Genomic DNA, 55,461 nt, shown 5'->3' on the forward strand with positions numbered 1-55,461 from the left:
AACCAGGACGGTCTCCACACCACCGTCCCGGCCTCGCGCGCACGCGCGAACCCCCGCCCTCCCCGGAGGGCGGGGGTTCGCGCGTCAGAGCTTGCGGAAGGTCCTCGCCTCCTCGGCCGCCGCGAGCACGGCCCGCAGCGCACAGCCGGTGCCCGCCGACACGACGGCCGAGATCGCCCCCTCGACGAACGGCACGTCGGCGATGACCACGCGCTCGTCCGCGAAGAGCCGGGCGGTGAGCACCGAGCTTCCCAGGTCGGGGATGAGGATTACCCCGTCTCCCCGGTCCACCTCCTCGATCGCCGCCGCCACCAGGTCGGGACTGGTCCCGAGGCCGCCGTCCTCGGTGCCGCCCGCGGCGGCCAGCGGGACGTTCCCGCCGCCGATCTGCGAGGCCAGCAGTGCCACCTCTGCCGCGAGCGGGCCGCTGTGCGAGATGAGGACGATGCCTACCACGGGCTCACCACGGGTCCGCCGGCCGGTCCGCGACCGGGTGCGAACCGGCGGCCGCTCGCCTCCGGCCGGAGCGGGGAGCGGGTCATCGCGCCGCCACCGTGTGCAGGGCGGAGAGGATGAGCGCGGTGGAGGCGGCGCCGGGGTCCTCGTGGCCCACGCTGCGCGGTCCGAGATAGCTGGCCCGGCCCTTGCGGGCCTGCATCGGGATGGTCGCCTCGGCTCCGGTACGGGCCGCCGCCGCCGCGGCGCCGATCGCCTCCGCGGGGTCCTTCCCGTCCTGTACGGCCGCCTCCAGTGCCCGCACGGCCGGGGCGAGGGCGTCCACCATGGTCTTGTCGCCCTCGGCCGCGGACCCCAGCTTGCGCACCCCGGCGAGCCCGGCCTCCAGGGCGGCGTGGAGCCGCGCGACGGACACCTCGGGGGTGTCGCCCAGCGTCTTGCCCGCCTCGCGGAACGCCGTGCCGTACAGGGGGCCGGACGCCCCGCCGACCTTGCGGATCAGGGTGTTGCCCACCAGCACCAGCAGCGATCCCGGCGTGTCCGGTGCCCTGCCGGCCAGGGCCGTGGTGACCGCGGTGAAACCCCGATCGAGGTTGGCGCCGTGGTCGGCGTCGCCGATCGCGGCGTCCAGGCCGGTCAGCCGCTCCCTTTCCGCGGCGACGATCCTGGCGGTCTCCTCGATCCAGGCGGCGAAAAGGGCGGTGTCCATCGCGGTGTCCATCTCAGCGTCCGGTGTCGGTGTCGGTGTCTCTCGGCGTCTGCCGGTGTCGGTTCCGTGCCCGTCGGTGTCGGCGTCGGCGTCGGCGTCGGAGGCCATCAGCGGCCCCAGCGCAGCGCGGGGGTCTCGACGGGGGCGTCCCACAACCGGGTGAGCTCCTCGTTCAACCGGCAGACCGTGATCGAGAATCCCTGCATGTCGAGGCTCGTGACGTAGTTGCCGACAAGGTTACGCGCCGCCCGCGCCCCCTTCTCCGCCAGGTGCTCCACGACGGCCGCGTAGGCGATGTACAGCTCGATCAGCGGGGTGCCGCCCATGCCGTTCACCATCACGAGGGTGTCGCCGGAGATCGGCAGGTCCTCGTGGATCGCGTCCATCGCCAGGTGGACCAGCTCGCGGGCCGGGCGCATGGCCGAGCGCGTCCGGCCGGGCTCGCCGTGGATGCCGATGCCCAGCTCGATCTCGGTGTCGGCGAGATCGAAGGTGGGCATGCCCGCCGCGGGTGTGGTGCAGGGGCTCAGCGCGACCCCGAAGGAGCGGCTGCGGGCGTTGACCTCCCTGGCCACCCGCGCGACCTCGGCCAGCGGCGCGCCGGTCTCGGCCATCGCCCCGGCGATCTTCTCGACGAACAGCGTGGCGCCGGTGCCCCTGCGTCCCGCCGTGTAGAGGGAGTCGCGTACGGCCACGTCGTCGTCGACCAGAACGCTCTCCACCCGCACCCCCTCCTCGCCGCTCAGCTCGGCGGCCATCTGGAAGTTCAGCACGTCGCCCGTGTAGTTCTTCACGATGTGCAGGACGCCCGCCCCGCCGTCCACCGCCGCGGTGGCCTCGATCATCTGGTCGGGTACCGGGGAGGTGAAGATCTCACCGGCGCAGGCCGCGTCGAGCATGCCGTAGCCCACGAACCCGGCGTGCAGCGGCTCGTGCCCCGACCCGCCGCCGGACACCAGGCCCACCTTGCCGGGGCGCGGCCCCGAGGCCCGGAACACGATCTGGTTGTCCACGTCCACCCGCAGCCCGGGATGGGCCGCCGCGACGCCGCGCAGCGCATCGGGAACGACGGACTCGACATCGTTGATGAGCTTTTTCACAGTTCCCAAACTCGCCCTGTTCGCGAGCGATGGCAAGCATCGGCCGCGGAAGCCCTCTTCCCGGCTCCGATCCTCGCCCTGACCGGGCGTACGGGATCGGCGCGCGGCCGTCGCCGGGCAGGGAGGACCGGTGGGTAGGCGAAGGTGGCGGGCGAAGGCGGCGCTGTAGGAGGATCTGCCGAGGTCCTGTCCCGTTGGAGTCCCGTTGGAGGCGTCATGTCGGTGTTGCGGAACCTGGTGGAGAGCATCCGGAACGGCGGGATCGAGGTGATCGACCTGACGGCGCCGCTGTCGCCGGAGACGCCGATCCTGCGGCTGCCGGAGCCGTTCGGCAACACCGTCCCGTTCGCGCTCAAGGAGATCAGCCGCTACGACGACCGCGGCCCCGCCTGGTACTGGAACGACATCGTGACGGGTGAGCACACCGGCACCCATTTCGACGCGCCCGTCCACTGGGTCACCGGAAAGGACGGCGAGGACGTCTCGCAGGTGCCGCTCGAGCGGCTGATCGCCCCGGCCGTGGTCCTCGACTTCGCCGCCGAGGCGGCCGAGAACCCCGACTTCCTGCTGGAGATCGCGCACGTCAAGGCGTGGGAGCAGGCCAACGGGCCGCTGCCGGAGGGCGGGTGGCTGCTCTACCGCACCGGCTGGGACGCCCGCTCCCACGACCAGGAGCGCTTCCTGAACGCGAACGAGACGGGCCCGCACACGCCCGGCGTCTCGGTCGAGTGCGCCCGGTGGCTGGCCGAGGAGACCCCGATCGCCGGGCTGGGCGTGGAGACCGTCGGCACCGACGCGGGCGCCGCGCACGGCTTCGACCCCGCCTTCCCGTGCCACTCGTTCCTGCTGGGCGCGGGGAAGTACGGCCTGACCCAGCTGCGCAACCTCGACCGGCTCCCGGTGACCGGCGCCGTGGTCGTCGCTCCGCCGCTGCCCATCGCCGGAGGCTCGGGCAGCCCGCTGCGGGTGCTGGCCCTGGTCGAGAGGTGAACGTCGCCGAGGTCGTGGGGCGGACCCTCGCCTCGCTCGGCGTGGGCACCGCCTTCGGGGTGGTGGGCAGTGGCAACTTCCACGTGACCAACGCCCTGGTCGCGTACGGCGCGCGCTACGTCGCCGCGCGCCACGAGGGCGGCGCGGCGACCATGGCCGACGCCTACGCCCGCCTCAGCGGCGAAGTCGCCGTGCTCAGCGTCCACCAGGGGCCGGGGCTCACCAACGCGATGACCGGCATCGCCGAGGCCGCCAAGAGCCGTACCCCGCTCGTCGTGCTGGCCGGAGAGGTGACCGAGCCCCGCTCGAACTTCTTCGTCGACCAGGCCGCGCTGGCGGAGGCGGTGGGTGCCGTCCCGATGCGGATCGGGTCGGCGGAGACCGCCGCCGCCGACACGGCCGAGGCGTTCCGCACCGCCCGCGACGGGCGCCGTACGGTCCTGCTCAACCTTCCGCTGGAGGTCCAGGGCCTGGCCGTCCCGGACGCGGGCCGGGAGGCCCCGGCGGTCACCGCGGAGGGGGAGGGATCGGGAGCGACCGTACCGGAATCCGGTGAGGTCGTCCCGCCGCGGGAACCCGGGGCCGAGCAGGTCGCCCGGCTGGCGGAGATCCTCGCGGCGGCACGCTGCCCCGTCTTCGTCGCCGGGCGGGGCGCACGCGGGGCCCGGCGCGAGATCGAGGAACTCGCCGAGCGGGCCGGGGCGCTGCTGGCCACCTCCGCCGTGGCGAAGGGGCTCTTCCGGGGCAGCCCGTGGGACCTGGACGTGAGCGGCGGTTTCGCCTCGCCGCTCACGGTCGAGCTCATCCGCGACGCCGACGTGCTCGTGGGCTGGGGCTGCGCCCTCAACATGTGGACCATGCGCCACGGCACGCTGATCGGCCGCGACACCACCGTCGTCCAGGTCGACCTGGACGACGCCGCGCTCGGTGCTCACCGGCCCGTCCACCTCGGCGTGGCCGGCGACGCCGCCCTCACCGCGCGGGCCGTCACTCGCCTGCTCGGCGGCGGTGACGGTGAGGACCACAGCGACGGCGGCGGTGACGGTGACGACCACGGCGACGGTGATGGCGACGGCGTATCGCGTGGCGAGGCGAAAGCTCCGGGCGGTACGAGCACCGGTGTGCCGGGCACCGGCGGAGCCGGGTACCGCTCGGCGGGGCTGGCCGCGCGGATCGCCCGGGAGAACCGCTGGCGGGACGTTCCCTACACCGACGAGAGCGGCGACGGCAGGATCGACCCCCGGACGCTGACGATCGCGCTGGACGACCTGCTCCCCGCGGAACGCGTGGTCTCCATCGACTCCGGAAATTTCATGGGATATCCGTCGATGTTTCTCGATGTCCCCGATGAGCGGGGTTTCTGTTTCACGCAGGCGTTCCAGTCGATCGGCCTCGGCCTCGCCACCGCGATCGGCGCGGCCCTGGCCCGGCCGGACCGGCTCCCGGTGGCCGCGCTGGGCGACGGCGGCGCGCTGATGGGCGTCGCCGAGCTGGAGACGGTCGTACGGCTCGGCCTGCCGATGGTGATCGTCGTGTACGACGACGACGGCTACGGCGCCGAGGTGCACCACTTCGGCCCGGACGGGCACCCCCTGGATACCGTGACCTTCCCGCCCGCCGACATCGCCGCCGTCGCCCGCGGCTTCGGCTGCGAGGCGGTCACCGTACGGGCCCGGGAGGATCTGGTCGCGGTGGCCCGGTGGCTGGAGGGGGACCGTGACCGGCCCCTGCTGGTCCACGCCAGGGTCAGCCGCGCGCGCGGATCGTGGTGGCTGGAGGAGGCGTTCCGGGGACACTGAGGCCCGGCCCCGCGAGGCGTCCGGGAGAGGATCGGGGGAGGTCGGGCCGGGGGGAGAGCTGAGGTACGGTTCAGCCATGGCTGAGATCGTGTACCCCCCGGTCATCGGGGCGGCGTTGACCTTGTTCCGTGCGCTGGACCTCAAAATCCGCATCGAGGGCGCGGAGCGCATCCCGCGGACCGGCGGGGCCGTGCTGGTCAGCAACCACATCAGCTATCTCGACTTCATCTTCGCCGGTCTGGCCGCGCGTCCCTCCGGGCGCCTGGTGCGTTTCATGGCGAAGAAGGAGGTGTTCGACCACCGGATCTCCGGGCCGCTGATGCGCGGCATGCACCACATCCCGGTCGACCGCGCGGCCGGGGCCGCCGCGTTCGGCGCGGCGCTGAAGTCGCTCAAGGGCGGCGAGGTCGTCGGCGTGTTCGCCGAGGCCACGATCAGCCGGTCCTTCACGATCAAGGAGATCAAGAACGGCGCGGTCCGGATGGCCGTCAGCGCCAAGGTGCCGATGATCCCGGTCTCCCTGTGGGGCACCCAGCGACTGTGGACCAAGGGGCACCCCAAGAAGCTGCTGCAGCGGCACGTGCCGATCACGATCCAGGTCGGCGAGCCGATGTACCCCCAGCGCGGCGACGACTACGACGCCGTCACCGCGGACCTGCGCGAGCGCATGGCCGAGATGCTCGACAAGGCGCAGCGGAGCTACCCGGAGATCCCGCCGGGCGTCTGGTGGCAGCCCCGCCACCTCGGCGGCACCGCGCCCACTCCCGAGGAGGCCGCCAAGCTTGACGCCGCCGAGGCGGAGGCCAGGGCGATCCGCGACAAGCCATGAACAGGTAGTTCACAAGTGGCGTGCCCCATCCTCTCCCCATGAGCAGCGCATTCGACGACATCGCGAACGCCTTCCAGCCGGTGCCGGACCCCGGCCCGGGACGCACGCCGGGGAAGGTCGGCATGGCCGTCCTGCTGGTCCTCTGGACGGGGCTGGGCGTGCTGCCCCTCGTGGCCGCGGTGCCCGGCCTCAGGCTCGCGACGGGCTCCGTCGGCGTCCCCGGCACGCTCACGGTGGTCTCGTGCGAGGACCTGGGCCGGGGTCGCTACGACTGCAGGGGCGTTTTCGCGCCCGACGGCGGCGGCGACGCGATCCCGGTCGAAGCCTCACCCGACTCCACCGCCGGTGACGTCAGGCGGGCCCGGCTCACCCCCGAGGGCGACCGTGCCGTACCAACCGGCACCTCCGGTGTGCTGGCCGCGCTGACCATGCCCTTCCTTGGCGTCGGAGTGCTGGGCTTCCTGCCGTACGTCCTCCTCCACGTCTCCGGGGCACGGCGGGGCCGCCGGGCCGCCGTGGTTTCCGGATGCCTCCTCACGCTCGTCTCGCTCGCCGGTGTGGTCGCCGGGATGGTCGCCGCCTACGCCTGAGCACGCCGAGGTGCGCGCGCACGCCCGGCGGCGTGTCCCGGCGCTCGTCCGGAAGACGGGCTGACGACAATCGTCGGATGGAGAAGATGACGGACGCCGAATGGCGTGAGTTCGTGATGACGGGGACGCGTACCGGCAAGCTCGGGGTGGTCAGGGCCGACGGCAGGCCGCACGTGACGCCGGTCTGGTTCGTGCTCGACGGGGACGACGTGGTGTTCACCACCCACGAGAGCAGCGTCAAGGGCAGGAGCCTGCGGCGCGACCCCAGGGTGGTCCTGTGCGTGGACGACGAGACCCCGCCGTTCTCCTACGTCATGCTCGAGGGCCTCGTCACCCTCTCCGCGGACACGGACGAGCTGGTGAGGTGGGCCACCGAGATCGGCGGCCGGTACATGGGCCGCGAGCGCGCCCACGAGTTCGGCCGGCGTAACGGCGTACCGGGGGAGTGGCTGGTCAGGCTCCGCGTCGGCAGGGTCGTCGCCGGCCGCGACGTGGCGGACTGAGGATCCCTCCGGACATCTCGTACGGGATGCGGGGGGCGCGACCCGACCGGCACCCGCGGTCCTCCGGCCACCCGCGGTCCTCCGGCCATCCGCGGGCCGACCGGCACCCGCGGTTCTCCGGCCATCCGCGGGCCCGCGGGACGGCACGTTCTCGGGCACCCGAGGGCCTCTCCCATTCCCGCCCGGGACGGGGGAGCGGGCTCGTCAGGAACGAATCTGTACGAAGTTCGAATTTTTCAACACGGTGGTGAGCTGCTGAAAAGCCCGATTTAGGGTGTCATGCACTTATTTGGCTTGCATGGGTTCGCTTGAAGCGGGCACTGTTCCCCGCGCCCTGGACGGAGGATCACGACCGGGCAGTGGTCCTCGGTCTCGGCGGCGGGCGTAGGCACCCCCTCGACGCCCCCGCTGGTTTCGGATCAAACCAGATGGAGGAGACAAGGTGACGCGAACAAACCCCGGCAGTTCCAACGAGGTGTCGTCGAGCGGATCGGGCAGAACACCCTGGCGCATTCCACGCCCGATGGTCTTCGCCACCGCCGTCGTGCTGGCGGCCTCGGGCGGCGTCGGGGTGTCCTCGGCGTCAGCGGCGTCGCCGCCGCCCGCTCCCACGCCGCCGGAGACGCCGGCCCCCAGCGTGACGGTGACGGTGACTCCCATCCCGGGTCCCACGCTGACCCCGACCCCGACGCCCACCACCACCACGCGGCCGCCCCGGATACCCCCGGTGGCGTTCCCCGGCACGCTGCACGGCGAGTTCGTCCTGCCGGCGAAGGACGGCTGCGGCTTCACGGTGTTCGCCCAGACCGGTGAGGCGACCGCTGTGGCGGAGGACTCGATCACGGTGCGAAGCCAGGACGGCTTCGAGAGGGTGTACACGATCACCGATTCCACCAAGTCCCTCTCGGGGCGGCGGGGCAACGTGATCAGGCAGGGTGACTGGGTCTCGGTGACCGCCACGACGGCAGGCGCCACGACGCCGGGGGAGCCGACGCCGGGTGAGCCGACGCCGACCACCACGACCCCGGGTGAGCCGACCCCGACCACCACGACGCCGGGTGAGCCGACGCCGGGTGAGCCGACGCCGACCACCACGACCCCGGACGAGCCGACGCCGACCACCACGACCCCGGTCGAGCCGCCCCCGACCACCACAGCCCCGGATGGGTCGGCACCGACCACCACGACCCCGGACGAGCCGACCACGGACGAGCCGGCCACGAGTGAGACGGCGACGGCCGCCTACGTCTTCGACCTGACGCGGCCCAACAGGAAGTTCTGGCGCGGCGGTGACTGGTGGTCCCTCAGCAAGTGGCGGATCGGCAAGTGGCGCGAGCCCAGCATCTGTCCCACGTCGCCCGTCGCGACCCCCACGGTCCCGCCTCCCGCGGAGACCCCGTTCCCGCCTACGGAGACCCCGCTGCCTCCCGCGGAGACGCCGACCGTCCCCACCCCCGAGCCGACCCCCACCGTGACGGAAACCCCGACCCCGACTCCCACCCCGACTCCCTGAACGTCCGGGGACACCTCCTGAGCGTCCGGGGACCGGACGCGGCCGTCGCGCGGCCCTGACCCGTGGGCCGCGCCGAGGATCCCGAGGCCGTCCGGCGCGAGGTGAGGGGCCCCGGGGGCCGATGACGCGCGGCTCGCAACGGCGTCGCCCGGGTCTCCGACCGGAGACCCGGGCGACGCCGTTCCACGTCGCGGCCGCCACGGTGCTCCGAACCCGGCCGCGGTCGCGGCACACCCCGGCGGCCACGAATCCGGTCTCCGCGGACTCCTCGAAGTCGTCATGCCTCCCGCCGTACGGGGAAGTTCGCCACGAGGAGACCGCCCACGATCCCTGGAGGCGAATTGACCGCGAAGTCCGAAGCAGAGTCCGAATCCGTGATGTCCCCCAGCCGCTTCGACGCCCGGATCACCGCGGATCCGGACTCGGCCTGGCCGGCGGAAGCGCATCGCTACCGGCTGGTCGCGAGCCGCGCGTGCCCGTTCGCGAGCAGGGCCGTGGTGAGCCGCAGGCTGCTCGGCCTGGAGGACGCGATCTCGCTGGCCGTCGTCGACCCCATCCAGGACGACCGCGGCTGGAGCTTCGCCCTCGGTCCCGACGGCAGGGACCCCGTCCTCGGCTACCGCCACCTCAGCGAGGCGTACCTGGCCGCCGATCCGGACTACGACGGCGGGTTCAGCGTTCCCGCGATGGTCGACACGGTCACCGGGCGCCTGGTCACCAACGACTTCGACCCGATGACCCTGGACCTGGCGACCCAGTGGACGGCCCTCGCCCGCCCCGGCGCCCCGGACCTGTACCCCGAGCCGCTGCGCGCGGAGATCGACGAGCTGAACGAGCAGATCTTCCAGGACGTCAACATCGGGGTGTACGAGGCGGGCATGGCCACCACCCAGGAAGCGTACTCGCGGGCCTACGACGCGCTGTTCGCCCGCCTGGACGCGCTGGAGGAGCGGTTGCGGACCCGCCGCCACCTGGTCGGCGACACGATCACCGAGGCCGACATCCGGCTGTTCACCTCGCTGGTGCGCTTCGACGTGGTCTACCACGGGCACTTCCGGTGCAACCGCTCCAAGCTGACGGAGATGCCGGCGCTGTGGGCGTACGCGCGTGACCTGTTCCAGACCCCCGGCTTCGGTGACACGGTCGACTTCGACCACATCAAGCGTCACTACCACCTCGTTCTGGACGAGAGCAATCCCCACCACATCGTGCCCGGCGGCCCGGACCTGTCCGGGTGGCTCGCCCCGCACGGCCGCGAGGGGCTCGGCGGCAGGCCGTTCGGGGACGGCACCCCGCCGGGGCCGCCACCCGCCGCGGAGGTCGTGCCGCCGCGGGGGCGGGCGGCCTGACGCCACCCCTGCCGCGCCTCAGGGCATCCTTGAGGCGCGGCCGTGTGCGGGGGCGGCGACCGGCCGCACGGCGCCGCCGGACGGGTGGCGCCCGGCGCCGTTCAGCCTCGGTGCGGCCAGGCGCGGGTTCTGCCGGTGCTCCAGGCCCACGAGGCGATACCGACGCGGTTCCGCACCCCCAGCTTGCGCTGGATGCCGGCGATGTGGTTCTTGACCGTGCCGGGCGACAGGAACGGCTCCGCGGCGATCTCGGCGTTGGTCTTGCCCTGGGCGACGAGCAGGGCGACGTCGTCCTCGCGTTCGGTCAGCGCCGTGCCCCGGGGGACGTCCTTGGGCGACGGGCCGATCCGGCTGAGGAGCCGTACGGTGAGTTGCGGGCTGATGAGCACATCGCCGTTCACGGCCGCGCGTACGGCCTCGACCAAAGGGCCGGGCCCGAGCGCTTGAGGACGAACCCGGCGGCGTTGAACTACCGACGCCGTCGCCGGGAGGCCTGCGCCGCCCGCGGGCGTACCGGCCACGACGGGTGGACCTCGTTCCCGTTCTCGCCGGTGGACCTCGGCGGCGTCGCGGCGCTGCTGGGGTCTCTCGTGCCCCATCGTGTCGTGTTCCGTCAGATGGCGGAAACACGCCACCCCGGAGAAGGCTCCCCGCCTTCAGGCCCCGGCCCCCGGGCGGAACGGTTGAAGCCCCAGGTCATCGTCTGTTTCGCCGAGCCGGGACCGCGCGGATTCCCTCGCCTCACGCGGGCGCGCATTAAACCCTTGTAAATTTTTCTGTCCCTTATTACAGGCAAATGCAACATTTATTCATTACCCTCCCCGGAGGTTAGGGAGATCCCTTATCGCCCATTTTGCTTCCCCCCGCGGGCATCCCCTGCCCGTGAAGGAGATCGTGTGTTCACAGCCCGCCCCTGGCGAGTGGTCCTGATCGGGACCATCACCCTCGCCTCACTGATCCAGCAGAGTGTGGCGTACAGCGCCACACAGGCCGCACCTGAATCCGACAAGATCGACCGGGTGGTCCAGGCCGACCTGTCCAAGGACGACAAGGCCACCTTCTGGGTGCGCCTGAAGGACGACGCCGACCTGCGGGCGGCGCGTACGGCGAAGACCAAGGCCGAGAAGGGCAAGGAGGTCTACCGGGCGAAGACGGAGAGAGCCGCCGCCTCGCAGACGAACCTGCGCAAGCTCCTCAAGGCCGCACGCGCCGACTTCACCCCGTTCTGGATCGTCAACACCATCAAGGTGACCGGCGACGCGAAACTGGCGGACGAGATCGCCAAGCTCCCCGAGGTGACGGCGATCGAGCCGTCCCGGATCGTCCAGCTGCCCGACCCGGAGCCGGCCAAGGAGGTCAAGGCCACCGCGGCCTCCGTCGAGTGGAACATCGACCGTATCAACGCCACCAAGGTGTGGGACGAACTCGGCGACCACGGTGAGGGCATCGTCATCGGGAGCATCGACAGCGGCGTGCAGTGGGACCACCCGGCGCTGGTCTCCGCCTATCGCGGCACGAAGACCGACGGCAGCGTCGACCACAGCTACAACTGGGTTGACACGATAGGCGTGTGCTCGGCCGGCGTGCCCTGCGACGACCTCGGCCACGGCACCCACACGATGGGCACCATGGTCGGTGGCGACGGCGGCGCCAACAACATCGGTGTCGCCCCCGGCGCCAAGTGGATCACCGCGAAGGCCTGCACGGTGAAGCCGAGGAGCTGCCCGAACGACGCGCTGCTCGCCGCCGGCCAGTGGATGCTCGCGCCCACCGATCTGAACCACCAGAACCCGCGTCCCGACCTCGCGCCCGACGTCATCAACAATTCCTGGGGAGGCGGCGGCCTCGACCTCTGGTACGACGAGATGGTCCGCGCCTGGGTCGCCGCCGGCATCTTCCCCACCTTCTCCAACGGGAACGAGGCCCTGAGGGCGCCCGTCACCTGCGAGAGCACCGGAAACCCCGGCGGGAACATCGCCGCCTACAGCGCCGGAGCGTTCGACTTCGACGGGCGCATCGGGGAGTTCTCCTCGCGCGGTCCCGGCGAGAACGGCGAGATCAAGCCGAACATCACCGCACCAGGCGTGAACATCCGCTCGTCCTGGAACGACGGCGGCTACCGCCCCAACTCCGGCACGTCGATGGCCAGCCCGCACGTCGCCGCCACGGTGGCGCTGATGTGGTCGATGTCGCCCAGCCTGAAGAACGACGTCGAGAACACCCGCGCCCTGCTCGACGGGACCGCGGCCGACGTCGACGACACGAGCTGCGGCGGCACCGCCGCCGACAACTATGTCTGGGGCGAGGGCATGCTCGACTCCTACGCCGCGGTCAAGTCGACCCCGCTCGGGGAACTGGGCACGCTGACCGGCACGGTCACCTCGGGCGGATCCCCCCTGGCCGGCGCGGCCATCAGCGTCTCCGGACCGGTGAGCCGTACGGTCACCACCGCGCGGGACGGGTCCTACACGCTGCCCCGCCTCCTGAGCGGCGACTACGAGATCACCTTCAGGAAGTTCACCTACGACGATGTCACCGCGACCGTCACCGTCACGACCGACCAGACGATCACCCGGGACGCGTCACTGGTGGCGCAGGCCCTGAGCACGGTGTCCGGGACGGTCACCAGCGTTGGCCTGCCCCAGGCCGGCGCCACGGTCGCCGCGGCGGGCACGCCTGCCGGCACGGTCACCGACGCCCAGGGCCACTACGAGCTCACACTGCCCCGCCGGGGCTTCGACCTGAAGGTCACCGCGGGCTCGCGGTGCACGCAGGACGCCGCCGTGCCCGTCACGGTGACCGGCGACCTGGTCAAGGACATCGAGCTGGCGAGCCACACCGACTCCTTCGGCTACACCTGCGGGAGCGGCACCGAGCCGTACATCGAGGGCACCACCAAGGAGCGGCTCGGCGGCGACGACGAGAGCCAGATGATCACGCTGCCGTTCGCCTTCCCGTTCTACGGCAAGACCTACACCCGCGGCGCGGTCGCCACCAACGGGTTCCTGACCTTCGGCGCCAACACCTACGCCTTCCCGAGCAACACCTCCCTGCCCACCACCGGCGATTCCAACGCCTCCATCTACCCGTACTGGGAAGACCTGGCGATGTGGGACGACAGCGGGCTCTATACCGCCACCGTCGGCACCGCACCGCACCGCACCTTCGTCGTGGAGTGGCGCAACGTGCAGTTCTACGACAGCGACGACCACTTCTCGTTCGAGGCGTTGCTCGGTGAGGACGGCTCCATCGGGTTCCGCTACCGCGGAATCGACGCCCCTGCCGAGGCGGGCACGACCGCGACGATCGGCGTCGAGAACGCGGAGGGCACCGACGCCCTGCAGTACTCCTTCAAGACCGATCCTCTCCCCGCCATCGCCGACGGCCAGAGCCTGTCCTTCGCCGCCCGGCGGCACGGGCTGGTGACCGGCACCGTCACCGACGCCAACGACGGCAAGCCGCTGGCGGACGCGACGGTGAAGGTGGGCGACGTGGCCACCTTCACCACCGGAACCGACGGCACCTTCTTCGGGCAGGCTCCCGCCGGTGACCACCAGGTCGAGGTCTCCGAGGAGAACTACGGCACTCTCACCAAGCAGGTCACCGTCAAGGCCGGTGAGCGCAACCTGCTCGACACGGCCCTGGCCACCGGCCGGGTGACGGCGTCGACCGACGAGGTCACCCTCGTGATGCCGGCCTCCTCCACCAGGAAGGGCGCGGTCGAGCTGTCCAACCTGGGGGCCGACGCGGCGTACACCGTCGAGATCGCCTCCGGCCAGACCTGGCTGGGCGTGACCCCGGCCAGTGGGCAGATCGCGGCCCGCGGGTCCGTGACGTTGCAGGTCACCGCGTCCAGCGCGGATGTCCAGCCCGGCAGCGTCCGCACCGGCGTGCTGGTCGTGCGCTCGGCGAGCGGCCGCGACCCGGCGTTCCCGATCAGCGTGTCCGTCGTGGTGCCGAAGTTCCAGGTCGCCATCGAGGCCGGCGGTTCCAGGAAGGCCGTCGACGCCGTCGGTGACGTCTGGGCGGCCGACCGGAAGTACACGCCGGGCGGCTACGGCTACGTGGGCAACGGCGACAGGACGAGCACCTCGAGCAAGACCGTCAGAGGCACCACCGAGCAGACGCTCTACAGGAGCGCCCGCGAGGACATGCGGGAGTACCGGTTCGACAAGGTCCCCACGGGGGTCTACACCGTCGAACTGGGCTTCGCCGAGACCCGGAACAAGCGTCCGGGCAAGCGGGTCTTCGACGTCGGCATCGAGGGCAAGCTCGCGATCTCGGCGCTCGACCTCGCCCGGGAGGCGGGGGAGAACACCGCGGTCAGCCGCCAGTACACGGTGAAGGTCACCGACGGCCAGATCAACGTGGGCTTCACCGCGCGGACCGGCGATCCCATCGTCAACTCCATCCGTGTCAGCGAGCGTCCCGACAGGGCCGCCCGGTAGGCGCGATCCACACCCTCGACCGGCCCGTCCCGCTCGGCGGGACGGGCCGGTTCCATGATCGCCGGCTCGATCGCGGCGGCGCCGGTTTCCCCGGCGTCGATCGACGTGGAGATCGCCTCGGTGGCGCGCGGACACGTGATCACCGGCAAGCCGGAGGTGCGCGTCTCCCCGGCGCGGGCCCAGGTCATGCTGGAGCGCTACGCCCAGCTCAAGATCGTCCGGCATCCGATGCTGCCGCTGCGGTCCCGGGTGCTGGAGTTGCGCGACAACCTCACCGCCTACGACGGCATGTATGTGGCTCTCGCCGAACTGCTGGGTGTGCCGCTGCTCACCGACGACGCCAAGTTCGCCGGCGCGACCGGGCACCGGGCGGAGATCCACCGCTACCCGCCACCGCCGGTGTGGATCCTCCTGTGACGCGTTGGCCCCCGGACGGTCCGCGGTGGGTTCCACCGGGTTCCCCATGAGCTCGATCACCACGGTCTGACCTGGCCTGACGCGTCGAGGACGGATCGTGGACGAGCGGCGCCGGGGGCGGAGGGTCAGCCCGGGGTGAGGAAATGGCCGTCGGTCCTGATGGCCTCGCCGGTGGTGTTGGTGTTGGCGGCCGAGCACAGGTAGACGATCATGCGTGCGGCGTCGTCGGGATGGCTGACGCGCTTGGTCGCGGCGGCCTCGCCCGCCTTGTCGAGCAGGTGCTGCGGCATGGGTTTGCCCGCCGGGGTGAAGCCCGGCATGACGACGTTGGTGAGGATGCCGGCGGAGGCGAGTTCCCTGGACATCACCCGGGTGAGGCCGTGCAGGCCCGCCTTGGCGGCCACGTAGGAGACGTTGCCGGGGAAGCCGTCCTCGACCAGTCCTGTGGAGACGTTGACGATGCGGCCCCATCCGTTCGCCCGCATGTCGGCCAGCACGGCGCGGGCGAGAAGGTAGGGGCCGACCAGGTTCGCGGTCACCGACGTGGTGAACCGCTCGGGCGGCGCGGTCTCGAACAGCTCGCCCGGCTCCGGCCAGTCCGGCCAGCGGACGGCGTTGTTGACCAGGACGTCGACCGGCCCGAGCCGGTCGCGGGCGTGCTCGACCGCCGACGGCAGTGAGTCGGGGCGGCCGAGGTCGAGTCGCCAGGCGATCGCCTGGGCTCCGCGCCGTTCGGCCATGGCCACGGTCTCCTCCGCGGCCTGGAGGTTGGTGTGGTAGCCGACGGCGACGTGTGCCTTCTCCTCGGCGAAGGCCAGCGCGGTGGCCCTGCCGATGGCCGTGCTCGCGCCGGTCACCAGGACGACTTTTCCTGCGAGTCCGAGTTCCATGCGTTCTCCTGCGGGTGGTGGTCAGGTGAGGTTGTCGCGGACGGTGTGCAGCAGCCGGATGAGACGCGCGGCGTCGGCCTCGCCGAGCCCGGCGCTCGCCCGGCTTTCCACCTGCGCCCATGCGGCCACGACGGCGTCGACCACGGCCTCGCCGCGTTCGGTCAGCCGCAACCGGGTCACCCGGCGGTCGCCGGGGTCCGGGGCGCGCTCGACGAACCCGGCCCGTTCCATGCGGGTGATCGCTTTGGCGATGGTGGGCTGCTCGATGCCGATGCGCTGGACGAGTTCCGCCTGGGTGGTCTCGGGATTGTGGTGAAGGTCGACGATGAGCAGCTCCTGGCCCAGGTGCAGGCCGAGCTCGGCCATCCGGCGCTGCATCTCGGCGCGGTGCGCCCTGGTGACCTCGGCGAGGGCGTAACCGATCGGCCCCTGTTCGGCCGCGACCTGCCGCCCGGCGGTCATGCCGGCACCGCCGGCCGGCCGTCCGCGGCGCGGGCCAGGACGCGCTGCCACAGCCGGGTGATGTCGTGTCGCGCCTCCTCCCCCGTCAGAACTCCGTCGGCGTCGATGTGACGGTGGGCGAAGCCGACCGCCACCTCGAAGTCGGAGAGCACCTCGGCGCCGGCCCGCCGCAGCATGTCGCCGAGCTGCAACTGGGCGAAGACTCCGCCGAACCGGTTGGGTGAGGCGCTCATCAGCGCCACCGGCTTGCCCGCCAGCGGGCGCGGGGGCGCGAGGATCGACAGCCAGTCGACGAGGTCCTTCAGCTGCCCCGGGATGCCGCGGCTCAGCTCCGGCGTCACCAGCAGCAGAACGTCGGCCGCCGCCACGCGCTCGCGCAGAGCGCCGACGGCCTGGGGGAAGGGGCGGCCACGGGTGGCGTCCAGGCGGGGAACCCGGGCGTGGTCGTCCCACACCTCCACCCGCAGCGGGGCGTCCGCCAGCTGCTGCGCGGCGTGAAGGAGCGACCGGTTGTGCGATCCCTCCCGGGTGCTCCCGCAGATCGCCAGTACGTCGATGATTTCCATAGTCGGCTATCTTATAGTCGGCTATATAAATGTCGCAAACCTGGGGCGCGCCGGTAGCCGGCGAACTCGAAGTCGACAGGCCGCTCGTCGGCGTGGGCCGTCTCGCGAGGGGGCAGGCGGCCGCGGCTCGATCGTCGAAGCGACCGGAATCACACCGATCGCGAAGACCGTTCCGGCGCCGAACGCCCGGGTCAGCCCTTGACGTTCTCCTCCGTGCCCCGGCCGGGAGTGTTCCTGCGCAGCACTCCCGGGAGGGTCAGCGCGACGAGTACGGTGGCGAGCGTGCCCCCGCCGCCCGCGATGACGAGGGTCACCGGCGCGGAGGTGGCGTCGAGCAGGAAACCACCGGCGACGTAGGACAGTGCGGCGGCCACCCCGACGGCTCCGTAGAGGTTGCCGAAGACCCTGCCGAGCATCCTCGGCGGGACCAGCCGCTGCAGCATGGTGTTGGTGGCCACGTCCATCGCCGCGATGCCGAATCCACGGACGAACTGGGCGGCGAACGCGGCCGCGACGGCCCAGGCCAGCCCGGTGAGCAGGTTGCCCACGCTGCTCACCGCGAAGCCGGCGATCAGCAGGACCACCAGCGGCACGCGGGTGCTGTAACGGGTCATCAGGGCGTACCCGAGGAGCAGCCCTATGCCGACCGCCCCCAGAAGCAATCCCACCGCCGAGTCGCCGGCGGCGAAGGTCACCTTGGCCAGGAGCACCAGCGCGACGTCGTCGACTCCGTTGAACGCGACGACGGCACAGAAACCCAGGGCGATGATCCGCACCACCTTGGCCGACCAGATGTAACCCAGCCCGGACCTCGCGTCCTGCAGGAGCGAGGACTTCTCGCCGCCCTCGGCGGGGATCGGGGGGAGAGACTTCAGCCGGAGCAGGAGGGCCCCCGCCAGCAGGAAGGAGGCTGCGTCGACCAGGAGAACGCCGCGGACGCCGATGAAGGGGAACAGCACCGCCGCGACCAGTGGCCCGAGAGCCTCGGCGGCGTTGGTCCCGAATCCGAGCGTGGAGTTGGCGGTCTCCAGGTCCCTGTCTCGCACCAGACCCGGTATCGCCGCCCGCGAGGCCGGCAGGAACACCTGCCCCGCGATCGCGCGAAGACCCACCAGTACCAGCAGCAGAGGCAGCGGCGGCAGCGAGAGCGCGATGAGCAGAAGGATCACGCCCTGGGCGACCTCGCAGACGATCATCACCCGCTTGAGGTCGAAGCGGTCGCTGATCGCGCCGGCGATCGGGCTGAGCAGGGAGGGAACGAAATCCCCGACGAGCAGGAGCAAGGAGACCGCGATCGCCTGCCCCGTCGTGTCGGCCACGTGGAGCATCAGCGCGACGAGGCTGAGCGCGTCACCGCCGACGGAGACGACTCGCGACGACCACAGCGACAGGAACCCTGGGTTGTCGCGCAGCATGCTCAGTGCGCCCGTCCCCTCAGCCTCGGTCCCCGCGCCGGCATCAGAGGCTGACATGGTCTCTTCTCTCCTCCGATCGGGGGGGGGGCACGTTCCTTCCGGTCACTCGTCGTCTCCGGTGACGTGCTCGGCCGGTTCGGTGAACCGACGCGGGCTCAACGGGCGCACATCGGTCCGGTGCTCGTCGATCCGGGCCGGGCATTCGCGCTTGGCGCCTTCTTTTCCCGCGTCATTCTATTCGGGCGGGCTGTCACGATCCTGCGGCCGGATGGAACACTGAACTTCATGGCTGAACACGACCTTACAGGAATGTTCGTCTTCGATATGAAACTCGACCCCCTTTCGTTTTGATGGTGTTGTCCATCGCCCATAGCACCCTCGTCGGCGAGGAGTGATACGTCGCTGGAGTCGTGTTCTGCGAGGGCGGAGGGGGCCGCCGCCGGTGAGTATCCGAGATGGTGCTGGACATGAAGTCGGTGGCGATGATCCCGGGACACGCCCACCGCTTTCCTCGTCAAGGATCGAATGTCCTGCTGGAGGGTCCTTCAGAGGAAATTTCGTCTTCAGCGCGTAGCGCGCCAAAGTGGTGGTCTCCTGCTCCCGCGGAAAGACGAGTGCGCAGTTGTTGCGCGTCCGAACCCCGATTATTACCTGGGAGACGGATTCTTCTGCTTTTTGTCCGTCACCCCTCGACAAGAGGTGCCGTTGTGGTGGACGGTCGCCTGGTGCCGCCGGAGGCCGTCTGCGCGTCGTCGATGATCTGGCCCTCATGAGAGGCGGTGGTCAGCGATGACAGGGCGACGGGCACGGTTCCTCTTCGAACAGCGCAGATCCATGGGACCGGGGACGACGACGCGTCGAGGACGGGTCGTGGATGAGTGGCGCCGCGGTCGGCAGGGCCGGCGCCCGGGCCTCCGATTCGAGAGCCGGGCATCGCTTCGCCGTGAGGCGGTCACTCGGGGAAGCCCGGCGACCTGAGGCCGGGCTGCCGCCACCCCCTCCGAGGGAGGGTCACCCCATGTGCGGGTAACGGTGGTCGACCGGAGGGGCGGCGGTCACCGCATGACACACGCGGTCTCACTGCTCGCCGTGGGCGTGAGGTCCTTCATGAGGGCGCACGCCGTCGATGGCGAGTGCGAGCAGCCGGTCGGCCTCGGCTGCTCCTCCGGGTTCCCGCTCGGTGGCCAGTGAGATGGCGCTGACGAGTTTGAGCAGATCCACGATGGCGACGTCGGGGCGGACGGCGTGCGCCTGGCGAGCACGCTCCAGCAGCTCGCCGCCGGCGTTCACGATCATCGTGTGGCAGGTGGTGCCCAGCGTCGGATCGCCGTCGTGGGCGCCGCGCATCAGCGACGAGGCCAGGCCGCGGTTGGACGCGGCGTGCGTGCCCACGGCGCGGAGCCAGGTGACCAGTGCGGGGCCGGGATCGAGGTCGGAGGCCAGCTCGGACGCCTTCGCGCAGAGAGTCTTCACCCGGTCGCGGAAGACGGCCTCCAGTAGTGCCTGGCGAGAGGGGAAGTGCCGGTGCAGGGTGGCGGAGCCGACGCCGGCGTGCCGGGCGATCTCCTCCAGGGAGGCCTCTGCTCCGTGCCGGGCGATGGCCGCGCCGGCGGCGACGAGGATCCGGTCGTAGTTGCGCCGCGCGTCGGCGCGCATCGTGCGGTCTTCGCGAGGCACTGAATCTCCACTCGGCTTGCTAAACGGGGTGGCCCCCCATATGTTAGCCGAACATAAGCGGGGTTCCACCCCACTTATGTGTCAAGTGCGTCCGGGAGAGGTGTGGACATGGGAAAGATCATTGTGGTGGCGGGCGCGACCGGCCTGCAGGGGAGGGCCGTGACGGCGCATCTGCTCGCCGGCGGCCGGCGGGTTCGGGCGCTGACCCGCGATCCGGGCAGCGCATCGGCGCAGGCCCTGGCCGCGGCGGGAGCCGAGCTCGTACGCGCCGAGATGGAGGACCTCTCTCCGGCGCGGCGAATCCACCCCGGCCTGATGGACCTGCGCACCTGGCTGGAGCGGACCGGCGCCGCTCAGATCGAAGCCTTCTTCGAGGCTCGGCAGAACGCATGAACGGCCATGAACTCGATCTCGGGCGCATAGGGATCTGGGCGGGAGACCTCGACGGCTATCCCGCGGCCGCCCTCCGCGAGGCGGCGACGGCGATCGAGGACGCCGGTTACGGGACGCTGTGGTTCCCCGAGACGGCGGGGCGGGAGGCCATGGCACAGGCCGGGATCCTGCTGGCGGCCACCCGGCGGATCGTGGTGGCCGCCGGCGCCGCCGACATCTACGCGCGCGACGCGGTGAGCACCGCGGCCGCGCAACGCACCCTCGACGAGGCGTTCCCCGGGCGCTTCCTGCTCGGGCTCTGGGAGAGTCACCCCAGCCTCGCCGAAGACGTCCGTGGCCACCGCTTCGGTCCTCCGCCGGAGACCATGCGCGGTTATCTGGACGCGATGGACGCCGCTCCGTTCGGTCCGCCCGAGTCGCGGGTCACCCCGCGCCGAGTGCTCGCCGCGCTGGGTCCGGATCTGCTCGCCCTCGCCCGCGAGCGAGCCTGGGGGGCGCATCCGCTTGGCATGCCGGTCGAGCACACCAGGACCGCCAGGGCCCTGCTCGGGCCGGACGCGCTGCTGGCCGTCACCCAGCTCGTCGTTCTGGACCCGGACCGCGCCGCCACCGCGGACCTGGCCCGCTCCTACGCCGCCGCGCTCCTTCCCAACCGCCGTGCACTGCTGCAGGACCTGGGGTTCGAGGACGTCGACTCCCTCGACGACCGGCTTGTCGACGCGCTGGTGAGTCGCGGGCCCGCCGATCTCATCGCACACCGCGTCGAGGAGCACCTGGAGGCCGGAGCCGACCACGTGAGCCTCTTCGTCGTCACGGCCACACCACGGACCCCGCCCCTGCGCCAGTGGCGTGAACTCGCCGGACGACTTCTGACCTGACGTCAGTGATGGGCGACGCCCGGGTCCCGGATGCGAGACCCGGGCGTCACCCTGCCGTGAGGGATCACTCGGGGAAGCCCGGCGGCCTGAGGCCGGGCCGCCGCCGTCCCGTCCGCGGAACGTCAGCCCATGTGCGGGTAGCGGTGGTCGACCGGAGGCACGAAGGTCTCCTTGACGGTCCTGGCGCTGACCCAGCGGGTCAGGTTGAGGATCGACCCGGCCTTGTCGTTGGTCCCCGACGCGCGGCCCCCGCCGAAGGGCTGCTGGCCGACGACCGCGCCGGTCGGCTTGTCGTTGACGTAGAAGTTGCCCGCCGCGAAGCGCAGCCGCTCCGACGCCGAGGCGATCGCGTGGCGGTCCCTGGCGATGATCGAGCCGGTCAGCGCGTACGGCGAGACGCTCTCCATCTGGTCCAGGACCGTGTCGAAGTCCGCGTCGTCGTAGACGTGCACGCCGAGGATCGGCCCGAAGTACTCCTTGACGAAGATCTCGTCGGTGGGGTCGGCGGACTCCAGGATGGTCGGCCGCACGAAGTAGCCGGTCGAGTCGTCGTACGAGCCGGTCAGCACGTTGATCGAGTCGAGCGAGCGGGCCCGGTCGATCGCGGCCCTGTTCTTGGCGAACGCCCGCTCGTCGATGACCGCGCCCATGAAGGTCGACAGGTCCGCGGCCACGTCCCCGACGGTGAGCGACTCGGCGGTGCCCACGAGCTCGTCGCGGATCACCGACCAGACCGAGCGCGGCACGTACGCGCGGGAGGCGGCCGAGCACTTCTGCCCCTGGTACTCGAACGCGCCGCGGACCAGCGCGGTGGTGAGCACGGCCGGGTCGGCCGAGGGGTGGGCGAGCACGAAGTCCTTGCCGCCGGTCTCACCGACCAGGCGCGGGTAGGACCGGTACGAGGCGATGTTGGCGCCGACCGTGGACCACAGGTGCTGGAAGGTCGGCGTGGAGCCGGTGAAGTGGATGGCCGCCAGCTCCGGGTGGGTCGTCGCGACCTCGGAGACGGCCGAGCCGTTGCCGGTCACCATGTTGATGACGCCCGGCGGCAGCCCCGCCTCCTCCAGCAGGCGCATGGTGAAGTGCGCGGAGAACTGCTGGGTGGGGGAGGGCTTCCAGACGACGACGTTGCCCATCAGGGCCGGCGCCGACGGCAGGTTCGCGGCGATGGCGGTGAAGTTGAACGGCGTGATCGCCAGGACGAAGCCCTCCAGCGGCCGGTACTCCATCCGGTTCCACACGCCGGGCGAGGAGACCGGCTGGTCGCTGAGCAGCCGGCGCGCGAAGTCCACGTTGAAGCGCAGGAAGTCGATCAGCTCGCAGGCGGCGTCGATCTCCGCCTGCTGCGCGGACTTGGACTGGCCCAGGATCGTCGCGCCGTTCAGCGTCTGCCGGTACGGGCCGGCCAGCAGGTCGGCGGCCCGCAGGAAGATCGCGGCCCGCTCGTCGAACGGCAGGGCGCGCCACGCGGGCGCCGCCCCCAGCGCCGCGTCGATCGCCGAGCGCACGTCGTCGGCGGTCGCGTCCGCCGTGCGGCCCAGCACCGAGGCGTGGTTGTGCGGCTGGACCACCTCGATCGAGGCGCCGCCGCCCATCCGCTGCTCGCCGCCGATCGTCATCGTCAGGTCGAGCTGGGCCCCGGCCAGCTCCTTGAGACGGTTCTCCAGCGCCGCGCGCTCGGCGCTGCCGGGCGCGTAGCCGAGCACCGGCTCGTTGGACGGGGCGGGAACGGTGGAGATGGCATCCATCACTTGCCTCCAAGGGCACGAAGAAAGAAGGCGATGTTCGCCGGGCGCTCGGCGAGCCGGCGCATGAAGTAGCCGTACCAGTCGTCGCCGTAGGGGATGTAGACGCGCACGGTGTGGCCCGCTCCCGCCAGGGCCTGCTGCTTGTCGGCCCGGATCCCGTAGAGCATCTGATACTCGTAGTCACCCCGCGACCTGGCGAACCGGTCGGCGAGCGTCTCGGTGATCGCGATCAGCCGGTCGTCGTGCGTGGCCACCATCGGGTAGCCCGCGCCCGACATGAGGATGCGCAGGCAGCGCACGTAGGCCTTGTCGACCTCGTTCTTGTTCTGGTGCGCCACCGAGGCGGGCTCGGCGTAGGCGCCCTTGACCAGGCGCACCCGCGACCCCTCGTACGCCAGGTCGCGGCAGTCGGCCTCGGTGCGGAAGAGGTAGGACTGCACGGCGACACCGGTGGAGGGGAAGTCCGCGCGCAGCGCCCGCAGGATCGCGAGCGTCGAGTCGACCGTGGTGTGGTCCTCCATGTCGAGGGTCACGCTCGCCCCGGAGGCGGCGGCCGCCTCGCAGATCCGCCGCGCGTTCTCCAGGGCGATCTTGTCGCCGTCGGCGCCGAGCGCCTGACCGACGGCGGAGAGCTTCACCGACACCTCGGCCCGGTCCCCGAGCCCCAGCCCGTCCAGCGCGCCGAGCAGCGTGACGTACGCCTTGGCCGTCTGGGTGGCGGCGGCGGAGTCCCGCGTCTCCTCACCCAGGTGGTCGACGGTGACGGCCAGACCGGCGGCGGCGAGCCCGCGGATCGCCTCGACCGCCTCCTGGGGCGTCTCGCCCGCGACGAAGCGATCGACGACCTTGCGCGTCAGCGGCACGCCGGAGACCGTGCGCCGCACCAGCGGCAACCGGGATGCGCCGAGAAGGAGAGAACCGAGCATGCTCTCAGCCTAAAACCTCGGCTCGCGCGGCCATCATGTGCATCTGCCACGATCAACGGGCAGGGCGTTCATACATATGTACGACAATGGTGAGGTGTTGCAGGAGACGGTAGACGAGATCGCCGCCAGGCTGGGCGCCTCGGCCACCCTGGAGGACCGGGCCTTCCAGCTCCTGGCCTACGCCGCGCAGAGCGGCGACATCGACGTGGTGCGCCAGGAGTCCATCCTGCGGCGCCGCGCGACGGACCAGGTGCGCGCCTACTTCGAGGGGTACGGCATCGCCGGGGCCCGCGGCCCTGTCCGCATCCCCGCCGACGCCGACCTCGGCGTGCTCGCGCGGGTGTGCGTGCCGCTGCGGCACCACGAGGTGACCTACGGCTACCTGTGGCTCCTCGACGACGGCACGCTCGGCGACGAAGCCCTCTCCTCGGTCGGCGACCTGGTCTCCCGGGCCGCCACCGCCCTGGCGCAGGAGGCCCGCAGCCGCCAGGACCTGGGCGCGAACCTGCGGGAGCTGTTCTCCTCCGACGCCGAGGAACGCTCCCGGGCGCTGTCGCGGCTGGAGGACGTGCGCGGCCCGGTGGCGGCGATCGCCGCCCGCACCTCCCCGGACCGGGTCGTCGCCCTCTGGACGCTCCCGCGCGCCGTGCTCGCCGACCCCGCGTTCCCGGTACGGGGCGAGCCGCTGGTCGCCCTCCTGGTCCCGGCGGGCCAGGCGGAGGAACTGGCCGACCGGATCCGGGGCATGTACGCGACGGTGGTGGGCGTCGGCGCCCCCAGGGACGAGCCCGCGCAGGCCTGGCGAAGCTGGCGGGAGGCCGTGCACGCGCTCGGCGTCGCCGGCCGGGTGCCCGCGCTGGCCCCCGTCGCCACCTGGCCGGGGCTGGGCGTCTACCGGCTGCTCGCCCGGATGTCCCCGGCGGGGCTGCGGGAGCTGGCGGAGGAGATCGCCGGGCTGGGGGAGGACCCGGAGCTGGCCAGGACCGTGGAGGGCTACCTCGACCGCGCCGGCCACGTCCAGGAGACCGCCGGCGCGCTCGGCGTGCACCGCCAGACGCTCTACTACCGGCTGGCCAAGGCGGAGCGGCTCACCGGCAGGGACCTGGCCGACGGCGAGGACCGCCTGCTCATCCACCTCGCCCTCAAGGCCGCCCACCTGCTCTGACCCACACGGGGTCCGGTCACACGGGGGCCCGGTAGACCTTCACCCAGTCCACGTACATGCTCACCGTCGGGGGAGTGGAACGGTTGCGGCACGGCGACCACTCGTTGCACGTCACGTCGTTCTGCAGCGTCAGGTGCATGGAGCGGCTCCTCGGCACGTTCGGCCCCCGGTAGTCCCACACCTTCCTGCCGTCCAGCCAGAACGTCAGCCGTCCGGGCAGCCAGTCGACCGCGACCGTGTGCCACCGGGTGAAGTCGGCCCGCATCTGCCGCTGGGCCTGGGGCCGGTCGCCGCGGTGCACGAAGATCCCGCCCGACCTGCGGCTCGGGTCGATGATCTCGGCGAAGTCGACCTCCGCGTACTCCCCGCCGCCCTGGTCGGACGGCCAGAGCAGCGCCACCGGGGTGTAGCCCGCGCCGCGCTCGGCCCGCAGCCGCACCTCCCAGCGCCCGTACCGCTGCGCGCTGCGGGTCGCGACGCCCCCCGACAGGTCCCTGCCACCGTAGAAACCTCCCTTGAGCCGCAGGACGCCGCCGCCCACGCTCGTGGCCCGCCCGGTGCGCGGGTTGGTCTCGGCACCGAGGGAGTGGTAGACGACCCACCTGCGGCCGTCGACGCGGGTGCCGTCGAAGTTCTCCACCAGGACCGGGGCGCCCCACCCCGGAGCGGCGGACGGGCTCGTCCGCGCGGACGCGCCCGGCGCGGTCAGCGAGGAGAACGCGAGGGAGAGGGCCAGGGCGCCCAGGAACGTGCCACGAATCGACATGGGGACATCAAAGCAACGATCGCGCTCCAGTAACAGAGGTATCCCGTTTTCGCATACGTCCCACGGGTTCGGGGGGTGCCCTCCCGGCCCGGTTGTGCCACGATTCCGCACATGGACGACGTCGACGCCGTACGGCGGGCACTGGCCCGGCTGGTGGAGTCCGGTGAGCTCCGCGCCGAGCAGGTGGAGCCGGTCGCGCTCGCCGTCGGCGAGGCGCTGCGCGAGCCGGGAACGGGAGACCGGGTCAGGTGGAGCGAGATCCTCGCGTACGTCGGCGGGGGGTTCGTCCTGGCCGGTGCCGCGGCCTTCGTCGGCCTGGGCTGGGACCGGATGACCCAGCCGGCGAGGATCACGGTCCTCGCCGTGGTCACGTTCCTCCTGCTGGCGGTGGCCGCGGGGCTCGGCGCGGCGGCGCGGTCGGCGACCGGCAGGACGGCCGCCGTGCAGGGCAGGGTCGCCGCCACGCTCGCCGCGCTGGGCTCGGGCACGGCGGCCCTGTGCGCCGGGGTGGCGGTCGACCGCCAGGAGGTGCTCGTCGCCGGCGTGGCCGGGCTGGTGGTCGCGGCGGCGGCCTACGCGCTGCTGCCCACCGCGATCGGCCTGCTGGCCTGCGGCGGTTTCGCCCTGCTCACGGTGACCGGCCTGATGGACGCCTCGGCGGGGGCGGGTCCCGGCTGGGGCCTGGCCTACGTCGCGCTGGGCGTGCTCATCCTGGTGGCCGCCCTCGCCGGGCTGCTCGTCCCGCGCGACCTGGGACTGGGCATGGGCGCCGCCATCGCGATCCTCGGCGGACAGTGGCCCGTCCTGTGGGACGCAGGCGCCTGGGGACACTGGCTCACCGCGCTGATCGCGATGGCCTGCCTGGCGCTGTACCGGCGGTGGCGCACCTGGGTGCTGATCGTCAGCGGCGTGGCCGGGCTGACGCTCGCCGTCCCCGAGGCCGTCTGGGACTGGACGGACGGGGCCGTGGGCGGTGCGGTGATCCTGGTCGTGGCCGGGGTCGTCCTGCTGGCCGCCAGCGGCCTCGGCGTCGTCCTGCACCGCCGCGCGACCCGGTCGTAGACGTCACGGGAGCCGGTCGCGGGCGTCGCGGGGGCCGGTCGTAGCGGTCGCGGAAGCCGGTCGCCGGCGTCGCGGGGAGCCGGTCGTGGACGTCGCGGGGGCCGGTCGTAGCCGTCGTAGCCGGTCGCCACGCGTCCCGCACGCGAAAGACCGGGGGCCCCTTTCGGGACCCCCGGTCTCGGGATGGGCGTTCCGCGCGGCCCGCGGTGCCGGCCGGCGCGGCGGGCGCGGTCAGCGGGCGGAGCCGGACAGCGCGTTCTCGTAGACGTGGACGAGCTCCTGGCTGATCCGCTCCCACGAGTAGCGGGACCGGGCGCGGTCGGCACCGGCGAAGCCGAGCGCGGTGCGACGGGTCGGGTCGGCGAGCAGCTCGCGGGTCAGGCGGGAGGTCTGCGCCGGGCGGTCGGCGGGAACCAGCAGGCCGGTCACCCCGTCCACCACGGAGTCGAGGTGGGCTCCCACCGCGGAGGCGATGACGGGGACGCCGCAGGCCATGGCCTCCAGCGCCACGACGCCCGCCGGCGCCTCCCTGGGCAGCGAGACGACCACGTCGGCGCTGCGCATCAGCTTGGCGACCGAGGAGTGCGGGATGTGACCGAGAACGGTGATCCGGTCGTCGACGCCGATCTCCTTGGCCAGCAGCATCATGCTGTGCGCGTCGGCGTCGTGCTCCAGGTCCACGGACTCGGGGCCGCCGGCGATGATCAGCTCGGCCTCGGGGATGCCCTCCAGCGCGCGGATCGCGGTGTGCACGCCCTTGTCGGCCGTGAGCGGGCCGACGTGCAGCAGGCGGGGCCGGGTGCCGCGGGCGGCGGCCGGGCCCTGGCGGCGGAACCGCTCGACGTCGACGCCGCACGGGATGACCGAGATGTTGCGGCGCGGCACGCCCAGCCGGATCAGCGAGCTCTCCTCGTCGCCGCACCCGGCGATCACCGCACTGGCCCGGCGCCCGATGGCCCGCTGCAGCCGGACCTTCTTGGCGTCGCGGGTGTTCTCGCTGCTGAAGGTCTGGGTGAACGGCACGTCGAGGCCGTTCGCGCCGGCGATCGCGGCCAGCCCGCCGGTCCAGGAGTGCGCGTGGATGACGTCCGGGCGATCCTGTCCCCAGCGGTGCATCAGCTGGTCGCCGAGGTCGGACAGGTAGGGCAGGACGCTGTCCTCGGGAAGGTTCTGCGCGGGCCCGGCGGTCAGGTTCTCCAGCGTGACGCCCTGCGACACGCGGACCTTGGACTTCTCCGAGTCGGAGTTCCTCCGGCTGTAGATCGTGACCTTGTGCTCGCGGCCGAGCTCACGGGCGACTGCCATCAGGTGAGCGCGCTGGGCGGCGAGATCGGACTCGTCCTGGGTGGAGGAGAGAGCCTCGGAGGAGACGAATGCAATGTTCACGGCACACCTCTGGGAGGAGATTAGGCATGAAAAGCCTGTGATTCCTTCAGGGGTGCCTGCGTCTTAGGCACACGTCTGTATGAGGTCAACCATACCCCGATCTCCGCCAAAGCCAAACCCTCGGCGGGAAACGGGCCCGCTAATAGGACCTGCTCTGCCGCGACTCCTCGGCCCTGGCACTCGGGACGTGCAGCTGTATCACGCATCCGTGCTGGTCATTGTGGATGTCGAGGCGGTCGCACAGCTGCCGGGCGATCCACAGGCCGTCGCCGGGACCGGCCGTCGAACCCGGCGGGAGGAAGCCGGCGACCGGATCGGCGACCCGCCCGCCCCGGCGGTCGACGTGACAGGTGATCGCGCCCAGCCGCTCCCACATCCGCACCGTCACGGGCGGCCCCAGCAGGGCGGCCACCTCGTAGGCGGCGACCGAGAGCAGTTTCGCGCGGTCGTGGCTCAGCCCCATGAAGGACGCGTGGCCGGTGACGAACACCCGCAGGGCATGGAGCGTCTCCACGTGCGCGGCGGCCGAGTCACCCGGCGGTTCGAGGGGCGGGAAGGAGTCGCACTCGCCGATGAAGCCCGCGGGATCGGTGTACTCGGGGCAGGGCGTCATCGAGACGCCGTCCTCGGAGAGCGTGGGGTGGGTGCGCCGCGCGGTCGCCACCACTCCCGGATCGGCCGTCCTCTCGTCGTACGGGCAGATCATCCACACGTTGGTGGCGCGCAGCAGCAGGTTCAGGCCCGACTCCATGCGTTGCCAGGCCCGCACGTCGGCGGGCGCGCGTCCGGCCCACACCGGCTCGGCGAGGATCCGCACGTGCCCGCCGCGCGGGGCCTCGGGCCCGCGCCGCTGCCAGTAGCGGTGGAAGGCGGTGGCACGTTCCACCGTCCGGCGGCCCAGGAACGCCGTCTCCGCGTAGTCGACCAGGCGGCCGTCCCTGCCCAGGGCACCCCCGAGAAGCTCCAGGTTGGCCGAGGTGGTCGCGACCATCACCGGGTCGCCCTTGGCCAGCCCGTCCCGGACGAACGGCAGCGCCATCGCCAGGAAACGCCCGTCGGAGCCGTACACCGCGGCCTGGTGGATGGAGGTCATCCGGGCATCCCGGACCCGGCCAGGCCGGGGAAGGAAGGGCGGGGGCGCTCACCGGGCTCGATCCGACCCGAGGAGGGCCGATCCTGAAGCGATCCCATACCCCGCCCCATTCCGTCGGACGCGGGCGCCGCCGGGCGCGGCCCCTCATCGCCCGGCGGGACCGACCGGCCCCACCGAGTTAGTCAAGCTATACGACACGGAGGGCGAGTATCACGATCTCATCCCAAACTCTCCCGCCGGAGAAAGCGTGCCGGTCCTCCTCCACGGTTTTGACGATCTCGGCGGGAGACTGCGCCACGCAGCGCGCCAGCACGTCCGCCAGCCTGGTCTCGCCGTAGGACTCACCCAGCTCGTTCTGCGAGGCCACCAGGCCGTCGGAGTAGAAGATCAGGGTCTGGCCGGAGGTCAGCGTGAGCTCCTCGGTGAACATCTCCGCCTCGGGGGCGATGCCCAGCGGAACGCCGCCCCCGGCGGTGAACCGCACCCCGCCGTCGGGCCGCAGCAGCGCGGCGGGGTGGTGCCCCGCGCTGGCCAGCCTGATCTTGCGCGCCTTGATGAACCCGGTCACCGCCATCACGAACATGCCGTTGTGCTGGGCGGTCAGCGCCTGGTTCAGCTTGCGCATCACCTCGCCGGGGTCGGTCTCCCAGACGCTGAGCACGCGCAGGCCGTTGCGCACCATGGCGCTGACCGACGCGGCCTCCTCACCCTTGCCCGCGGCGCCTCCGAGGGCGAACCCCCACCCCTCGCCGGCGCGGAAGACGTCGTAGAACTCGGCGCCGACCGGGCTGGAACCCGCGTTGTAGATGGCCGCGGCCTCGAATCCCGGGATGTCCGGCAGGCTCCGGGGCACCACGCTGGTACGCAGCGCGTCGGCCGCCCGCGAGCGGGTCTGGAAGCTGCGCCGCGCGCGCAGCGCGAGCCCCAGGTGGACGCCGACCTCCTCCATCAGCCCGAGATCGGCCAGCGAGAACGGTTCGCGGTCGCGCAGCCGCACCAGGGTCAGCGAGCCCAGCACGCCCTCCTCGCCGCCGATCGGCACGATCAGCACCGAGGCGGCCCCCATCACCCGCAACAGCGGCGGGCCACCGGGGACGTCGCCGAGCAGCCCTTCGTCCTCCAGCATCTCGTGCACCACGCCCGAACCGCCGGTCAGCACGTGCGCGACGGCCGGCGCGGTCAGCGGGTTCATCCCCTCGGCGAGGCGGACCAGCTGGGTCACCGGCTTGTCGCTCGGGCCGAGCACGCAGGCCCGCCTGGGCATGCCGTCGCGGACCACGTCGGCGATCACCCAGTCGGCCCACTCGGCGGCCAGCAGCCGGGAGGCCCTGGTGACGGTCACCGGCTGGCGCAGGCTCTCCTCGTCGAGCAGCAGGCGGGTCATCCTGGCCAGCAGCTCCTGCCGGCGTGCCGCGGCCATGACCAGGATGGCGTCCGAGCGGTCGGCCGGGCCGGGGGGCGGCCCCGCCACCTGCGCCTCCAGCGGCAGGATCATGACCGCGACCATCTCCTGCGGCTCGCCCGGCATCGTGAGCCGGGTGACGGCCAGCTGCACCGTGTGCGCGCGGCCCTGGTGGGCCAGCCGCGTCTGGAGGGTCGCGGTCTGGCCGCCCTGCTGGACCGCCGTCAGGTGCGAGCGGAACGCCGCCCGCCGGGAGACGTCGACGAACAGCGGGAACGAGCGGCCGATCAGGTATCCCGCGGGACTGCCGAGCATCCGGGAGGTCTCGGCGCTGATCCGCCGCACCACCCCCGAGGCGTCCAGCACCACCACCGGGATGGGGAAGGTGCGGAACACCTGCCGCAGTAGTTTGAGCTCCCGCTGTGACCCGCTCTCCCGTTCGCCCGAGCGTTTGGGCGCCTTGCGCAGCTCGCGCACCGAGGCGTCCAGCAGCTCGCGGGCGGTGTCGAGCTCCGCGAGCGCCGCGTCGAGTGTGGACCGGGGGTCGGCGGGGTAGGCGGACTTCGCCTCACGCAGGGAGGAGATCCTGGTGGTCAGCGCGTTCAGCGCCTGCTCCAGGGTCTGAAGGCCAATGGCGTCGGTCAATGCTCGTCCTCGTCAGGGGCCGGAGTGGGCTGGTCCCGTCGTAGACGGTACGCCACCCGGTAGGTCTAATCGATGCGTGGTCGGATAGTGGTTAAGTTAGCGACACAGGTGAGGGGAGTCGCGAGATGGACATGGTCACCCCTGTTCTCGCCCGGGACCTCGCGGTCCTCGGCAGGGTCAGCGAGGAAACATCGACCGAGAGCGTGCTGCGCGGGCTCACGGCCACCCTCGCCGGCGGTGTGCCCGGTTGCGCGGGCGGCTCCGCCGAGCTCTGGCGCCAGGAGCGTATGGTCGTCTCAGCCTCCCACAGCGAGCTCATCGTCCTCCTCGACAGCGAGGAGGAACTTGGCGAGGGCCCCTCGTCCGAGGCCCGCGCCACGAGGCGCCACGTGATCGTCCAGGACGTCCTGCGCGAGCCGCGCTGGCCGGCGTACACCGGCATGGCCGTCCGCTGCGGCGTCCGCTCGGTCCTGGCGATGCCCATCGTCATCGAGCACGCCGTCCTGGTCCTCGGCATGTACGGGGTGCGCCCCGGCGTCTTCGCGGCCAGGAACGTCCCGCCGCTGGCCGAGATGCTCGCCGAGCAGGTGGGGGTGGCCCTCGCCAACATGTGGGACTACGACGAGGTCCGCACCGACGCGGCCCAGATGCAGGAGGCCCTCGCCGGCCGGGCGATCATCGACCAGGCCAAGGGCATCATCATGAAGTCCAGCGGCTGCTCGGCCGAGGCGGCCTTCGACGAGCTGCGCCGCATCTCGCAGCACCACCAGGTGAAGGTCGCCGACCTGGCCAAGCTGCTGGTCGAGGAGCACCAGCGCAACCGCGAGGCGAAGAAAGAGGACTGAGACCCCTGCCGGCGGCCCCCGTCCCGGTGATCGGTACTTGGTCGTCCCGGCCGGCCGGGACGGTCCCCGGCCGGCCGAGACGATCGGCCGCTAGCCGAAGGCGGCGATCGCGTCGTCGATCGTGTCGTACAGGGGCAGACGCTGGGCCAGACCGGTGATCCACATCACCTTTGTCTTGGCGTACTCCACTCCGATCAGGGCGAACTTGGCGCCCGCGGTGGTGCTGACCTGCCAGTGGTGGACGATGAGTCCCAGCGCGCGTGAGTCCATGAAGGTCACCCCGCTCAGATCCAGCGCCATGTCGAGACCGTGCTCGCCGGTCTCTGCCGCCAGGTAGTCGGCGAACTGATCCCTCGTCGTCGCGTCCAGCAGACCCGTCACCCGGATCACGTTGATCCCACTGACGAGCGCCGACGTGAGAGTCAGGGCTGCCGATCTCTCGCCGTTCTCCGACACCGTCACTCAGGGCCTCCTCGTGCCATTCGATTAGCAACCTTACTGTTACCTGGGGGCGAGTAATACTCCAGGATTCCGGGCAATAATGGAACCAGAGGTCCAGCAGAGGGCCTCGCCTCGAAAAATAGGTCGAGGCGATGCCGTCTGCCCGGATGTTGCTTCCGTGGTCGGCTCGCCCGACAGTAATACCAGGGAGCAGCAATGTCTGTTCAGGCACTCGCACTCACCGACATGACCGCCGAGGAACTCCTCGCCGAGATGTCCCTGCCTGAGATCTCCGAATACCGCGCCGAGCGTCTGCGTGAGCGCATCGTCGAGATGCACCGCCACCTCGCCATGGAGATCGCCCGCCGCTACCGCTACCGCGGCGAGCCGCTGGAGGACCTCCTGCAGGCCGCGTACGTGGGGCTGATGAAGGCCATCAACGGCTTCGACCCGACTCTCGGGCACCCCTTCCGCGGCTACGCCGTGGTCACCATGACCGGTGAGGTCAAGCGCCACTTCCGCGACCGCACCTGGGCCATCCGCGTCCCCCGCGTCTACCAGGAGCGCAGGGCCGAGCTGAACCGCCTGGTCTCCGACCTCAGCCAGGACCTCGGCCGAGCCCCCACGGTCGCCGAGCTGGCCAAGAAGATGCACATCTCCGAAGAGGACGTCCTGCTCACCCTCGACGCCTCGGCCGCCTACAGCGCGCTCTCGCTGGACGCCCCGCTCGGCGCCGACGACGACGCCGCCGCGCTGGGCGACGTCATCCCCGACGAGGACGACGCGCTGGGCACGCTCGTGGACCGCGAGGCGGTCAAGCCGCTGATCGACAAGCTCCCGGATCGGGAGAAGAACATCCTCCTGCTGCGTTTCTTCGGCAACATGACCCAGGCCGAGATAGCGGCGGAATTCGGGATCTCCCAGATGCACGTCTCCCGTATCCTGCGGAAGGTGCTTGACCAGCTCCGCGAGGAACTTGTCGCCGAATGCTGAATACACCGCTCGTTACAGGGCACCCAAGTCGGCGACAACGGACGTGGCGTAAGGTGCGTTTGAATGGATCCCGGATGCTGAGGACAACGGCGGACTGGGACAGGGGAGGCGGATCTCGGGTGAACGAGGACGGTGTTCGTCCCGCTCGCTTCACGGCGAGTGGCGGCCGTTCCCCGATGATCCCGGCCGGAGCCGCTGTCGCCGAACTCGCTTTCTGCCTTCCCGACCTTCCCGACGTACGCGACTTCGCCTCCGCCCAGGCCGTGCGGAGCGGTATGTCCCAGGAGGGCCTCGCGGACTTCCTGGTGGCGCTGAACGAGGTGGCCACCAACGCGGTCACCCACGGTCACACCACCGCCAAGGCCGTGCTGCGGATGTGGACGGTCGGCCGGACCCTCGTCGTGGAGATCCACGACGAGGGTCAGTGGGACCCGGGACCCAACCCGGGGGAGACGCCCCCCGGGCCGCACGCGACCAGCGGCATGGGCCTGTGGGTGGCCCGGATGGTCAGCTCCGACATCAAGTTCGAGACCGGGGCCTCGGGAACGTTCATCACCATGTCGTTCAAGGTCTGAATGTCGTTCGAGGTCTGAACCCGCCTCTCCGGGACGCGCCCGGACCCGTGCGGGGATCGTGGGCGGCGCTACGTGGCCACGTACGCCGCCCCCGGCCTTTTCCCCTCACTTCTTCACCTTCGCCGGCGCGAGGCGCGCACATCGCCATCGACGCCGGTTTTCTTATGCCCCGCGCGGGTCCCCGCCGGCACCGCCGGACGGCACCGCCGGGGCTTCGCGTGTCCTTCGCCCGCACCGCCCGGCTCCTGTCCTTCCGGGGTGCCCGCTCTTCCGGGAGTGTGGACGCCTTCGACCGGGCGGAGAAACAGGAGACGGGGACGAAGGGGAGGTGGGGGGCGGGCAGGAGGCGGGCGGACGAAGAAGGGGAGAAGAAGAGGAAGGGCCCCGTCCGTGTGGACGGGGCCCTTCCCGTTTCGACAGCCGTCCCCGAGGCGGGCTCTCCCCGGCGCGGGGCCGCCTTGCGGAAGGTCTAGCGCCTACGGCGCCAGCCACCCCCGCCACCGGTGGTGGTCCGCGGGCCGGCCGAGCCGATCCCGGCCTGGTGCAGTGCGAGCAGGAGAAGTCCGAGAAGCAGGAAACCGGTCCCGGTGAGCGGGCCGAGCCTGGTGTTGATCAGGTCAAGCAGGAATCCAAGGCCGAAGACGACGGCGGCGGCGATTGCGAGCATGGTTACCTCGTTCCAGCGGAGATGTTCAGGAGCTGTTCCAAAGTCGCCCGGTAGTCACGCAGAGCGGTCCGGAGGTCTTCGGTGTCGTTCTTCTCGGTGTTCTTCCAACGCCCCTGGAGCTCGGTGGCCCGGGTCTCCAGCGCGTTCCGCAGGGAACTCGTGACCTCGTCGAGCAGGGAGTCCGCCCGTTCCACCGCGTCGCGCGGGTCGTCCACGAAACCGGCCTGGACCTCCTGCCAGCGCCGCCGTACGTCGTCGGCGTCCTGATCGAACAGGGCTCCGGCAGTGGCGGGCTCGGTGGTGGCGGGCGTCTGCTCGGTCTTCGCGGGGGTGAAGCCCGTACCCTCGTCGAGCACGTCGTCCGGCCGGTCCGCGGTGTTCTCGGGGAAACCGGGGGTCCCGGGGGAGTCCGTGCCGGGCACCGTGGCGTCGTGCGCGGCGGTGCCGGCCACCGGTGTGCCCGGGGTCGCGGCGGAGGGCTGGGCGTGGGCGAACGGGCTGTCGTTCCTGCCGTCGTCGTCGAGATCGCCCGGCACGCCGCGCCGGTCGTCGAGCGGGGCGTCAGAACCGGTGGCGGCGCGCCGGTCGTCGCTCGATTCGACGACGAGGACGTCGTCGCGGTCACCGATCAGAGGGTCGCGCGTACCGGTGTCCGGGTCGGCGGGCGCCGTGCCCGTGCGGTCGGCGTCACCGTGGCGCGGCTCCTGGAGCTCGGGGGCCACGTCCTGGCCGTGCCGCGGCGCGTTCAGCTCGTCCTCGTCGAACTTGCGGACCACCCGGTCGTCGTCCTCGTCCGCCTTGTGGACCAGCTGGTCCTTATCGGGGTTGAATCGGTCGTCCATGTCGGTTCACCGTCCTTGGGTGTCGCGTCGGGGGGCTCGCCCGGCGTCGTCGGTGGTCTCGGGCTCGGTGGAGTCCGCCCGCGGGACGTCCCGATCGGCGGGGACCGTGGGGCCCGTCCGCCCGGAGTCCCCGTCGACGGCCTCGGCCCGCCGGGAGCCCCGGTCGCCGTCGGCCGGACTGCCGGGGGCCTCGAGCAGTTCCTCGAACAGGGCGCGGTAGTGAACCATGGCCTGCCGGAGTTCCTCGGTGGAGGCCTCCTTGTGGGCGGCCCGGGTGCTGATCTCGTGAGCCTGCCGGTAGTGGTCGAGAGTGCGGCCGTGCGCGACCGACAGGTCGGAGAGCCGCTGCTCGAAGTCCTCGGTCGGGTAGCCGCGCTCCGCCATCACGGAGGTGACCAGGTGGTCGGCCTCCGTCACCGCGAAGCCGGGAGCGTCCACGAAACGCTCCTGGACCTCCATCCACTTCTTCGAGTAGATCTCGCGCGTCCCGGCGTCCAGGGCGCGGATGTCGAGGGAACTGAAGCGCTGCTCGCGAGCGATGAGTTCCTGCTCGGCGTCGCGCCTGTTCTCGCGCTCCTGAACGGTACGTTCGTACTCGGGGCCGAAGCGGTCGCGAAGCCGGTGTCGGCGCTGCTGCTGCAGCACGAAATAGCCGACTGCGACGATCGCCACCACCGCGACCACGACGACGGCCACCCAGATCACGGTGGACATGTCTGCCTCCGGTTGTGTAGGCGCTTGTACCCGTGCGCTGCCCTAGGGTCAAGGCTCGAAACCGGTTGCCGACATCTGCGGCGTGCCACTACTCGGTCTGGATTTAACGTTTTACAGATATTTATCGGGTAGTGGCCATTTCTTTTGTCGGGCCTTCGGCACGGCCATCGCGCTCGAGCTCACTCCTTCGCGCGAGCCTCGACGTCGCCGGAGGTCTCGGCGGCGTCGATCGCCTTCCGGGCCTCGTTCACCAGCCTTTCGACCAGCCACTCCCCGGGAGAGGCGGGAACCTCCAGGAACCCCCTGCCGGGCTCGTACGAGATGTCCATGCCGGAGGCGACCAGCCGCCCGGCCCAGCGCAACGCCGTGTTCAGCTTCTCGGCGGGGATCGCCCGCCCCTGCGCCACGGACGAGAGGTTGCGCAGGTTCGTCGCGGGCCCGGACTGGTTGTGCGCGCGGTCCAGCTTCCACGGGATGGCCCGAGAGTGATCGAGCATCGGCTTCGAGAGCCCGGCCGCCCGCTTCGCCTGCAAGATCCCGGACTCGCTCACCCCGAACCGCGCGGCCAGCTCCGCGTTCGACAACCCCTGCCCGGCCAGCCGCCGCAGTTCCTCCTGGTCGATCAACGCCTTACGCCCCACGTGCCCTCGCCCTTCGCGCGATCGCCTGCCCTCGCGGGCGTCGCCGTGTGCGAAGCCCCCTCGATCTGCGCTAAGGTTATGACGTCCCGCCCGAGAGGGCGCAGGACAACCGGGACGTAGCGCAGCTTGGTAGCGCACTTGACTGGGGGTCTATCGCAACCCAGTCTAAGAATCACCTATCGAAGTGCCCCTGACCTGCAAAAACGTCCACAACTTCATACGACCAAGATCGCTCCTGATAGTCGCCACGATAGGCAGACACCCTCAGTCAGAAAGTACTGGGGTCCAGTGGAGTGGACTGGAATCCAGGCCGTGGCGGATGTAGCGCCAGCGGCCTACCTTGGTGTATGCACTCGCGCGCAGCGCGTTCTTGTGGTGAAATCACCCCACAACGAACGAAGCCCCGGACCGTGCTGGAACACGACCGGGGCCTCTCGGACACGAGTGAGCTGGAGACTCCCACATGTCCTCTGAGCAGCATACCTATGTCCTGCCACCTTGGCTCAAACCCGTAAATCTCACCGTCGGCGGCATCATCATGCTCCTCGCCGGCGTGATGAACGTCTTCACCCACGAGCACCTCGCCAGCCGCATCCCCGACTGGGCCGGGATGACCTTCCTGATCCCCATCGGCGTGTGGCTGTACGCCGCTCTGAGCGCACTCAACTGGGCTGTCATGCCCGTCGGATCCGCCGGACGCCAGCGAGCCGTGAAGAGCGTCAGGATCTCTGCTGGACTCATGGAGATCCTGAACGTCGGCGAACACACCTGGGCCTACCTCGATGATCACGGAAAGTTCGGCTGGGGACTCGTTCCACTGATCCTCCTAGGTTCCGTTCCAGCCTTCCTGGATATTTCCGCCGCACACCTCGTCGGATCGGTACTTTCCGGCCACCACGTTCCAACCGAGCCGAAGATTCCAGCCGAAGTTTCCACGGCTCTGGCTGAAGTTTCCAAGACTGCCGAAGTTTCCATGACCCCGCCGGAGCCGAAGATTCCGATCGTCGTACCGGCTCCGAACGTTCCACCGGACAACGAAGCGAAAGTTCCAGCCCCGAAGCCCAAGCCGGAAGCTTCCGATGATCTTCCCAAGGTCAAGCCGGCAGACGTCGTCGGCGCTCGGCGCCGCGCCCTTGAAGAAGATCGACAGTGGATCAGGGACCTGCTGAAGCAGGGCGTGCCGCCGGAGACCATGACCGGCAAGTGGCTCAATGAGCAGAACCCCGACCGACGTGACCCGCGATCCTGGCTGGACCACAAGAACTGGGTGCTGAAGCACCCTGAAACCGAGCACGCGGCCGATAGCGTGTCGGTTTCGGCCTAAGAGGGGAAGAGATGGACAAGAAGCTGCACGACGGCCTGAAGCGCGTCTTACGCGGGCGCGGAATCCTGCTTGAGGAGGTTGGTGAGGTCGACCCGCCGGGGACGTTCCACATCGATCTGGGGCCCGAAAACCACGCCGATGTGACTCTCACCGACACCATGGCCTCCTGGACCATCTGGCGGCAGACTGCCGGCGCTCCGGTACAGGTCGACATCGGCAACATCGCCATCGACCCCGCCGAATTTTCCGGCAAGCCATCCAAGCTCATAGATGTGATCATGGCCGCGCTGGGGGAGACTCTGAAGCGGCGCGAGCACATCGTTCGCATCAAGTAAGACCCACGCAAGGAGAGCTCATGTCCGACGAAGCAGAAGAAGTCGACCACTGGCCGGAGTACGCGAGCCTCATCGAGATCCTCGCCATGAACGGCTGGACGGTGGTGGTGGCCAAAGCCGAGCGCCCCGGCCACTTCTACGTGTCAGCCGGCCAGCCGGATGACCACAACTTCCTGCTTGAGGTGGGGACCAAAGGCGACAAGCTGCACGGGGCCCTGTCCAATCCAGCAGCTCATGGAGGTCCACCCTCGCGGGTCCTTCAGAGGCTCGATGATCTGATCAAGCTGTCCATCCAAACGGGAGACGAGCTGGAACGCATCTGGCGGGAGCTGAGAACAACTCCCAAGGCATGAAGAAGGGCCCCTGTACCGGCCGGTACAGGGGCCCTTCGCTTTGATCACAGACGACTAGTCGAACTCGCCGTCCTGCACGCCGCCGACGAAGGCGATCCACTCGCTTCGAGAGTAGGTCTGGACGCCGGCCTGACGGTTCTGGCTGTCACGCAGCGCCACACGACCGCCGGAGAGCTTGGCGACTTCCACGCAGGCTCCGTCGTTGGTGCTGTGAGTGCTCTTGCGCCATTCGGCGCCCGCGATCTCCTCAGCAGTCGCGGGCGTCTTGTCCAGATCACCCATCAGACGAGATCTCCGTCCTTGATACCACCGACGAACGCGGCGAAGGCGGCCGGACTGACGGCGAGCACCAGCCCGGTCGGGTCCTTGCTGTCGCGGACGGCGACGACGCCGGGCAGGTTCTGTGCCACCTCAACGCAGTTGCCGCCATTGGTGCTGCGACCGCTCTTGCGCCACTGGGCGCCGGACAGATCCACTTAGATAAGACCCTTCTTGATGTCGGACCGGAACGCGGCGAAGGCCGCCGGGCTGACAGTCAGCACCAGGCCCTGCTTGTTCTTGCTGTCGCGGATCCCGACGACGCCATCCGCCATCTGGACCTCAACGCAGTCTCCGCCGTTGGAGCCGCTGCGCTTGGACTTCTTCCAGCCGTCTTCCTTGAAGATCATGATGTCTTCCCCTCCGCTACTGCTTCGATCATTTGCCTCGATATGTGCGCCGGATTCGCCGACGCCCTGATCGAGTTGAATCGGTTGGTGATCTCCGACACGAGATCTACTTGTTCAGTGACCTGTGGCGGGCCGGCCGATTCGACATACACGGTATAGGAGCCGCCCGGATTTTGGGCGATCCGGAACGAACCCAGTAGACCGCTCGTCGATTGTGCCGCGTACGGAACCACTTGGATAGTCACGTTCGGCAGGTCGCTTACTTTGAGCAGATACTTGAGCTGCTCTCGCATCACGGCACTGCCGCCCAGTGGCCGGTGCAAGACACCTTCGTCGAGCACCACCCAGATCATAGGCGCATCTTTGCGAGTTAGCAGCTCCCTACGGGCTAGCCGTCCCGCTAGACGTTCATCCAACGACGACTTGGCGATACCCGGCTCACCCCTGAGGATTTGTCGGGCGTACCCCTCTACCTGGAGCAGGCCGGGAACGATCATCGGATCCCAGAGGCTTAGGGCAAGAGCGCCCTGCTCAACCATGATCCATGGGACAAACGGGGACGGAATACCCGACGTATTACTCAACAGCGGCCAGAGTCTGGACAACTGACCATTAGCCCCCAAGGCCGCATCGAGGCTCAGGAGCAGAGCATTCGCCGGGATGCGAGTACCTCGCTCTATGTGACCGATGTAACCCTGAGTCACACTGACCAGGGAGCCGAGCTGCGACTGACTCAGCCTGGCGGCCTCTCGGAATTTCCGCAGCTCACGGCCGAAAAATGTGGTCGTCTCGGATGCCGGATCCACCTCTTGCTGGGCGTCCATGCTGCTGCTCCTCGGCGTAGGTGCTCAGCAGAACTACTACATCAGTACTGTGGCCAATACAAGGAGTACTGAGATAATACAGAAACTGTCGTCGCTCAGTATTGGAGACCGACTACCGATCGGTGGGCACGTATGACAGCGTGGAGTCACCCACGCAAGAGAGTCCGTCTCACGAGAGGGATGGCCATGACCATCCAGATAGGCACAAACCAGACACATCAGACATCAGATCTGTGCGACGTTAAAGACCTGATAGGTCAAAATCCGGCATACCTGGAAAAGATCCGATACAGCGATAGAGAGTTGGAAGAAGGCTGGGTAATCAGCCGACAGAAAACCCTGTACAAGGCTGTGCGGCTTTCCCCGCCGACGCACGCCGAAAAGGATGCCGGCCTATATCCGACGATCCTGGCAACAACCTTGGCTGAGTTCCGTCTCCAGCTCCAGCTCCAGCTTGAGAAGCGCAGAGCATTCGAAGAACGCATGGCGATTATGGCCGGAGTGCCGTGGCAGGCACCGCCGCCATGTATCTGATCATTCCCGGCAGCAGCGTGTACAGGTGGCTCGAACCGCCACCAGTCCAGATTCTGGACGTTGCCGATAAAAGCGCCGAGATAGGCGATCCGTCTGCGGACAGGGTCGAGCCTAAGGCTGCGCACTAAAGACCAGGCCGCGACGCGGATGTAGGAGATAGCTGTCCCCGTAGTCCCTTGCTATCGGCCCCCGCGTCGCGGTCGAGGCAATTGTCATATAATATGACAAACGCACTCAAATCCCGATTTTCGGGGTGATGGGTGACTGAGGCCCCCGGCGGGGTGACAAACCGTGACAAGTTTTCTCTGTCCGCCGGGGGCCCTGCTGCTGTCTGGAGCTAGGAGTGCCTCTCCAGCCAGCGGTCTACCCGAGGATCCCTACGGACCCTCTCGAATCCTGCCATGACCCCCCGGTCCTTCCGGAACCGGGTCATGACCTCATCCGGCTGCCAGCCCTCCGTCAGCATGAGATCCGCCGCGTCAGCCACGACGTCCGCCTTGACATGATCAGGTACGTCGGCCTTGATCATGTCAAGGCACAGGTTGATCATGAAGACGGTCTCCGGACCGGGGCCCACGGTGCTCCCTCGCACTAATAACTTAAGGCCGGCTTTCTCTAACCTCGATTAGGAGACACTAATCGAGGAATTTTTTTGTGGCAGTAGACGACGAATACCTAGACGAGACAGCGGCTGAACGACAAGCGCGTCTCGATACCGAGGTGGACCTAGATCCGCTCTCGGCCGAATTCGTCGAGCGAGTCATCGACGCCGTAATGGTGGTAGTCGACGAACTCTCAGGCCACCCATTGTATAACTACCAGCGGCCGGCCGCGCGCCGAATTGTCCAGTCCATCATCATTGGCGACGGCGCCACCATCACCGCTTTGTGGTCCAGGCAGAGTGGCAAATCGGAGACGATTGCCAACACCATTGCCGCCGTCATGATCCTGTTTCCGGTCCTGGCTCGCGTGTACCCCGACCTCCTGGGAAAATTCCGCGAGGGAGTATGGGTCGGAGCTTTCGCGCCAGTCGAAGACCAGGCAGACACCCTGTATGGACGCATCGTTGCTCGACTAACGAGCGAACGCGCTCTAGAGATGATGTCCGACCCCGATATCAATGACGCCGTCAGGGGTAAGGGCAGGACCATCACGCTGCGATCCGGATCCCTGGTCCGGCGCCAGACCGCTCATCCCAGGGCGATTATCGAAGGCCGTACCTACCACATCATTCTGATCGACGAGTGCCAGGGTGCCGATGCGAAAGTAGTCAACAAGTCGATCGGACCAATGGCTGCCTCGACTAACGGCACTATGGTGTTTACTGGGACACCTTCTTATGAGAAGGGCGTCTTTTATTCCCAAATCCAGCTGAACAAGCGGGAAGCCCTCAAGCGCGGCGCCAGGCAGAACCACTTTGAGGCTGACTGGAAGGCCGCAGCCAAGGCGAACCCGCACTACGGCCGGTTTGTGAAGAAGGAACTGCTGAGAATCGGCGAGGACAGCGACGAGTTCAAGCTGAGCTACCGCCTCATGTGGCTGCTGGAAAAGGGCATGTTCACCACCTCGCAGGTCCTCGAAGACCTCGGTGACAAGAGCATGGAGATTGTCCGGGCCTGGCACAAGACGCCGGTCGTCGTCGGCATCGACCCAGCTAGGAAGCAAGATTCGACCATCGTCACCGTGGTCTACGTCGACTGGGACCGGCCTGACGAATTCGGCATCTACCCCCACAGAATCCTCAACTGGCTCGACCTCTCCGGCGAAAAATGGGAAGAACAATACGCACTTATCTGCGACTTTCTAGCGAACTATAACGTTTTCGCTATAGGCATCGACGCCGGCGGCGTAGGCGACGTTGTAGCCGACCGGCTCCAGCGCCTGATGCCGTTTACCCACATTGAGGCTCTGACGAGCTCCAGGCCGGAACAGAGCAAGCGCTGGAAGCACCTGGCACAGCTGATGGACCGGGGAATGATTACCTGGCCTGCGCACGCGAAGACACGCCGGCTCAAGTCCTGGCGCCGATTTTCGCAGCAGATGGAAGACCTACAGAAGGTATTCACCGGGCCGCACATGCTGGCCGAGGCGCCCGACGAATCCGACGCCCACGACGATTACCCGGATTCCCTTGCGCTGGCTTGCATCATGACGGCCGACCACCAAATGCCTGAGGTTGAAGTCACCAACACGCCCTGGTGATTAATAAGAAACGGGTCCTTATTTCTACCCTGAAATAAGGTACCTACCGAAAGGGCGCGAAAGCGTGTTTAAAGACCCCGTCGAGAGTTCCCCTCTCGCCCCCACCCCCCATTTCCCGGAGCGAGTCGGCACGGTTTTCGAGCGCTCCGTTGCCCCGAATCGTGCCGGCGGCGTCGGCCCCATGCGATTCCAGGAAGGGCTAGGGACTGATAGTGACGTCCCCAGTGATTTCGCCGTTGGCGTTATGAGTGGCTATGACACCTCCCCAGGAAATCCGAACCACAATGCGAACGTGTGGCGAAAGGGTCCTGAGGAGACCATGAAGCAGCGAGCTCACGCCGGTTCTGCTGCTTGGCCGGAGGCTCCGACCTTCCTTTCTGAGTTCGCCAATTCGGCTTTCAGCGACTATGGCGACACCAAGTGGGACGTCGTTCACCGCTCCGGATCGCACTACATGCGGCGCAATCCCACGGTCGTGACCGAGTAGTGACCCCTGAGGACATCGCCAACCGATTCGACTTCCACCCGGCCTCTACGCCGGAACGCGCCGAAGAGCATGAGGCCATTCGCTCCATGTGCAAGTCCTTGGCGTACGTGCTGAACGAGCGTCTTCCTGAGAGCCGGGAAAAGGCGCTGGCGATTACCCACCTCGAAGAGGTCATGTTCTGGGCTAACGCCTCGGTAGCTCGTCACTAGTGGACGTTAACAAATCTGTGTGCGCCGACAATACGCTGAAATCGTAACATTCTGCGCACACAGATTTCCGGGAAATGTCGATAGCGTTTTACCCGCCCACCACACAGGCGCTAGGTAGCAACCTCGCGATCTCGATTAGCCCCATGGGCCTGGTCGAGCTCTCCGACGAGGAGCACGCCATTCACGGACCTCGCCTGTCCCGCTATTCGCGCAATTGGGCCTGGTATCTCGGCTACCACTGGACGCACAGGCGGGAGCACGGCGAGAGCCAGCTGACGTTTAACTACGTCCAAGCCTTGGCCGATTTCATCGCCGACTTCAGCTTCACCCGTGGCGTCCACTTCAAGAGCGCCAAAGAGTACGCTCACATCGTTCCAGCGCTTCTGAACCGCGTCTGGGAAGTGGACAACGACAAGCCATCCGTCCTCGCCGAAATGGCGCAACAGGGCGGCGTCTCCGGCGACGTGTTCGTCAAAGTCGCCTACGACCCCGAGTGGAACGACACCGCCGGAAACTGGCATCCAGGCCGCGTTAGAATCCTTCCGTTGAACTCCTCGCACTGCTTCCCAGAATGGCACCCCCACGATAGGGGGCGGTTGATTCGGTTCAAACTTAAGTACCGGTTTTTCGCCACCTCGCTAGAGGGTACGCGGCAAGTGATGACGTACACGGAGATCATCACAGACGACGTCATTGAGGAGTTCGTCGATGACCAGCTCATCGATTCCCGGCCGAATCCGCTAGGTGTCATCCCGGTCGTCCACATCCCCAACGTGTTCGTTTCAGGCTCCCCGTGGGGACAGTCTGACATCGAGTCGATCATCTCCCTGAACAGGGAATACAATGAGAAAGCGACCGAAGTCAGCGACATCATCGGATATCACGCAGCGCCGATTACCGTGGTGACGGGCGCAAAAGTTTCGAACCTACAGCGTGGCGCCAAGAACGTGTGGGGCGGGCTCCCACCGGACGCCAATGTGTACAACCTCGAAAACGGCGTCGACCTCGCCGGGCCGCTGGCCTACCTAGAGCTTCTCAAGCGTTCGATGCATGAGATGACCGGTGTGCCGGAAACGGCTCTCGGGCAAATGCAGCCGATTAGTAACACCTCTGGCGTTGCCCTCGCTATTCAATATCAGCCGGCGATGCAAAAATACGCCCGCAAAAAGCGTACATACACCACCGGGTTGGTTCGGATCAACGAGCTCGTACTGAGGACCCTGTTCCTATTCGAGCCCGAAACTCTGACCTACGACCCGACGATGGACGGAATCATTCAAGATGGGCAGCCGACGCGTGTAGACCCCCGCGACCCGCTGCTTTATCAAACTGAGTGTTCCTGGCCGCCACCGCTGCCAGTCGACGCACTCATCAAACTGAATGAAGTCCAGATGATGCTCATGCTTGGACTCGAATCCAAGCGTGGCGCTCTGCATTCCATGGGGGAAGAGTTCCCCGATGAAAAAATGGCAGAGATCTTTGACGAGCTGAAGCAAGACGCCATTGAGAAGGGCGCGCTTGACATGCTAAACGCGCAAATCGCATCGGCTATTGTTTCAGTTACGGGCGTCCTCCCACAAGGGGATGGCCCACCGGAACCGCTCACGGCTACTACATCGGAATCTGCGGGTTCTGGACCAGCTATGCCGCCGCTGCCTAAGCAGCCGGATGTCTTGGCTGGCCTCGAAGAAAAACTCACTAACCAAATCGTGACCACGGCGTACGGAAGCAAAATTCCGCAGCGCCGAAATCCGGATAACGATAACGCGTAGGATCCGAGACTTTGAACCGCACCACCGATATGCCAGAAGCTCCAGAGATCATCACTCCGACTGAGCCCGTCGTCCCTCCCGCCGGCCCGCTTTACACGGCCGACGACCTGGCCGCCGCCAGGCAGCAGGAGAAGGACAAGCTGTACGACCGGCTCACCAAGCAGGGCACGAAGCTCAACGCCATGGAGGCCGAGTTTCAGGCCCTCAAGGCTGAGCGTGAGGCTCTACAGCAGGCCGAGGCCGCCCGTCAGGCTGCTGAGGCTGAGGCGGCTCGTAAAGCCGCTGAGGAGGAGATGAGCCTCCGGGAGCTGCTGGACCAGCGAGACCGTGAGTACCGAGCCGAGATTACTCGGCTAGAGCAAGAGCGTGCCGCTGAGCGCGCGATCTTGGAGAAGGATCGGCAGTTCGCCTCGCTCCAAGCTCATATCCAGCGTCGTGTCAACGAAGAGCGCGAGAATATCGCGCCCGAGCTGATCGACCTGATTACTGGAAACTCCCCTGAGGAGGTGGAGGCGTCCATCTCGCTCATGAAGGCGAAGACCGACGCTATCGCCGCCAAGCTCGGGGAAGCAAGCGCCGCCCTGGCGGCAAACATGCGTGGAGTATCCGCAACCGGATACTCCGCAGATGGACCCCTGGACAACCAATCGGCCTCTAAAACGTACTCTCCGCAAGAGCTTGGGTCCATGCCGATGTCCGAATACGCCAAGCACCGTGAGGCGCTTTTGAACTCGGCATCCCATACCAATCGAGGTCTCTTCGGATAGGACGTATAGATGGCTTCCGGTATTACCGGTACACCGAATCTTTCGGCTACACCAACCGCTTACGCGGGCACCAACACTAACCTTTCGCCTGTGATCCAGACCCTGTGGTCGAAGGAAATCCTCTAGAAAAGGGGACCTCACCGGGTGACCGGTGAGTAAACACCACGCTGTATCGGCGAACCCCTCCGAAGCACCTTCGGGGAATGCCGAGGCAACCCGTACCGGGGAGTCCGTAGAGACTACACGCGAGGCAACTTCAATAGAACCGTCAGGCCGGTACAGCCGGACGTAGCTGAAGTTGGAGACATAGTCCGATCTGCATTGATGGCAAAAATGCAGAGCTAGGCGGAAACGTCCTAGCCCCGTGATAACGGGTAACAGAATGCTTTCAGGCGATGCCGATTCTTCGGTTCGAGCAATTCGCGGTCTACCAGTAACTTGGCCGCCCTGCGGAGCGATTCGCAGGTGAAAACCACGCTGTATCGGTGAACCCCACCAACTGACAACTCAAGAGCGGCAAGACAACATGGGGAATGCCGAGGGAACCCGTACCGGGACTCCGTAGAGACTACACGCGAGGAATCTCCCAGAGGATTAGCGACAGGTACCTTGGTCGTTAAGACTGGAGATTAAGACATAGTCCGATCTGCATCCGATGGGAAAGGTGCAGAGCCAGGCAGAAATGACCTGGACACCTGGGAATAAGTACCCCCAGGGGGTAACAGAATTGCAAGAAAACTGAGCTCGGTGTTCAACCGGGACTACAAGTAAACTTCACCCGGTATAATAATTTGGGAAAGGCTAGCCAGCTCGTTGAAGGTGTGCGGATGCAAACCGCCGCCCTCACCGCTAGCCAATTCTCGATCACTGTCGCGGAACACGGTCAACGATAAATGGCCGCCCTGTGGGGTGACTCACAGGAGCACACTTCGCTGTATCGGCGAACCCCTCTAGAACGTTGGGGAATGCCGAGGGAACCCACACCTGGGACTCCGTAGAGACTACACGCGAAGAGACTCCAACAGGCTTGAGCTTTAGGTGACAAGTAGCTCAGGGCTGGAGTTTAAGACATAGTCCGATCTACGTCGATAGCAAAGACGTAGTGCCAGGCAGAAATGATCTGGCCTCCGCCGAAATCGGCGCGAGTAACAAAATGTATGCCGTCGCCGTCAGTGAGTTCTTGCTAAACGCCGCGTTCGATGATGTGCTCGCCACAGCCTCCAGGCTACTAGGCCGTAACATGGCTACCTACTTGGATGAGTCGAGTCGCGACACATTGCTCCAGGCCACTTCAGTGGTCTATGGCTACAATAAGTACACGCTTTCTAGCCAGACCGCGATTTCGCCTTATGACCTGGGTACTCCGGCCGCCAACCGGGCCGCTCTGACTGGTAATCATCACTACACGACTGCGGTCGTGAAAGATATTACCGAGACACTTGCGACAAAGAACGTCCCCCGATTGGGGAGCAATTATATTTCTTTCATCCATCCTCATCAGAGCCGTAAGCTCCGCGATGACCCGTCGTGGATCGAGGCCTCGAAATTCGCCCAGCCCGGCGCGTTTCAAACTGGAACCGTAGGGATGATTGACGAAATGATCTTCGTGGAGACCACGCAGGTCAAGCAAACCGTTCACGACCCTGGTTCTGGTACCCCGAAGCCGGTTTATCAGAGTATCTCGATTGGCGACAACGCGTTTGGCCACGCGATCAGCCTCCCGGTGGAACTCCGGGACGGCGGTGTGCTCGATTTTGGACGAGAGCACGCCCTAGCCTAAACGTATTGGGCCCTTATTGCGCGAGCAGTAAGTAAACACTTCGCTGTATCGGTGAACCCCTCCGAGAATGCTCAGGGGAATACCGAGGGAACCCAAGTATCTGGGACTCCGTAGAGACTACACGCGAGGCTCTCCTATAGGACCTGACGGTGATACCGCAAGGCGTCAGGGACTGGAGATGAAGATATAGTCCGACCTCCATCAATGGGAAAGATGGAGAGCTAGGCGGAAACGTCCTAGCCCGTCTGCTGAATGGCAGATGCGTAACATGAGTGGGTACTCAATTTGGGGGCTCGGCCTAATTACGGACCAATCGGTCGTGATCGCCGAGACGAACTGAGTTCAGTTTCTGAACCCAGCTTTCCGTACCTCCAAGGGGTCTGAGATTCCCCCCTCAGGCCCCTTGTTGAGGGCTCTAAGGAATAGCCATGCCGATTGGCGAATATGGTTATGACCTCCGGCCTCAAACACGAAACAAGGTCAATAGCCAAGGAACACTCTTCCGTGCCGGGGCCGGGTTCCGCACACCCGAGTCTCGCCAACCCCGAGGGTTCTCCCCTGAGCGTCGTGCTGAGATCAGCAGCAACCTGCAAGAGGTAGAGACGCCGGACCCTAAAGACACACATCGGGTCCGGTCTGCTCTGGTGAACAACCTCTCTCGGTCGACGATCCCAGCTAAGGACGTCAAGAGCGTCGAGTACTGGGGAGCTAACTCTTCTCGTCTTGCTGCGCAAGGGAAGCGTGGGAAGACGAATGGTGGAGACATTGAACTGGCTCCTGGCTCAGAGTCGACGCCTACGGCGATCCATGAGCTTGGTCATGCCGTCTCTGCTGCCTCTAAGGCGCCGCACCGGTCGCAGTTTTCGGGACTGTCTCTGAAGGGTGCCGAAGAGGGTTACGCGGACAACTACACCTACTCGAATTTCCGCTTCCCTGGTTACAAGGGGAAGTCGATCCCTGACAGCTCGGACAAGATTCGGGACAGGTCGACTCGCTGGAACGGCGTATATCGGTCCTCCGGGAAACAGGAGGACTTCCAGAAGGGGTATCTGGCGATGCGCCTTCCCATGGAGCGTGCTGACCAGTACCAGCAGGGGAAGCTCTTTTGAGCAGTTAACACTTTTTTAGGTGTGGTGCCGAAAATTATTTTGTGCCCGCACGTAACCGATAAACGGAGAATGACTTGGCTACCGCCAACCGTAAGAACCCCCGTGATGTGACCGGTCGTAAGGCCGCTGAGTTGGCTGAGGCTCGCGCTGAGGAGATCAAGGCCCGGCAGAGCGAGATCTCGACTGTCACTGTGGCGCCCGATATCGATCCGGACCCCTATGACGACACCCCTGAGGCCACCGTTAATAACGAGGTCTCCGTTGACTCCCCGACGAAGAAGTTGCGGGTGAATGTCGACCTTGAGGACGTGACCATCGGTCAGGGCACGAACTACAACTTTTATCGCGGCCAGACGTACACGGTCCCGACTCATGTGTACCAGCACCTTGAGGAGAAGGGGTGCGTGTGGCACTGACTCCGAAGGTCGATGAGACCTACAAGCTGAAGGCCGATTTCGGCTCCGGTCCTGGAGCTCTTTCTGCCGGCGTCACGGCGAAGGTCGTCGGCATCTACGAGCCCGGTACTCCAGGCCTTGGTGCGTCGGCTGAGGACACGGTTAGCGCCGAACTGACGGACGCTGACGGTGCTCTACGGATCCTGGCTCTGCCGGTTTCTCAGTGGCAGGAACTGTTTTCGAAAGTGAGTAAGTAATGGCCGGTAACCCGACCTCCTATGGCGCCAAGCTGGGTGTCGATTACCAGACGGGTAAGGCGATCGATCACTCGGCGCCGAGGACGACGTACCTGGCTCTGTGTACTGCCGATTTTGCGAACAACGCCCTGTTGACCGCGCTGCCGGAGGTGTCGACGGCCGGCTACGCTCGCCAGCCGGTGACGTGGGGTGACAGCACAGACGCCTACCCCAGCGTGGCCAAGAACGCGGCGGTGATCACGTTCGGGCCGGTGACCGTGGACATGGCGTCTCCGGCGACCCATGCGGCTTTGGTGACGGTCGGCACGGGTACCGCTGGCAAGATCATTTATAAGTGGGAGCTGGACGCGGCTCAGCAGCCTGTCGCAGGTCAGGCGTTGCAGATCGCGATTAACAAGCTCACTATCACCTCTTCGTAGGTGCGAGGTGGTGTAGTCTTTCGTGTTACGGAAGACTCGGCTGATGGACGTGGCCGTGGCAGGACCCCATAGAAGACCCCCAGCCATTCGGGTGCTGGGGGTCTTCTGCGTTATGAGACTGTTATCAAGTTCTCCTGGTACGTAGTTGATACACCTCCTTGCAGTGGCCTGAGAGCTAGGTACTCTTTAACTAGCGCCGAATCCTCGCGACGGATTGGACGCGTGCTGTTTCACGCATTTGATGGATTGTCATTGCGGATGGCCCCCAGGTGGCACTTGCCCCTCGGGGGCTGTTCGTATTTTCCTCCCAAAACATCCGCAACTTTGGGACAAACCATATGTTAGATTCGTCGCGATGAAATCTTTCTCCGTGCCGCAGATGCACTTAGCCTTAACTACACGTCCATGTCTCCCAGTACGTGGTTCTTCTATCGTGATCAGAAATCCGAACCTGGTCCCTACCGGCACGTGAACGGGATTTCTTAGATGACCGCAGCTTTTCGTTACGCCGGATTTAAGAGATTCTAGCCTGATTATTTTTCGCTTTCCGCAGTCGCATAAGACCTCAACGACCGTGGAACGCTGCTTGCCGATTTTTCCGGTCCGGTAGGGCACGCCCACCGTGGTTAGATACCCATACCTGGTTCCTATGGGAACTTTTTCTGGCCCAGGCCTATCGCTTATAAAGCAACCGCAGCTTTTCGTTACGCCGGATTTGAGGTTAGTCACCCTGACCGTCTTACGTGTGCCACAGTCGCATAGCACTTCGACGAACTTAATGGTGCGATCTTTGGCCTTCGCCGTGTAGGGATCTCCCACTGTAACCCATTTGCCGAACCTGGTGCCGACTGGAATGTTGAGCCTAGTTTGTGGGCACATGCAGAGTACTATAGTGGTTGTCCGATGCGACGGCAAGGTTCACCGCTACCTGCGTTTATAAGTTGAGCCTTAATCAAGTAACCATTGACGTATGGCCACTTTGTCCGATGTCATCGCCCGCGTCCGCATGGAGCTCGGCGATCAAGCCGAGGATTTCGTCCGACCGGATATCGGCGGTCGGCAAGTCATCGAGCTCGGCGTGCGCAACGTCGACCCCGACTCCCTCACGGTGGTGATCACCGAGCCGCAGCTGCCCGGCGAGGTGGTTGATCCCAGCCGGTACACGGTCACCGAGCGGTCCGGCATCTTGACCCTGTTGGACGTGCCGAGCGAGCTGGCCACGGTGGTCATCACCGGCTCTCACTACCCGGTCTGGACGGACGCCGAGATTACGCGGTTCGTTAACGACGCCCTGGCGCAGCACCTGTATGAGGTCGAGACGGTCGAGCGGTACAAGGACGAGGTTGGCCACATCCGCTACGAGCGGGGCCCCAAGACGCTGGCCGACCTGGGAGCGGTTGAGATCGTCCCTGTGACGATCCTGGCGGCCATCGAGGCTCTCTGGAGTGCGGCGACTGATGCGGCCACAGACATCAATGTCGTGACGTCTGAGGGCACACACATCCAACGTGGTCAGCGCTACGAGCAGATCATGACGCACCTGGAAGCGTTGACGCGCCGGTACAAGCAGATCTGCCAGCAGATGGGTATCGGCCTGTACCGCGTTCAGATGGACACCCTTCGCCGGATTTCGCTTCAGACCGGCCGCCTGGTGCCAGTCTTCACGCCAAGGGAGTACGACGAGTGGGACCTCCCACGCCGGCGGCTGCCCCCAGTGGACTCCCCGCATGAGGACGAGTCCGGTATCCCGTCGCCGATCTACGGCGCGTGGGGTGTCTGATGTCGCGCCTGGATAATAAAAACGGCCGGTTCAATCCGGTGTTCGAGGCCAACGAGTACGACCGGGCGATGCTCGCCGTCTCGGGCGTGTGGGGCGACTGGTGCGATTACTACCGCTACCGCGAGGACGCTTCGGCCGAGCATTCGGTCTATGACGAACCGACCGCCTCCGGCCGGTGGTTCGCTGGTCCTCAGCGCCTTCCGGTCATTGACGTGATCCGTGAAGAGGGTATGCCGTACAACCGCGACGGTGGCCTGTTCTGGACCGACACCTTGTACTTCAAGGTGCCGTACGCGTCGTTGACTCGTGCGGGCCTGGGGGAGATGGATATCGACCACGGTTTCTACACCAGGGATCGCATCGTTTACGACAAGCGCGTCTTCCGGCTGGCGCGAATTCAGGTCCATGGTCAGATCCGTCAGCACGATATGACGGCGTCGATCACGTGCAATCAGTTGCGTCCTGATGAGCTTCTGCTTGACCAGCAGTTCAGTGCTTGGCACCGCAAGGAGTACGCCGAGGGACTGCCGCTTTCGTAGCCGAATTTCGGCTTTAACATCGGCGCCTTATACCCCTTTACCCTGATTCATGAATGGTTTTCTCATGAATTCGGATAGGTGTACGTGTTCTCGTCCAGTCCTAGTGCTCGCGGCGGTCGGTAATGCCGTGGGTGTTGAACGAGGACGAAGCGATTCTGCGGCGCTTGTCTGGCATTCATATCCCTCAGGTCGGCTTGGTCCAGGTGCGTTTCAGCACGCCAGAGACCGAAGCCGCTCCCATGCAGTGGCCGTCGATCACGATCACCCGCCGAGATATTTCGCCGGCTGTGGACCGTGAGCACCGTGGCACGGTGTCTATCGATTACGGGCCTGAGGGTGATGAGCTTCCTGACTCGGATGACCGGTGGGGCTGGTACGCGGAATGCCCGCTTCCCTTCAATTTCGACTACGAAATTATTGTCCGGACACGTTTTAACGCTCAGCAGGCGTACCTGATTGCGCTGCTGGGTTCGGAGCGCTACCTGCCGCGAAGGTTCGGCGCTCTGGAAATACCTCAGCGAAATGTCCGCGTGTCCATGGACCTCATCGGGGGACCGACGACCAACGACTACCGCGACGACGACGATAAACGGGTTTTCGAGATTCATTATCTGGTTCGCGTCTTCTCCGAGATGACGCCTTGGGACATCGAACGGCGCAATTTCCCGGATCACGTCGAGGGAACTGTTTTCGACCGCAGCGGCGTAAAGCAGCTCGGTTACTTCGACGAGACGACCGGCGCCCAATAGTGCCGCTCAAGGAGAAGTCTTGGCCACGAATTATTTGACTCCGGGCGTTTACGTAGAGGAGGATCTGTCCCCTAAGGGCGGGTCTGGTTACGGCGACGCACGCGCTATTGCCGCGTTTGTCGGAGTCGCGAACAAGGGTCCTGCGGTTCCTACGCTCATTACGAGCTGGACGCAGTACACCAACCATTTCGGCGGTTTTACCGGGAACTCGTTCCTGCCGTTTGCCGTCAGTCTTTATTTTGCCAACGGCGGTAACCGCTGCTATATCCAGCGTGCGGTCCGGTCGGATGCCGTGGCTGCTGTCGGCAAGCTTGTCGACTCCACTCCTGGTGGTTCTTCCGGTCCGTTGGACGCGGTCAAGCTTGAGGCGATCGCCCCTGGTACCACGGGTAACACCTTGACGGTGCAGGTGGTGCCCACTGGCGCCGTCGGCCGATTCCACTTGCTGGTGCTGAATTCCGGCTTTGAGCTGGAGCGGTTTGAGGATCTGTCGATCAATCCGGATGACAGCCGGTATGCGATCAGCATTGTCAATTCGCCGTTCGCCGGTTCGCAGACCGTCAAGCTGACGAACCTGAAGGTGAACTCCACTTACACCTACCACGCCACCAATGACGTCCTGCCGGCGCAGACAGCGACCATGGGTACCGGCTCTGAGGGTGTCGCTCCGTATGATCTCGTGGCTGCCGCGAAGAAATTCGAAGACCTTGATGTCAACATCGACTTGAACCTCCCCGGTATCACGTCGATTACCACGCTGAATCCCATCATGGCGTGGGCGAAAGAGACCGGAAAGGTCTTTGTCGTCATCGATGGTCCGAAGGCCGCTGAGGGTTCTACGTCCGCCCAGGTGCTGGCCGGCTACACCGGCATGGTCGGTGGCGCTACTCCGCTGACCGCCTCTTCGCACGGTGCCCTTTACGGGCCGTGGCTGATGTGCTCGGACCCCAGCACGAGCCTGTACGGCGCGGTGCGGCTGCTGCCTCCGGGTGGTGCCATTCTCGGCCGGTACGCGGCCAATGACTCCCTGCGTCACGTGGGTAAGGCTCCGGCCGGTATCGAGACGCGCCTGAATGGCGTGCTGGCCACGGAGACCCGGTTTACCAAGGCCGAGCTCGACGCTGCCGCCGAGGACCACATCAACATTATCCGGCAGGTTCCCGGCCACGGCATCTGCGTCATGGGTTCGCGGACGCTGAAGTTGGAGCTCCCCGATCGGTACGTGCCGGTCCGACGTCTTCTGATTCTGCTTCGTAAGCAGCTCGCGGACATTACTCGTTTCGCGATCTTCGAGCCGAACGGCCCGGAGCTGTGGCTTCAGATCACGCTTGTCGTGTCGCGTTACCTGTCGATTCTTCGCCGGGCTGGGGTGCTTGCCGGAAGCACTGACAATGAGGCGTTTTTCGTTAAGTGCGACGCCGACAATAACCCTCAGAGCAAGATCAACGCCGGTATGTGCGTGATCGATGTAGGCATCGCGTTTAAGTATCCGGCCGAATTTATCGTCATTCGGATCGGGCAGCACGATGCAGGCGCTTCCACGTCTGAGGACTCGATTCCCGGAATCACGGGCTGAAAGGACTAGACGATGGCTACAGAGCTTAAGCGACTAGAGACCGACCCGCTACGGAGTTTCCGTTTCCAGGTCACGATCGGCGACGGCAACAAGAACCGGTTCGCCAATATCGGCTTCATGTCGATCACCGGTTTGAACATCACGACCGACGTTATCCCGTATAGGGAGGGGGGGTATAATTCCAGCCCCCATAAATTGCCTGGTCAAACAGATTTCAGCCCTGTCACTTTCAGCCGTGGATTGGCTGTCGGCGACGCCCAGATGATGAAGTGGATGAACGAGTTGTTCGATTACACCCAGGCTGACGCCAAGGGTGATCCGACCAACGACTTCCGTACCACGATCCAAATCGACGTCATGTCCCACCCCAACAAGGGCGGCAAGGGCGTCGTTCAGGCCAGCTTCAAACTGCACCAAGCATGGCCTTCTTCGATCGCTTTCTCGGACCTGGACGCCGGCGCCAACACCGTCATTGTTCAGCAGATGA

General features: G+C 67.3%; 60 protein-coding genes (1 of these 60 only partly in view). 36 read left to right on the plus strand and 24 right to left on the minus strand.

The window, feature by feature from the left end; translation table 11 throughout:
* Positions 1-84: 84 nt before the first annotated feature.
* From AB0G15_RS05075 to dhaK, 3 genes are all read right to left on the minus strand, one after another.
* Complete coding sequence (locus AB0G15_RS05075) at positions 85-456, minus strand: phosphoenolpyruvate--protein phosphotransferase (protein WP_362676028.1); 372 nt, start codon at positions 454-456, stop codon at positions 85-87.
* 82 nt (positions 457-538) lie between these two features.
* Entirely contained in the window at positions 539-1,165 is a 627-nt protein-coding gene (gene dhaL / locus AB0G15_RS05080; protein WP_362835468.1) for a dihydroxyacetone kinase subunit DhaL, read from the minus strand.
* Between the two features lie 107 nt (positions 1,166-1,272).
* On the minus strand, positions 1,273-2,265 hold the full coding sequence (gene dhaK, locus AB0G15_RS05085) for a dihydroxyacetone kinase subunit DhaK (protein WP_362835470.1): 993 nt from the start codon (positions 2,263-2,265) through the stop codon (positions 1,273-1,275).
* Positions 2,266-2,481: 216 nt separating this feature from the next.
* Between dhaK and AB0G15_RS05090 the strand changes: the two genes are divergently transcribed.
* The 7 genes from AB0G15_RS05090 to AB0G15_RS05120 all read left to right on the plus strand — a co-directional run bounded on the left by AB0G15_RS05090 (position 2,482) and on the right by AB0G15_RS05120 (position 9,838).
* Positions 2,482-3,255, plus strand: coding sequence for a cyclase family protein (locus AB0G15_RS05090; RefSeq protein WP_362835472.1), 774 nt, complete (start codon positions 2,482-2,484; stop codon positions 3,253-3,255).
* Entirely contained in the window at positions 3,252-5,054 is a 1,803-nt protein-coding gene (locus tag AB0G15_RS05095) for a thiamine pyrophosphate-binding protein (protein WP_362835474.1), read from the plus strand. Before AB0G15_RS05090 ends, AB0G15_RS05095 begins: the two co-directional genes overlap by 4 nt.
* Positions 5,055-5,130: 76 nt before the next feature.
* The gene (locus AB0G15_RS05100; RefSeq protein WP_362835476.1) at positions 5,131-5,883 is read left to right on the plus strand and encodes a lysophospholipid acyltransferase family protein; all 753 of its coding nucleotides are present in this window, start codon (positions 5,131-5,133) and stop codon (positions 5,881-5,883) included.
* Between the two features lie 38 nt (positions 5,884-5,921).
* Entirely contained in the window at positions 5,922-6,473 is a 552-nt protein-coding gene (locus tag AB0G15_RS05105; RefSeq protein ID WP_362835478.1) for a hypothetical protein, read from the plus strand.
* A gap of 77 nt (positions 6,474-6,550) precedes the next feature.
* Positions 6,551-6,976, plus strand: coding sequence for a PPOX class F420-dependent oxidoreductase (locus AB0G15_RS05110; RefSeq protein WP_362676011.1), 426 nt, complete (start codon positions 6,551-6,553; stop codon positions 6,974-6,976).
* 442 nt (positions 6,977-7,418) lie between these two features.
* On the plus strand, positions 7,419-8,489 hold the full coding sequence (locus tag AB0G15_RS05115; protein ID WP_362835480.1) for a hypothetical protein: 1,071 nt from the start codon (positions 7,419-7,421) through the stop codon (positions 8,487-8,489).
* 377 nt (positions 8,490-8,866) lie between these two features.
* Positions 8,867-9,838, plus strand: a complete 972-nt coding sequence (locus AB0G15_RS05120) for a glutathione S-transferase C-terminal domain-containing protein (RefSeq protein ID WP_362835933.1) — start codon at positions 8,867-8,869, stop codon at positions 9,836-9,838.
* Positions 9,839-9,939: 101 nt separating this feature from the next.
* Here the strand turns inward: AB0G15_RS05120 and AB0G15_RS05125 are convergent, their stop codons facing one another.
* Positions 9,940-10,239, minus strand: coding sequence for a response regulator transcription factor (locus tag AB0G15_RS05125; protein ID WP_362835482.1), 300 nt, complete (start codon positions 10,237-10,239; stop codon positions 9,940-9,942).
* 495 nt (positions 10,240-10,734) lie between these two features.
* On the opposite strand from AB0G15_RS05125, the gene AB0G15_RS05130 reads away from it, so the two are divergent.
* Entirely contained in the window at positions 10,735-14,286 is a 3,552-nt protein-coding gene (locus AB0G15_RS05130; protein ID WP_362835484.1) for a S8 family serine peptidase, read from the plus strand.
* Between the two features lie 54 nt (positions 14,287-14,340).
* A complete protein-coding gene (locus AB0G15_RS05135; protein ID WP_362835486.1) occupies positions 14,341-14,703 on the plus strand; it encodes a type II toxin-antitoxin system VapC family toxin in 363 nt (120 codons plus the stop codon).
* Between the two features lie 125 nt (positions 14,704-14,828).
* Here AB0G15_RS05135 and AB0G15_RS05140 read toward each other — a convergent pair whose 3' ends face one another.
* The 4 genes from AB0G15_RS05140 to AB0G15_RS05155 all read right to left on the minus strand — a co-directional run bounded on the left by AB0G15_RS05140 (position 14,829) and on the right by AB0G15_RS05155 (position 18,093).
* A complete protein-coding gene (locus AB0G15_RS05140) occupies positions 14,829-15,593 on the minus strand; it encodes an SDR family NAD(P)-dependent oxidoreductase (protein WP_362835488.1) in 765 nt (254 codons plus the stop codon).
* 21 nt (positions 15,594-15,614) lie between these two features.
* A complete protein-coding gene (locus AB0G15_RS05145; RefSeq protein WP_362835490.1) occupies positions 15,615-16,055 on the minus strand; it encodes a MarR family transcriptional regulator in 441 nt (146 codons plus the stop codon).
* Complete coding sequence (locus AB0G15_RS05150; protein WP_362835492.1) at positions 16,052-16,621, minus strand: NAD(P)H-dependent oxidoreductase; 570 nt, start codon at positions 16,619-16,621, stop codon at positions 16,052-16,054. The genes AB0G15_RS05145 and AB0G15_RS05150 overlap by 4 nt, the downstream gene beginning before the upstream one ends.
* Positions 16,622-16,812: 191 nt before the next feature.
* A complete protein-coding gene (locus AB0G15_RS05155) occupies positions 16,813-18,093 on the minus strand; it encodes an MFS transporter (RefSeq protein WP_362835494.1) in 1,281 nt (426 codons plus the stop codon).
* Between the two features lie 66 nt (positions 18,094-18,159).
* Here AB0G15_RS05155 and AB0G15_RS05160 point away from each other — a divergent pair, with 66 nt between their 5' ends.
* A complete protein-coding gene (locus AB0G15_RS05160; RefSeq protein WP_362835496.1) occupies positions 18,160-18,387 on the plus strand; it encodes a hypothetical protein in 228 nt (75 codons plus the stop codon).
* A 726-nt stretch (positions 18,388-19,113) separates the two neighbouring features.
* Here AB0G15_RS05160 and AB0G15_RS05165 read toward each other — a convergent pair.
* Positions 19,114-19,713 carry a helix-turn-helix domain-containing protein gene (locus AB0G15_RS05165; RefSeq protein WP_362835498.1) on the minus strand — a complete coding sequence of 200 codons (600 nt, stop codon included), beginning with the start codon at positions 19,711-19,713 and terminating at the stop codon, positions 19,114-19,116.
* Between the two features lie 108 nt (positions 19,714-19,821).
* On the opposite strand from AB0G15_RS05165, the gene AB0G15_RS05170 reads away from it, so the two are divergent.
* Positions 19,822-20,106 carry an NmrA family NAD(P)-binding protein gene (locus AB0G15_RS05170; RefSeq protein WP_362835500.1) on the plus strand — a complete coding sequence of 95 codons (285 nt, stop codon included), beginning with the start codon at positions 19,822-19,824 and terminating at the stop codon, positions 20,104-20,106.
* Positions 20,103-20,984 (plus strand): TIGR03620 family F420-dependent LLM class oxidoreductase, encoded by an 882-nt coding sequence (locus AB0G15_RS05175; protein WP_362835502.1) that lies wholly within the window; start codon positions 20,103-20,105, stop codon positions 20,982-20,984. Before AB0G15_RS05170 ends, AB0G15_RS05175 begins: the two co-directional genes overlap by 4 nt.
* 122 nt (positions 20,985-21,106) lie before the next feature.
* Here AB0G15_RS05175 and pruA read toward each other — a convergent pair whose 3' ends face one another.
* Together pruA and AB0G15_RS05185 are read right to left on the minus strand one after the other, a co-directional pair.
* Positions 21,107-22,732 (minus strand): L-glutamate gamma-semialdehyde dehydrogenase, encoded by a 1,626-nt coding sequence (gene pruA / locus AB0G15_RS05180; RefSeq protein WP_362835504.1) that lies wholly within the window; start codon positions 22,730-22,732, stop codon positions 21,107-21,109.
* Positions 22,732-23,658 (minus strand): proline dehydrogenase family protein, encoded by a 927-nt coding sequence (locus tag AB0G15_RS05185; RefSeq protein ID WP_362835506.1) that lies wholly within the window; start codon positions 23,656-23,658, stop codon positions 22,732-22,734. The genes pruA and AB0G15_RS05185 overlap by 1 nt, the downstream gene beginning before the upstream one ends.
* Before the next feature lie 94 nt (positions 23,659-23,752).
* Between AB0G15_RS05185 and AB0G15_RS05190 the strand changes: the two genes are divergently transcribed.
* Complete coding sequence (locus AB0G15_RS05190) at positions 23,753-24,823, plus strand: helix-turn-helix domain-containing protein (RefSeq protein ID WP_362835508.1); 1,071 nt, start codon at positions 23,753-23,755, stop codon at positions 24,821-24,823.
* 16 nt (positions 24,824-24,839) lie between these two features.
* On the opposite strand, the gene AB0G15_RS05195 is transcribed toward AB0G15_RS05190, so the two are convergent.
* A complete protein-coding gene (locus tag AB0G15_RS05195) occupies positions 24,840-25,589 on the minus strand; it encodes a glycoside hydrolase family 16 protein (RefSeq protein WP_362835510.1) in 750 nt (249 codons plus the stop codon).
* 111 nt (positions 25,590-25,700) lie between these two features.
* Between AB0G15_RS05195 and AB0G15_RS05200 the strand changes: the two genes are divergently transcribed.
* Positions 25,701-26,651 (plus strand): hypothetical protein, encoded by a 951-nt coding sequence (locus AB0G15_RS05200; protein ID WP_362835512.1) that lies wholly within the window; start codon positions 25,701-25,703, stop codon positions 26,649-26,651.
* Between the two features lie 231 nt (positions 26,652-26,882).
* Here the strand turns inward: AB0G15_RS05200 and AB0G15_RS05205 are convergent, their stop codons facing one another.
* From AB0G15_RS05205 to AB0G15_RS05215, 3 genes are all read right to left on the minus strand, one after another.
* Positions 26,883-28,037, minus strand: coding sequence for a glycosyltransferase (locus AB0G15_RS05205; RefSeq protein ID WP_362835514.1), 1,155 nt, complete (start codon positions 28,035-28,037; stop codon positions 26,883-26,885).
* Between the two features lie 139 nt (positions 28,038-28,176).
* Complete coding sequence (locus AB0G15_RS05210; RefSeq protein WP_362835516.1) at positions 28,177-29,130, minus strand: sensor histidine kinase; 954 nt, start codon at positions 29,128-29,130, stop codon at positions 28,177-28,179.
* A gap of 187 nt (positions 29,131-29,317) precedes the next feature.
* Entirely contained in the window at positions 29,318-31,177 is a 1,860-nt protein-coding gene (locus AB0G15_RS05215; RefSeq protein ID WP_362835518.1) for a SpoIIE family protein phosphatase, read from the minus strand.
* Between the two features lie 125 nt (positions 31,178-31,302).
* On the opposite strand from AB0G15_RS05215, the gene AB0G15_RS05220 reads away from it, so the two are divergent.
* Positions 31,303-32,022 carry a GAF and ANTAR domain-containing protein gene (locus AB0G15_RS05220; RefSeq protein ID WP_362835520.1) on the plus strand — a complete coding sequence of 240 codons (720 nt, stop codon included), beginning with the start codon at positions 31,303-31,305 and terminating at the stop codon, positions 32,020-32,022.
* Between the two features lie 90 nt (positions 32,023-32,112).
* On the opposite strand, the gene AB0G15_RS05225 is transcribed toward AB0G15_RS05220, so the two are convergent.
* On the minus strand, positions 32,113-32,484 hold the full coding sequence (locus AB0G15_RS05225; protein ID WP_329093567.1) for an STAS domain-containing protein: 372 nt from the start codon (positions 32,482-32,484) through the stop codon (positions 32,113-32,115).
* A 195-nt stretch (positions 32,485-32,679) separates the two neighbouring features.
* Between AB0G15_RS05225 and AB0G15_RS05230 the strand changes: the two genes are divergently transcribed.
* Together AB0G15_RS05230 and AB0G15_RS05235 are read left to right on the plus strand one after the other, a co-directional pair.
* On the plus strand, positions 32,680-33,456 hold the full coding sequence (locus AB0G15_RS05230) for a SigB/SigF/SigG family RNA polymerase sigma factor (protein ID WP_362675953.1): 777 nt from the start codon (positions 32,680-32,682) through the stop codon (positions 33,454-33,456).
* Between the two features lie 74 nt (positions 33,457-33,530).
* Complete coding sequence (locus tag AB0G15_RS05235; protein ID WP_362675950.1) at positions 33,531-34,031, plus strand: ATP-binding protein; 501 nt, start codon at positions 33,531-33,533, stop codon at positions 34,029-34,031.
* A 469-nt stretch (positions 34,032-34,500) separates the two neighbouring features.
* On the opposite strand, the gene AB0G15_RS05240 is transcribed toward AB0G15_RS05235, so the two are convergent.
* From AB0G15_RS05240 to AB0G15_RS05255, 4 genes are all read right to left on the minus strand, one after another.
* Positions 34,501-34,698, minus strand: a complete 198-nt coding sequence (locus AB0G15_RS05240) for a hypothetical protein (protein ID WP_350967358.1) — start codon at positions 34,696-34,698, stop codon at positions 34,501-34,503.
* A 2-nt stretch (positions 34,699-34,700) separates the two neighbouring features.
* A complete protein-coding gene (locus AB0G15_RS05245) occupies positions 34,701-35,540 on the minus strand; it encodes a hypothetical protein (protein ID WP_362835522.1) in 840 nt (279 codons plus the stop codon).
* 6 nt (positions 35,541-35,546) lie between these two features.
* On the minus strand, positions 35,547-36,254 hold the full coding sequence (locus tag AB0G15_RS05250; protein ID WP_362835524.1) for a hypothetical protein: 708 nt from the start codon (positions 36,252-36,254) through the stop codon (positions 35,547-35,549).
* A 179-nt stretch (positions 36,255-36,433) separates the two neighbouring features.
* Positions 36,434-36,895: a hypothetical protein gene (locus tag AB0G15_RS05255; RefSeq protein ID WP_362835526.1), complete on the minus strand. Its 462-nt coding sequence runs from the start codon at positions 36,893-36,895 to the stop codon at positions 36,434-36,436.
* Between the two features lie 463 nt (positions 36,896-37,358).
* Between AB0G15_RS05255 and AB0G15_RS05260 the strand changes: the two genes are divergently transcribed.
* The 3 genes from AB0G15_RS05260 to AB0G15_RS05270 are packed head-to-tail and all read left to right on the plus strand — an operon-like array spanning position 37,359 to position 38,907.
* Positions 37,359-38,219 carry a hypothetical protein gene (locus AB0G15_RS05260; protein WP_362835528.1) on the plus strand — a complete coding sequence of 287 codons (861 nt, stop codon included), beginning with the start codon at positions 37,359-37,361 and terminating at the stop codon, positions 38,217-38,219.
* Positions 38,220-38,230: 11 nt separating this feature from the next.
* Positions 38,231-38,554: a hypothetical protein gene (locus AB0G15_RS05265; RefSeq protein ID WP_362835530.1), complete on the plus strand. Its 324-nt coding sequence runs from the start codon at positions 38,231-38,233 to the stop codon at positions 38,552-38,554.
* Between the two features lie 20 nt (positions 38,555-38,574).
* The gene (locus AB0G15_RS05270) at positions 38,575-38,907 is read left to right on the plus strand and encodes a hypothetical protein (RefSeq protein WP_362835532.1); all 333 of its coding nucleotides are present in this window, start codon (positions 38,575-38,577) and stop codon (positions 38,905-38,907) included.
* A gap of 54 nt (positions 38,908-38,961) precedes the next feature.
* Here AB0G15_RS05270 and AB0G15_RS05275 read toward each other — a convergent pair whose 3' ends face one another.
* From AB0G15_RS05275 to AB0G15_RS05290, 4 genes are read right to left on the minus strand one after another with little or no spacing between them, the layout of a single operon-like run.
* Positions 38,962-39,189 carry a DUF397 domain-containing protein gene (locus AB0G15_RS05275; RefSeq protein ID WP_362835534.1) on the minus strand — a complete coding sequence of 76 codons (228 nt, stop codon included), beginning with the start codon at positions 39,187-39,189 and terminating at the stop codon, positions 38,962-38,964.
* A complete protein-coding gene (locus tag AB0G15_RS05280; protein ID WP_362835536.1) occupies positions 39,189-39,383 on the minus strand; it encodes a DUF397 domain-containing protein in 195 nt (64 codons plus the stop codon). The genes AB0G15_RS05275 and AB0G15_RS05280 overlap by 1 nt, the downstream gene beginning before the upstream one ends.
* The gene (locus tag AB0G15_RS05285) at positions 39,384-39,575 is read right to left on the minus strand and encodes a DUF397 domain-containing protein (protein WP_362835538.1); all 192 of its coding nucleotides are present in this window, start codon (positions 39,573-39,575) and stop codon (positions 39,384-39,386) included.
* Positions 39,572-40,399 carry a helix-turn-helix transcriptional regulator gene (locus AB0G15_RS05290; RefSeq protein ID WP_362835540.1) on the minus strand — a complete coding sequence of 276 codons (828 nt, stop codon included), beginning with the start codon at positions 40,397-40,399 and terminating at the stop codon, positions 39,572-39,574. Before AB0G15_RS05290 ends, AB0G15_RS05285 begins: the two co-directional genes overlap by 4 nt.
* Positions 40,400-40,585: 186 nt before the next feature.
* Between AB0G15_RS05290 and AB0G15_RS05295 the strand changes: the two genes are divergently transcribed.
* From AB0G15_RS05295 to AB0G15_RS05370, 16 genes are all read left to right on the plus strand, one after another.
* Entirely contained in the window at positions 40,586-40,933 is a 348-nt protein-coding gene (locus AB0G15_RS05295) for a hypothetical protein (RefSeq protein ID WP_362835542.1), read from the plus strand.
* Positions 40,934-41,587: 654 nt separating this feature from the next.
* Complete coding sequence (locus AB0G15_RS05300; protein ID WP_362835544.1) at positions 41,588-43,135, plus strand: hypothetical protein; 1,548 nt, start codon at positions 41,588-41,590, stop codon at positions 43,133-43,135.
* Positions 43,136-43,454: 319 nt separating this feature from the next.
* Positions 43,455-43,622, plus strand: coding sequence for a hypothetical protein (locus AB0G15_RS05305; protein ID WP_362835546.1), 168 nt, complete (start codon positions 43,455-43,457; stop codon positions 43,620-43,622).
* The gene (locus AB0G15_RS05310; RefSeq protein WP_362835547.1) at positions 43,622-43,831 is read left to right on the plus strand and encodes a hypothetical protein; all 210 of its coding nucleotides are present in this window, start codon (positions 43,622-43,624) and stop codon (positions 43,829-43,831) included. The genes AB0G15_RS05305 and AB0G15_RS05310 overlap by 1 nt, the downstream gene beginning before the upstream one ends.
* A 143-nt stretch (positions 43,832-43,974) precedes the next feature.
* The gene (locus AB0G15_RS05315; protein ID WP_362835549.1) at positions 43,975-45,603 is read left to right on the plus strand and encodes a phage portal protein; all 1,629 of its coding nucleotides are present in this window, start codon (positions 43,975-43,977) and stop codon (positions 45,601-45,603) included.
* Between the two features lie 11 nt (positions 45,604-45,614).
* Positions 45,615-46,370, plus strand: coding sequence for a hypothetical protein (locus tag AB0G15_RS05320; RefSeq protein ID WP_362835551.1), 756 nt, complete (start codon positions 45,615-45,617; stop codon positions 46,368-46,370).
* Positions 46,371-47,472: 1,102 nt separating this feature from the next.
* Positions 47,473-48,150 (plus strand): N4-gp56 family major capsid protein, encoded by a 678-nt coding sequence (locus AB0G15_RS05325; protein ID WP_362835553.1) that lies wholly within the window; start codon positions 47,473-47,475, stop codon positions 48,148-48,150.
* Positions 48,151-48,794: 644 nt separating this feature from the next.
* Entirely contained in the window at positions 48,795-49,259 is a 465-nt protein-coding gene (locus AB0G15_RS05330; protein WP_362835555.1) for a hypothetical protein, read from the plus strand.
* A gap of 74 nt (positions 49,260-49,333) precedes the next feature.
* Complete coding sequence (locus AB0G15_RS05335; RefSeq protein WP_362835557.1) at positions 49,334-49,675, plus strand: hypothetical protein; 342 nt, start codon at positions 49,334-49,336, stop codon at positions 49,673-49,675.
* Entirely contained in the window at positions 49,660-49,911 is a 252-nt protein-coding gene (locus AB0G15_RS05340; RefSeq protein WP_362835559.1) for a hypothetical protein, read from the plus strand. The genes AB0G15_RS05335 and AB0G15_RS05340 overlap by 16 nt, the downstream gene beginning before the upstream one ends.
* The gene (locus tag AB0G15_RS05345; protein WP_362835561.1) at positions 49,911-50,330 is read left to right on the plus strand and encodes a hypothetical protein; all 420 of its coding nucleotides are present in this window, start codon (positions 49,911-49,913) and stop codon (positions 50,328-50,330) included. Before AB0G15_RS05340 ends, AB0G15_RS05345 begins: the two co-directional genes overlap by 1 nt.
* Positions 50,331-51,300: 970 nt before the next feature.
* On the plus strand, positions 51,301-52,110 hold the full coding sequence (locus AB0G15_RS05350) for a hypothetical protein (protein ID WP_362835563.1): 810 nt from the start codon (positions 51,301-51,303) through the stop codon (positions 52,108-52,110).
* Positions 52,110-52,649 carry a hypothetical protein gene (locus tag AB0G15_RS05355; protein WP_362835565.1) on the plus strand — a complete coding sequence of 180 codons (540 nt, stop codon included), beginning with the start codon at positions 52,110-52,112 and terminating at the stop codon, positions 52,647-52,649. The genes AB0G15_RS05350 and AB0G15_RS05355 overlap by 1 nt, the downstream gene beginning before the upstream one ends.
* Positions 52,650-52,780: 131 nt before the next feature.
* Positions 52,781-53,398: a hypothetical protein gene (locus tag AB0G15_RS05360; RefSeq protein WP_362835567.1), complete on the plus strand. Its 618-nt coding sequence runs from the start codon at positions 52,781-52,783 to the stop codon at positions 53,396-53,398.
* Positions 53,399-53,417: 19 nt separating this feature from the next.
* Positions 53,418-54,974, plus strand: a complete 1,557-nt coding sequence (locus AB0G15_RS05365) for a phage tail sheath subtilisin-like domain-containing protein (RefSeq protein WP_362835569.1) — start codon at positions 53,418-53,420, stop codon at positions 54,972-54,974.
* A gap of 12 nt (positions 54,975-54,986) precedes the next feature.
* Positions 54,987-55,461, plus strand: the 5' portion of a protein-coding gene (locus AB0G15_RS05370; RefSeq protein WP_362835571.1) for a phage tail protein. Its footprint extends 71 nt past the window's final position; 475 of the gene's 546 nt are visible here — the first part of the coding sequence; its start codon is at positions 54,987-54,989; its stop codon lies beyond the right edge, outside the window.

It is taken from the genome of Streptosporangium sp. NPDC023825, from assembly GCF_040639575.1.
GTDB lineage: Bacteria > Actinomycetota > Actinomycetes > Streptosporangiales > Streptosporangiaceae > Streptosporangium.

What these genes read in the sequence shown, in the direction of transcription:
- dhaL (WP_362835468.1), bottom strand. Translation starts at nt 1,165, where the DNA reads ATGGACACCGCCCTTTTCGCCGCCTGGATCGAGGAGACCGCCAGGATC.
- AB0G15_RS05090 (WP_362835472.1), top strand. Translation starts at nt 2,482, where the DNA reads ATGTCGGTGTTGCGGAACCTGGTGGAGAGCATCCGGAACGGCGGGATC.
- AB0G15_RS05100 (WP_362835476.1), top strand. Translation starts at nt 5,131, where the DNA reads ATGGCTGAGATCGTGTACCCCCCGGTCATCGGGGCGGCGTTGACCTTG.
- AB0G15_RS05105 (WP_362835478.1), top strand. Translation starts at nt 5,922, where the DNA reads ATGAGCAGCGCATTCGACGACATCGCGAACGCCTTCCAGCCGGTGCCG.
- AB0G15_RS05110 (WP_362676011.1), top strand. Translation starts at nt 6,551, where the DNA reads ATGGAGAAGATGACGGACGCCGAATGGCGTGAGTTCGTGATGACGGGG.
- AB0G15_RS05120 (WP_362835933.1), top strand. Translation starts at nt 8,867, where the DNA reads ATGTCCCCCAGCCGCTTCGACGCCCGGATCACCGCGGATCCGGACTCG.
- AB0G15_RS05135 (WP_362835486.1), top strand. Translation starts at nt 14,341, where the DNA reads ATGATCGCCGGCTCGATCGCGGCGGCGCCGGTTTCCCCGGCGTCGATC.
- AB0G15_RS05140 (WP_362835488.1), bottom strand. Translation starts at nt 15,593, where the DNA reads ATGGAACTCGGACTCGCAGGAAAAGTCGTCCTGGTGACCGGCGCGAGC.
- AB0G15_RS05145 (WP_362835490.1), bottom strand. Translation starts at nt 16,055, where the DNA reads ATGACCGCCGGGCGGCAGGTCGCGGCCGAACAGGGGCCGATCGGTTAC.
- AB0G15_RS05150 (WP_362835492.1), bottom strand. Translation starts at nt 16,621, where the DNA reads ATGGAAATCATCGACGTACTGGCGATCTGCGGGAGCACCCGGGAGGGA.
- AB0G15_RS05155 (WP_362835494.1), bottom strand. Translation starts at nt 18,093, where the DNA reads ATGTCAGCCTCTGATGCCGGCGCGGGGACCGAGGCTGAGGGGACGGGC.
- AB0G15_RS05170 (WP_362835500.1), top strand. Translation starts at nt 19,822, where the DNA reads ATGGGAAAGATCATTGTGGTGGCGGGCGCGACCGGCCTGCAGGGGAGG.
- AB0G15_RS05175 (WP_362835502.1), top strand. Translation starts at nt 20,103, where the DNA reads ATGAACGGCCATGAACTCGATCTCGGGCGCATAGGGATCTGGGCGGGA.
- pruA (WP_362835504.1), bottom strand. Translation starts at nt 22,732, where the DNA reads ATGGATGCCATCTCCACCGTTCCCGCCCCGTCCAACGAGCCGGTGCTC.
- AB0G15_RS05185 (WP_362835506.1), bottom strand. Translation starts at nt 23,658, where the DNA reads ATGCTCGGTTCTCTCCTTCTCGGCGCATCCCGGTTGCCGCTGGTGCGG.
- AB0G15_RS05195 (WP_362835510.1), bottom strand. Translation starts at nt 25,589, where the DNA reads ATGTCGATTCGTGGCACGTTCCTGGGCGCCCTGGCCCTCTCCCTCGCG.
- AB0G15_RS05200 (WP_362835512.1), top strand. Translation starts at nt 25,701, where the DNA reads ATGGACGACGTCGACGCCGTACGGCGGGCACTGGCCCGGCTGGTGGAG.
- AB0G15_RS05210 (WP_362835516.1), bottom strand. Translation starts at nt 29,130, where the DNA reads ATGACCTCCATCCACCAGGCCGCGGTGTACGGCTCCGACGGGCGTTTC.
- AB0G15_RS05220 (WP_362835520.1), top strand. Translation starts at nt 31,303, where the DNA reads ATGGACATGGTCACCCCTGTTCTCGCCCGGGACCTCGCGGTCCTCGGC.
- AB0G15_RS05230 (WP_362675953.1), top strand. Translation starts at nt 32,680, where the DNA reads ATGTCTGTTCAGGCACTCGCACTCACCGACATGACCGCCGAGGAACTC.
- AB0G15_RS05235 (WP_362675950.1), top strand. Translation starts at nt 33,531, where the DNA reads ATGCTGAGGACAACGGCGGACTGGGACAGGGGAGGCGGATCTCGGGTG.
- AB0G15_RS05240 (WP_350967358.1), bottom strand. Translation starts at nt 34,698, where the DNA reads ATGCTCGCAATCGCCGCCGCCGTCGTCTTCGGCCTTGGATTCCTGCTT.
- AB0G15_RS05245 (WP_362835522.1), bottom strand. Translation starts at nt 35,540, where the DNA reads ATGGACGACCGATTCAACCCCGATAAGGACCAGCTGGTCCACAAGGCG.
- AB0G15_RS05250 (WP_362835524.1), bottom strand. Translation starts at nt 36,254, where the DNA reads ATGTCCACCGTGATCTGGGTGGCCGTCGTCGTGGTCGCGGTGGTGGCG.
- AB0G15_RS05260 (WP_362835528.1), top strand. Translation starts at nt 37,359, where the DNA reads ATGTCCTCTGAGCAGCATACCTATGTCCTGCCACCTTGGCTCAAACCC.
- AB0G15_RS05265 (WP_362835530.1), top strand. Translation starts at nt 38,231, where the DNA reads ATGGACAAGAAGCTGCACGACGGCCTGAAGCGCGTCTTACGCGGGCGC.
- AB0G15_RS05270 (WP_362835532.1), top strand. Translation starts at nt 38,575, where the DNA reads ATGTCCGACGAAGCAGAAGAAGTCGACCACTGGCCGGAGTACGCGAGC.
- AB0G15_RS05275 (WP_362835534.1), bottom strand. Translation starts at nt 39,189, where the DNA reads ATGGGTGATCTGGACAAGACGCCCGCGACTGCTGAGGAGATCGCGGGC.
- AB0G15_RS05285 (WP_362835538.1), bottom strand. Translation starts at nt 39,575, where the DNA reads ATGATCTTCAAGGAAGACGGCTGGAAGAAGTCCAAGCGCAGCGGCTCC.
- AB0G15_RS05290 (WP_362835540.1), bottom strand. Translation starts at nt 40,399, where the DNA reads ATGGACGCCCAGCAAGAGGTGGATCCGGCATCCGAGACGACCACATTT.
- AB0G15_RS05295 (WP_362835542.1), top strand. Translation starts at nt 40,586, where the DNA reads ATGACCATCCAGATAGGCACAAACCAGACACATCAGACATCAGATCTG.
- AB0G15_RS05305 (WP_362835546.1), top strand. Translation starts at nt 43,455, where the DNA reads ATGAAGCAGCGAGCTCACGCCGGTTCTGCTGCTTGGCCGGAGGCTCCG.
- AB0G15_RS05315 (WP_362835549.1), top strand. Translation starts at nt 43,975, where the DNA reads ATGGGCCTGGTCGAGCTCTCCGACGAGGAGCACGCCATTCACGGACCT.
- AB0G15_RS05345 (WP_362835561.1), top strand. Translation starts at nt 49,911, where the DNA reads ATGGCCGGTAACCCGACCTCCTATGGCGCCAAGCTGGGTGTCGATTAC.
- AB0G15_RS05350 (WP_362835563.1), top strand. Translation starts at nt 51,301, where the DNA reads ATGGCCACTTTGTCCGATGTCATCGCCCGCGTCCGCATGGAGCTCGGC.
- AB0G15_RS05355 (WP_362835565.1), top strand. Translation starts at nt 52,110, where the DNA reads ATGTCGCGCCTGGATAATAAAAACGGCCGGTTCAATCCGGTGTTCGAG.